Source organism: Streptomyces humidus (assembly GCF_014649655.1).
GTDB classification, from domain to species: domain Bacteria; phylum Actinomycetota; class Actinomycetes; order Streptomycetales; family Streptomycetaceae; genus Streptomyces; species Streptomyces humidus.
On sequence record NZ_BMTL01000005.1, the window covers coordinates 111,919 to 169,589 of the forward strand.

The 57,671-nt window shown below is 75.5% G+C and carries 19 protein-coding genes (2 of these 19 only partly in view); 16 read left to right on the forward strand and 3 right to left on the reverse strand.

The genetic code is table 11. The annotated features are described in order from the left end of the window. The 12 genes from IE239_RS07225 to IE239_RS07280 all read left to right on the forward strand — a co-directional run. Positions 1-535 carry the final stretch of a sugar ABC transporter ATP-binding protein gene (locus tag IE239_RS07225; protein ID WP_190148427.1) on the forward strand. Its footprint begins 1,028 nt before the window's first position, so only the last 535 of its 1,563 coding nucleotides appear in the window; the start codon falls outside the window, past its left edge; its stop codon occupies positions 533-535. After that, positions 528-1,571 carry an ABC transporter permease gene (locus IE239_RS07230; protein ID WP_190148428.1) on the forward strand — a complete coding sequence of 348 codons (1,044 nt, stop codon included), beginning with the start codon at positions 528-530 and terminating at the stop codon, positions 1,569-1,571. Before IE239_RS07225 ends, IE239_RS07230 begins: the two co-directional genes overlap by 8 nt. A 97-nt stretch (positions 1,572-1,668) precedes the next feature. Then, positions 1,669-3,012 carry an enolase C-terminal domain-like protein gene (locus IE239_RS07235; RefSeq protein WP_190148429.1) on the forward strand — a complete coding sequence of 448 codons (1,344 nt, stop codon included), beginning with the start codon at positions 1,669-1,671 and terminating at the stop codon, positions 3,010-3,012. Then, on the forward strand, positions 3,005-3,910 hold the full coding sequence (locus IE239_RS07240) for an amidohydrolase family protein (RefSeq protein WP_190148430.1): 906 nt from the start codon (positions 3,005-3,007) through the stop codon (positions 3,908-3,910). The genes IE239_RS07235 and IE239_RS07240 overlap by 8 nt, the downstream gene beginning before the upstream one ends. Further along, entirely contained in the window at positions 3,901-4,338 is a 438-nt protein-coding gene (locus IE239_RS07245; protein WP_190148431.1) for an RbsD/FucU domain-containing protein, read from the forward strand. The genes IE239_RS07240 and IE239_RS07245 overlap by 10 nt, the downstream gene beginning before the upstream one ends. Then, positions 4,335-5,378, forward strand: a complete 1,044-nt coding sequence (locus tag IE239_RS07250; protein WP_190148432.1) for a zinc-dependent alcohol dehydrogenase — start codon at positions 4,335-4,337, stop codon at positions 5,376-5,378. The genes IE239_RS07245 and IE239_RS07250 overlap by 4 nt, the downstream gene beginning before the upstream one ends. Beyond that, on the forward strand, positions 5,375-6,136 hold the full coding sequence (locus tag IE239_RS07255) for an SDR family NAD(P)-dependent oxidoreductase (protein ID WP_190148433.1): 762 nt from the start codon (positions 5,375-5,377) through the stop codon (positions 6,134-6,136). The genes IE239_RS07250 and IE239_RS07255 overlap by 4 nt, the downstream gene beginning before the upstream one ends. Beyond that, positions 6,133-6,765 (forward strand): bifunctional 4-hydroxy-2-oxoglutarate aldolase/2-dehydro-3-deoxy-phosphogluconate aldolase, encoded by a 633-nt coding sequence (locus IE239_RS07260; protein ID WP_229877876.1) that lies wholly within the window; start codon positions 6,133-6,135, stop codon positions 6,763-6,765. The genes IE239_RS07255 and IE239_RS07260 overlap by 4 nt, the downstream gene beginning before the upstream one ends. Continuing rightward, positions 6,762-7,799, forward strand: a complete 1,038-nt coding sequence (locus IE239_RS07265; RefSeq protein ID WP_190148435.1) for a sugar kinase — start codon at positions 6,762-6,764, stop codon at positions 7,797-7,799. The genes IE239_RS07260 and IE239_RS07265 overlap by 4 nt, the downstream gene beginning before the upstream one ends. Before the next feature lie 36 nt (positions 7,800-7,835). Continuing rightward, on the forward strand, positions 7,836-8,342 hold the full coding sequence (locus tag IE239_RS43100; RefSeq protein WP_190148436.1) for a hypothetical protein: 507 nt from the start codon (positions 7,836-7,838) through the stop codon (positions 8,340-8,342). Continuing rightward, a complete protein-coding gene (locus tag IE239_RS07275; RefSeq protein WP_190148437.1) occupies positions 8,333-9,055 on the forward strand; it encodes a FadR/GntR family transcriptional regulator in 723 nt (240 codons plus the stop codon). The genes IE239_RS43100 and IE239_RS07275 overlap by 10 nt, the downstream gene beginning before the upstream one ends. A 237-nt stretch (positions 9,056-9,292) precedes the next feature. Then, positions 9,293-11,728 (forward strand): SpoIIE family protein phosphatase, encoded by a 2,436-nt coding sequence (locus tag IE239_RS07280; protein WP_190148438.1) that lies wholly within the window; start codon positions 9,293-9,295, stop codon positions 11,726-11,728. 94 nt (positions 11,729-11,822) lie between these two features. Here IE239_RS07280 and IE239_RS07285 read toward each other — a convergent pair whose 3' ends face one another. The 3 genes from IE239_RS07285 to IE239_RS07295 are packed head-to-tail and all read right to left on the reverse strand — an operon-like array spanning position 11,823 to position 16,763. Next, positions 11,823-14,786: a helix-turn-helix transcriptional regulator gene (locus IE239_RS07285; protein WP_268254498.1), complete on the reverse strand. Its 2,964-nt coding sequence runs from the start codon at positions 14,784-14,786 to the stop codon at positions 11,823-11,825. Continuing rightward, positions 14,698-15,801: an acyl-CoA synthetase family protein gene (locus tag IE239_RS07290; protein WP_190148440.1), complete on the reverse strand. Its 1,104-nt coding sequence runs from the start codon at positions 15,799-15,801 to the stop codon at positions 14,698-14,700. The genes IE239_RS07285 and IE239_RS07290 overlap by 89 nt, the downstream gene beginning before the upstream one ends. After that, complete coding sequence (locus IE239_RS07295) at positions 15,798-16,763, reverse strand: ACP S-malonyltransferase (protein ID WP_190148441.1); 966 nt, start codon at positions 16,761-16,763, stop codon at positions 15,798-15,800. Before IE239_RS07295 ends, IE239_RS07290 begins: the two co-directional genes overlap by 4 nt. A 326-nt stretch (positions 16,764-17,089) precedes the next feature. On the opposite strand from IE239_RS07295, the gene IE239_RS41875 reads away from it, so the two are divergent. From IE239_RS41875 to IE239_RS07345, 4 genes are all read left to right on the forward strand, one after another. Continuing rightward, positions 17,090-25,585 (forward strand): type I polyketide synthase, encoded by an 8,496-nt coding sequence (locus tag IE239_RS41875; RefSeq protein WP_229877878.1) that lies wholly within the window; start codon positions 17,090-17,092, stop codon positions 25,583-25,585. A 22-nt stretch (positions 25,586-25,607) separates the two neighbouring features. Continuing rightward, on the forward strand, positions 25,608-39,650 hold the full coding sequence (locus IE239_RS07335) for a type I polyketide synthase (protein ID WP_190148442.1): 14,043 nt from the start codon (positions 25,608-25,610) through the stop codon (positions 39,648-39,650). Positions 39,651-39,664: 14 nt separating this feature from the next. Then, positions 39,665-54,559, forward strand: a complete 14,895-nt coding sequence (locus IE239_RS07340) for a type I polyketide synthase (protein ID WP_190148443.1) — start codon at positions 39,665-39,667, stop codon at positions 54,557-54,559. Positions 54,560-54,635: 76 nt separating this feature from the next. Continuing rightward, positions 54,636-57,671: the 5' portion of an SDR family NAD(P)-dependent oxidoreductase gene (locus tag IE239_RS07345; RefSeq protein WP_444545008.1), read on the forward strand. 8,562 nt of this gene lie beyond the right edge of the window; the window shows 3,036 of its 11,598 coding nt (coding positions 1-3,036); the start codon lies at positions 54,636-54,638; its stop codon lies beyond the right edge, outside the window.

The following is a 57,671-nucleotide window of genomic DNA, read 5'->3' on the forward strand; positions in this document are numbered from 1 at the left end:
GGGCAGCGTGCCCGCGGCCCTCGCCGCCGGCGCCGGATTCGTCCCGCAGGACCGGCACCACCAGGGCTTCGTCCCCGACATGTCGATCGCGGACAACGCCACACTGTCCGTGCCCGGGCGGCTGGGCCCCCACGGGTTCCTGAGCCCCGGCCGGCGCGACCGGCTCGCCCAGGCCATGATCGAGAACCTCGCGATCAAGACTCCCGGTCCCGAACTGCCCGTCTCCGCCCTGTCCGGGGGCAACCAGCAGAAGGTCGTCATGGCCCGCGCCCTGGCCGACGACCCCAGACTGCTGGTCCTGATCAACCCGACCGCGGGCGTGGACGTGCGCTCCAAGGAGTTCCTCCTCGGCAAGGTCGAGGAGACCGCGCGGACCGGCACCGGAGTGCTCATCGCCTCCGACGAACTCGACGACCTGCGTATGTGCGACCGGGTCCTGGTGATGTTCCAGGGCCGTGTGACCTCGGAGATCGCCCGCGGCTGGCACGACCACGACCTCGTGGCCGCGATGGAAGGAGTGGACCTCGATGCCTGAAACCGTCCTCGCGGACACCGCCGCAGCCAAGGCCCCGGAGCCCCGGGTGAAGCGGACCGCCCTGTTCGGCGGCCGGATACCCCTGGCCCGGCTGCGCGATCTCGCGCTCGTGCCGGCCATCGTGGTCATCGCGATCGTCGGACAGATCGTCAACCCGGTCTTCCTGCAGACCGACAACCTCATCAACGTCCTGCAGACCATGTCCGAGATGGCCCTGCTGGTCCTCGCGCAGACGATGATCCTGATCGTCAAGAAGATGGACCTGTCGCTGGAGTCCACCATGGGCCTCGCACCCGGCGTGGCGGCCTGGCTGGTGGTGCCGGTCGGCGCGGGCCACGGACTCGGCCTGCTCCCCGGCGCGTTGGCCGTCCTCGTCACCCTCGCCGTGGGCGCGCTCGTCGGCGTGGTCAACGCCCTGCTGATCATCCGCTTCGGCCTCAACGGTTTCATCGTCACCCTCGGCATGCTGATCGTGCTGCGGGGTGTGCTCACCGGCATCTCCGGCGGCCAGACCTTCTTCCAGCTGCCGGAGTCGATGCTCTACCTCGGCACCGCCGAATGGTTCGGGATGCCCGCCTCCATCTGGATCTGCCTGGCCCTGTTCGCCGTCGCCATCGTGGTGCTCGGCTGGACCAGCTTCGGGCGCTCGCTGTACGCCATCGGCGGCAACGTCGACGCGGCGAAGGCGGCGGGCATCCGCACCGACCGGGTGCTGTGGATCGTCATCGTCACCGGCAGCGTCCTCGCCGCCCTCGCCGGCCTGCTGCTCTCCGGGCGCCTGGCCTCCGTCGCCTCGGCTCAGGGCAACGGCTACATCTTCACCGTCTTCGCCGCCGCCGTCATCGGCGGGATCAGCCTCAACGGCGGCAAGGGCACCATGTTCGGGGCCTTCAGCGGCATCCTCCTGCTGTTCATGATCCAGAACGTGCTCACGCTCGGCGGCGTCCCCGCCCAGTGGATCGGCGCCCTCAACGGCCTGATCATCCTGGTCGCGCTGACCATCTCGCGCATCACGGGCGGCAAGGTCCAGGACTGAACCGCGAGCAGCCGTCCGGGTCCGCCCGGCGCCCTGCGCCACCCCTCTCTCGTCGCACAGGGCCGTATCGCCCCAGCACCTCACAGGAGTCGCCGCCATGCCATCCGCCCCGTCCCCTTCCCCGGCTTCCCCGGCTTTTGCCCTCATCACCTCCCTGGACGTGCTGGACGTGCGCTTCCCGACGTCCGAGCACCTGGACGGGTCGGACGCGATGAACCCCGAACCCGACTACTCCGCCGCCTACGTCGTCCTGCGCACCGACGCGGGCGACGGACTCGAGGGCCACGCCCTGGCCTTCACCACCGGCCGCGGCAACGACGTCCAGGCGGCCGCCATCGCGGCCCTGGCCCCGCACGTGGTGGGCCGGTCCGTCGACGAGGTCTGCGCCGACCTCGGCGGGTTCTCCCGCTCCCTCGTCCACGACCCCCAACTGCGATGGCTGGGACCGGAGAAGGGCGCCATCCACATGGCCGTCGGCGCCGTCGTCAACGCCGCCTGGGACCTGGCCGCCAAGCGCGCGGGCAAACCCGTGTGGCGCTTCCTCGGCGAGATGTCGCCCGAGGACCTGGTCGCCCAGGTCGACTTCCGCTGGCTCAGCGACGCCCTCACCCCCGAGGACGCCCTTCAGATCCTGCGCCGCGCCGAGCCGGGCCGCGCACAGCGCATCGGCCGCCTGCTCGACGAGGGCTACCCCGCCTACACCACCACCCCCGGCTGGCTCGGCTACTCCGACGAGAAGCTGGCCCGCCTCGCCCGTGAGGCCGTCGCCGACGGCTTCACCCAGATCAAGCTGAAGGTCGGCGCGGATCTGGAGGACGACGTACGGCGCCTGCGCACCGCCCGCGAGACCGTCGGCGACGGCGTACGCATCGCCGTGGACGCCAACCAGAGATGGGACGTCCAGGCCGCGATCGACTGGATGAGCGCCCTGGCCCCCTACCGGCCGTACTGGATCGAGGAACCCACCTCGCCCGACGACATCCTCGGCCACGCCGCCGTGCGCAAGGCCGTCGGCCCCGTCAAGGTCGCCACCGGCGAGCACGTCGCCAACCGGGTCGTCTTCAAGCAGCTCCTCCAGGCCGGAGCGGTGGACATCGTGCAGATCGACTCCGCACGGGTCGGCGGTGTCAACGAGAACATCGCGATCCTGCTGCTCGCCGCGAAGTTCGGCGTGCCGGTCTGTCCGCACGCGGGCGGCGTGGGCCTGTGCGAGATGGTGCAGCACCTGTCGATGTTCGACTACGTCGCCGTCTCCGGCACCACCGAGGACCGGGTCATCGAGTACGTCGACCACCTGCACGAGCACTTCGTCGACCCGGTCCGCATCGTCGAGGGACACTACCTGGCGCCCACGCTCCCGGGCCTGAGCGCCCAGATGCATCCCGAGTCCCTCAAGGAGTACACGTACCCCGACGGCCCCGTCTGGGCCGCCCGTGTGTGACGCCCGGGCCCTCGTCGACGCCCACCACCATGTGTGGGACCTGGACGTCCGGCCACAGCCCTGGCTGGACGAGCCCGGCCACGAACCGATCCGCCGCACCTTCAGCCCGCGCGACCTGCTGTCGGCGGCGACCAGGCCGATCGCCGGACGGCGGCTGACGAGCACGGTCGTCGTCCAGTGCGTCGCCTCCGTGCCCGAGACACGCGACCTGCTCGCCCTGGCCGCCGACGACCCGCTCATCGGCGCCGTCGTCGGCTGGGCGGACCTGACGTCCCCCGCGGTCGGCGACGTCATCGACGAACTGCGCAGCGGGCCCGGCGGCTCGTACCTGCGGGCGGTGCGCCATGTCGTGCAGGGCGAGACGGACCCGAACTGGCTCCAACGGCCGGAAGTCGAAAGGGGGTTGAGAACGACAGGCGAGCGCGGACTCGGTTACGACGTACTGGTCCGCAGCCACCAGCTGCCCCAGGCGATCCGGCTCGCGCAGCGGCTCCCGGAACTGCCGCTCGTCCTGGACCACGCCGGCAAGCCGCCGCTCGCCGCGGGGGACCTGACCGACTGGAGCCGGCTGGTGCGCGCACTGGCCGGGCGCCCCCAGGTGCGCTGCAAGGTGTCGGGGCTGATCACCGAGGCGGACCACGAGAAGTGGACCGTCGACGACCTCCGCCCCGTGTGGGACGTCCTGCTCTCCGCCTTCGGCCCCGACCGGCTGATGTTCGGCTCCGACTGGCCGGTCGCCGACCTCGCGGGCGGCTGGAACCGCTGGGCCGCCACCGTCGAGGAACTCCTGGACGGCTGTTCCGGCGCCGAGATCCACGCGGTGCTCGCCGGCACCGCGACCGCCTTCTACCGCCTGACCCCCGAGCCGACGACGAAGGAGAGGACACCGTGCTCCTGACGGAACTGCTGCACCCCGGGATCCTCGAATCCCTGGCCGGCGCCGGTCACGGCGCCCGCGTGCTGCTGGCCGACGGCCACTACCCGGCGAGCACCGCCACCGGCGTGCGCGCCCGCACCGTCCACCTCAACCTGGCCCCCGGCCTGCTGGACGTCCGGACCGTGCTCGACGTCCTGCTGCGCGCCCTGCCCCTGGAGGCGGCCCACGTGATGGTGCCCCCCGAGGGCGAACCGGAGCCGCCCGCCATCGCCGAGTACCGCTCGATGCTCGCGCCGCTCCCGGTCGACACGCTCGGGCGCTTCGAGTTCTACGACGCCGCCCGCTCGCCCGACCTGGCGCTGGCCGTCGTCACCGCCGACACCCGCACCTACGCCAACCTGCTGCTGACCATCGGCGTCCGCGCTGAAGGGACCCTGACGAAACGATGACACTCGCCGTCCGTTACAAGGCCGCCCGCACCCTGGACACCGCGGTCGTCGAGCCCCGCGCTCCCGGTCCGGGCGAGGTGGAGCTGGCCCCCGCCTACGTCGGCATCTGCGGCACCGATCTGCACATCTTCCACGGCGACATGGACGCGCGGGTCGCCGCCCCCGCCGTCCTGGGCCACGAGATGTCCGGCCGCGTCACACGCGTCGGCCCCGGCGTCGAGGACTGGCGGCCCGGGGACGCGGTCACGGTCATGCCGCTGCGCTGGGACGACACCTGCCCCGCCTGCCTCGCCGGGCATCGGCACATCTGCCAGCACCTGGACTTCATCGGCATCGACTCCCCGGGCGCGATGCAGCAGCGCTGGACGGTGCCCGCCTCGACGCTGATCAGGCTGCCGGAGGCGCTCGCCCTGGACCGGGCCGCGCTCGTCGAGCCGACGGCGGTCGCCGTGCACGACGTGGGCCGGGCCGAGGTCGCCGAGGGCGAGAAGGTCGTCGTGGTCGGCGGGGGTCCGGTCGGCATCCTCATCGCGCTGGTCGCGCGGGCCGCGGGCGCCGAGGTCCGAGTGGTGGAGCTCAGCCCCCATCGGCGCCTGCTGGCCGGGGAACTGGGGCTGACGGCGTGGGACCCGGCCGACGACGACGTGCCGGCGCTGGTGCGGGCGTGGACCGGGGAGGCCGGTGCGGAGGTCGCCTTCGAGGTCTCCGGCGCGGCGGGCGGCGTGGACACGGCCGTGGACGTCCTCGGGGTGCGCGGCCGCCTCTGCCTGGTCGCGATCCACCCGCGTCCCCGGGAGGTGAACCTGCACCGCTTCTTCTGGCGTGAACTCACCCTGGTCGGGGCGCGGTTGTACGACCGCTCCGACTTCGGGCGCGCGGTGGCCCTGGTGGCGGACGGGACGATCCCGGCCGCACGGCTGATCAGCAAGGTCGTGCCGCTCGGACAGGCGCCCGCCGCGTTCGAGGCCCTGGAGGGCGGCGGCGACGTCATGAAGATCCTCGTGGACTGCACCGACGACGCCCGGGAGGCGGCCGTATGAACGCCTTCGACCTCACCGGCAGGCTCGCCGTCGTGACCGGAGCCCGGCGCGGCATCGGCCGGGCCGTGGCCCGCGCCCTCGCCGAGGCCGGCGCGGACGTCATCGGCGTCAGCGCCCACCTGGAGACCTCGGCAAGCGCGGTGGAGAAGGACGTCCTCGCCGCCGGCCGCAGCTTCGAGGCGATCCGCACCGACTTCGCCGACCCCGCGGCCGTCCGGGCTCTGGGAGCGGACCTCGCCGGGCGGGACCGTCCGGTGGACATCCTGGTCAACAACGCGGGCACCATCCGCCGCGCCCCGGCGGCCGAACACACCGACGCGGACTGGGAGTCGGTGCTCCAGGTCAACCTCACCGCGCAGTTCGCGCTGACCCGGGCGGTCGGCGCGACGATGGTGGCCCGCGGCCAGGGAAAGATCGTCTTCACGGCGTCGCTGCTCAGCTTCCAGGGCGGCATCACCGTCCCCGGCTACACCGCCGCCAAGCACGGCATCGCCGGACTCACCAAGGCGCTGGCCAACGAGTGGGCCCCGCACGGTGTGAACGTCAACGCCGTCGCCCCCGGCTACATCGCCACCGACAACACCCAGGCACTCCAGGACGACCCGGCACGCAGCAGGGCGATCCTGGACCGCATCCCGGCCGGACGGTGGGGCAGCGCGGACGACCTGGCGGGCGCCACGGTGTTCCTCGCCTCGGACGCCGCCGCCTACGTCCATGGCGTCGTCCTGCCCGTCGACGGTGGATGGCTCGGCCGGTGATCAGCACCGACCCGGCCGCCGTGCTCGCCGGCGCCCGTCTCCTGCCCGTGCTGACCGTGCCGTCCACGCAGGCCGGCGGCCCGCTGGCCGACGCGCTCGCCGCGGGCGGCGCCCGGTGCGCCGAGGTCACCTTGCGCACCCCGGGGGCCGAACGCGTGCTCAGGGAGATGGCCGCCCACGGCGGCCTCATCGTCGGCGCCGGCACGGTGCTCACGCCCGAGCAGGCGGAGCGGGCCGTGGCCGCCGGGGCCCGCTTCGTCGTCTCGCCGGGCTTCGACGAGGAGGTCGTCGCGAAGTGCCGCGAGCTGGGCGTGCCGGTCGTGCCCGGCGTCGCCACCGCCACCGAGCTGATGCGCGCCCTGCGCGCCGGTCTCCACACCGTCAAGCTCTTCCCCGCCGAGCCGCTCGGCGGCCCGCGGACCCTGCGCGCGCTCGCGGCCCCCTTCCCCGGGGTGCGCTTCGTGCCCACCGGCGGGATCGACGCCTCCCGGATGGCCGCCTACCTCGCCGAACCGGCGGTCCTCGCCGTCGGCGGCAGCTGGATGGCCGCCCCCGCCCTCCTGGAACGCGGCGACCACGACGAGATCCGCCGGCTGACGGCCGACGCGGTGGACAGGAGCATGCCGTGATCGACGTGGTGGCCCTCGGCGAGGTGATGCTGCGCTTCGACCCGGGAGAGGGGCGCATCCGCACGGCCCGCACCTTCCAGGTCTGGGAGGGAGGCGGCGAGTACAACGTCGTCCGGGGGCTGCGGCGCTGCTTCGGCCTGCGCACGGCCGTCGTGACCGCCCTCGCCGACAACGCGGTGGGCCGGCTGGTGGAGGACCTGGTCCTCCAGGGCGGCGTCGACACCTCACTGATCCGCTGGGCTTTTGACGACGGCATCGGCCGCACCGCCCGCAACGGCCTCAACTTCGTCGAACGCGGCTACGGCATCCGCGGGGCGCTGGGCGTCAGCGACCGCGCGCACACCGCCGTGTCACAGCTGCGCAAGGGCGACGTCGACTGGGACGCCGTGTTCTCGGCCGGCGTGCGCTGGTTCCACACCGGCGGCATCTTCGCCGGCCTGTCCGACACCACGCCGGACGTCGCGGACGAGGCCATGGCCGCGGCGCGCCGCCACGGCGTCACGGTCTCCTACGACCCCAACCACCGCCCCAGCCTCTGGGCCGGCCGGGGCGGCGCCGACGCCGCGCGCGAGGTCGACCTGAGGCTCGCCCGGAAGGCCGACGTCGTGGTGGGCGCCCTGGGCCTGGCCGGCGCCCGCCCGGGACAGGCGCGTGTGAGGGCCGACGAGGTGGCGGACGCGCTCGCCCAGGTGGTGGCGCTGCTGCCCGGGGCGGCCGTTGTGGCGACGACCCTGCGCGAGGCGCCCTCGGCCGGGGTCAACGACTGGTCCTCCGCCGCCTGGTCCGCCGCGACGGGCTTCGTCGCCGGCCCCAGGATGCCCGCCCTGCAGGTCCTGGACCGCATCGGCTCCGGGGACGGATTCGCCGCCGGCCTGCTGTACGGACTGCTCGGCGGCGCAGACCTGGAGCGCGCCCTGGCCTACGGCACCGCCCACGGCGCGCTCACCATGACCACGCCCGGAGACGTCTCCATGGCCTCGCTCGCCGAGGTCGAGGCGCTCATCGCGGGCGGGTCGCCCCACGTCAGGCGCTGACCGGCGCCCGCGTCGCCCGTACTCCAGGAGCACGTCTTGCACCAGCGGAAGATCCGGAACACGTCCGCGGCGCTCACCGCACCCGGTTTCCGGGCGTCCGGGACCGGCAGCCTCCACCGCGTCACCCCGCCCGCGGCAGCGGCCGCGGGCGGGGCCCGGCAAGCCGGTCTTCGGCACTTCGACACCGCGCCGCGCCCCGGCACCGGCCCCGGACCGCTCCGCGCGGACCGGCCCGCCGAGGGCGTGAAGGACGACTGCCGGGACGCCCCGCCGGCTCGCCGCGCCCGCCCCCGGGCCGTCGCCGACGTCTGCGCGGCGCATGGGACCCCGCTGCCGACGGCCACGATCGCCTTCGCCCGCAACCACCCCGGTATCATCGACGTCACCCTCGGCATGCGGACTCCGGAACAGGTCGTACGAAACGTGGAACTCCATGGTCAGCGCGTCCCGGCGGGCCTCCGGGACGATCCCGGCGCTCAGGGGCTGATCAGGCCGGCCGTGTTCGAGGGGCGCCAGGGCGGGCGGGACGCGCGGTGTCTCTGACGGACAAGGCCATCGAACAGCTCCGCGAGCTGATCCGGACCGGTGTGCTGCCTCCGGGGTCGAAGCTCCCACCGGAGCCGGACCTGGCCGCCCAGCTGGGCCTGTCCCGCAACCTCGCCCGCGAGGCGGTCAAGGCGCTGGCCGTCGCCCGGGTCCTGGAGGTCCGCCGGGGCGACGGCACCTACGTCACCAGCCTGCAGCCCAGCCTGCTCCTGGCGGGGCTCGGCGGGGCGGTCGAGCTGCTGCAGGGCGACTCGGTCGCCCTGCAGGACCTCATGGAGGTACGGCGGCTCCTCGAGCCGATCGCCACCGCACTGGCCGCCACCCGCATCTCCGACGACCAGCTGGCCGAGGTGAAGAGCCACCTGGACGCCATGCGCGAGGCCCGCGAGGACGTCGAGCAGCTCAACGCCCACGATGCCGCGTTCCATCGCGCCGTCATCTCGGCCACGGGCAACGAGAGCCTCCTGACCCTGCTCGAAGGCATCTCCGGCCGCACCCTGCGCGCCCGCATCTGGCGCGGTCTGGTCGACTCCCAGGCCGCGGGGCGCACCCTCGCCGAGCACCAGGCGATCTTCGACGCGCTGGCTGCCCGCGACTCCGCCCTCAGCCAGGCCGCCGCACTGCTGCACGTGAGCAACACCGAGCAGTGGCTGAGAGAACACCTGCGCTCAGGCGCGCCCCTCCCCTTCGGGACGCCCACACGCAGGTGAGGGCGGCCGCCGGCCCGTCCTCGCCCGCCCTTCAAGGGGCGGGAGGGGCCCGGGGGCCGGGAGGGGCCGGGGACGCGGGCCCGGTGCGCGGGACCCGCGATCACCCGGCCTTGCCCGCTGTCTCGCCGTTCGGCCGGTTGAGCGGGCTGTGCGGTGGCAGGATGCTGGAGGCAGCGCCGGTGACGGTCGACGCGGCACCGGGCCGGGTGCGAGAGGAACGACGTCGGGATGCCTCCCATGGACCACGAATCCGATACGACCAGAGAAGGGAAGCCCGCCGGGGCTCCCGAGGACTTCGCGGTCGTCGTCGACGCCCGCGGAGCCGTCATGGCATGGAGCGCCGGAGCGAGGCGGCTGCTCGGATACCGGTCCGAGGAGGTGGTCGGGCTGCCGGCCGCCCAGCTGCTCGCCGCGAAGCTGCCCACCGCGATGCGCCGCCACCTCGCCGCCGGAGAGCCGTGGACCAGCGATCTGGCGCTGCGGAAACGGAACGGGGACCATGTCAAGGTGCACCTGCGGGGCACCCCGCTGACGGACTCGGACGGCTCGACCCCGTGGGTCCTCGCCCCGGCGGCGACGACGTACCCCGCGGCGCCGACCGACGCGGAGGCGGCGGAGCTGTGGGACCTCACGCTCGCGCAGCTCCCGCTCCCCGTGGCCGTCTACGACCGCGAGGCCCGGTTCGTGGCCTGCAACCAGGTGATGAGCCGGGCCATGGGACTCACCCAGGAGGAGATGAGGGGACTCACCCTGTGGGAGATCTACCCCGCCCCGCCCCTGGGCGAGATCGACCGCCTGCAGCGGCAGGTGGTGCGCACCGGCGAGATGATCTTCCGTGAGGAGCAGCCGTTCCGTGCCTCCGGCGAGGTCCGCGATCACGCGTGGTCGGTCTATCTGTCCCCGTTGAAGGACCGGGCGGGCGACGTGCTCGGCGTCTCGGCGGTGGTCATCGACATCACCGAGCAGTACTGGGCCCGGCGCCGGCTGGCGGTGCTGAACGACGCCGGCGCACGCATCGGCAGCTCGCTGGACGTGTCCCGGACGGCCGAGGAACTGGCCGAGGTGGCGGTGGCCGGGGGGTTCGCCGACTTCGTCACCGTGGACCTGCTGGAGTCCGTCGCCCAGGGGCACGAGCCACAGCCGGTACCGCCCGGCACGCCGGTGCAGTGCCGCCGTACCGCGCAACGGTCGGTCCTGTCGGGATGCCCGGAATCGGTGGTCCGGACGGGCGACACCGACGTCTACCCGCCCGGCTCGCCTCCGGCCCAGGCGCTCATCACCGGCCGGGGCAGCCACTACCGTGTGGGCGATCCGCGGCTCGTGGACTGGTCGACGGCCTCCCCGGCGCGCGCCGAGAGCGTCAGGCGGTTCAGGATCCATGCGGTGATGATGGTGCCGCTGCGCGCCCGGGGCATCACCCTGGGAGTGATGCATCTCCTGCGGCACCGTACGGCGGACCCCTTCGGCAAGGACGATCTCGTGCTCGCCGAGGAGATCGGCGCCAGGGCGGCGGTGAGCATCGACAACGCCCGCCGCTACACCCGCGAGCGCCGGACCGCGCTCGCCCTCCAGCGCAGCCTGCTGCCCGAACGGCTGCCGGAGGGGCAGGCGGTCGACCTGGCCTACCGGTACCTTCCCGCCGGTTCCGGGGACGAGATCGGCGGAGACTGGTTCGACGTCATCGCGCTGTCCGGAGGACGGGTCGCGCTGGTGGTCGGCGACGTCGTGGGCCACGGCGTGCACGCCTCGGCGACGATGGGCCGGCTGCGCACCGCGGTGCGGACCCTCGCGGACGCCGACTTCGCGCCCGACGAGCTGCTCACCCGGCTGGACGACCTGGTCATCCGCCTCGACCGGGAGGAGGGCCCGGATGCGCGCAGGCAGGCGGAGGAGGCCTCGGGAGAGGTCGGAGCCACCTGCCTCTACGCCGTCTACGACCCCGTGGCCGGCCTGTGCGACCTGGCCCGGGCCGGTCACCCGCCGCCCGTGCTGGTGACGTCGGACGGCGCCGTGCAGGTCCTGGACCTGCCCGCCGGGCCACCGCTCGGCCTGGGCGGACTGCCCTTCGAGTCGGCCCGGATCACCATGGCCGAGGGAAGCCTGCTGGCCCTCTACACCGACGGCCTGATCGAGACCCCCGGCCGTGACATCGACGTCGGACTGGACCTGCTGACCGAGGCGCTGCGCCACCCGGCCGCCGGCCTGGAGGAGACCTGCGACGAGGTGATGCGCAAGGTGCGGGCCGACCCGCCCGGCGACGACATCGTCCTGCTGCTGGCTCGCGCGTCCGGCCTCGGGACGGACCAGGTGCGCACCTGGCAGCTGCCCGTCGACCCCGCGGCCGTCGCCGGGGCGCGCCGGATGGCGTGCGAGCAGCTGGCCGCCTGGGGCCTGGCCGAGCTCGAGTTCTCCACCGAACTGATCGTCAGCGAGCTGGTCACCAACGCCATCCGGTACGGCACCGCCCCCATCGAGCTGCGGCTCATCCACGCCGACGTGCTGATCTGCGAGGTCTCCGACGGCACCAGTACCGCCCCGCACCTGCGGCGGGCCCGCGTCTTCGACGAGGGCGGGCGCGGACTGATGCTCGTCGCCCAGGTGGCCGAACGCTGGGGCAGCCGCCACACCGCCACCGGCAAGACGATCTGGGCCGAACAGCCGGTGCCGCGCTGAGCCACCGCGGGCGGCTCGCACCGCGCACCAGCCGCGCCGGCAGCCTCCACCGCTCCTTGCCGACCGGGTCCCGTACGCGAAGCGGGACGGGGCGTCAGACGGACCGGTGCGGCTGCGCGCCCGGGCGGTTCTCCGCGCAGTCCTGGTAGGTGACGGGCAGTTCGGCCCGGCCCGTCACGTTGAGCTTGCGATAGATACGGGTCAGGTGCTGTTCGACCGTGCTGACGGTGACGCACAGCTGGTCGGCGATCTCCCGGTTGGAGTGCCCCCAGGAAGCCAGCGACGCGACCCGGCGTTCCGCCGCGCTCAACGGGTCCTCCGCGTCCTCACCGGACGGCTCCGGGGCCGCGTCCGCGTCGTTGCTCAGCAGGGCGCGGCGCAGGGGCGCGGCGCCGCACTGCTCCGCCAGCCGCAGCGCCTGGTGCAGCGCCTGCCGGGCGGGGCCGGCCGCGCCGACGGCCCGCTGGGCGGAACCGAGAGCGGCGAGCGACCGGGCGAGTTCGAGCCGGTCTCCGGTCAGCCTCTGCAGCGTCACGGCGTTGTTGAGGATCGCCACCCTGCGCCGCGGCTCGGCGAGTTCGGCGAGCAGACGCAGCGCGACACCCCGAGGGCTGGACTTCGCCGGGCCGGGCCGGGCCAGTTCCTCCTCGACGAGCCTGCGGGCCTCCTCGCGCCGCCCCAGCCACAGATGGGCGGTGGCGGCGGCGCTGCGCCACGCCACGAACGTGGGCAGATCCATGTTCCAGGCGCTCGCCTTCTCCCCGCAGGCGAGGAAGTCGCCCAGTGCGGCGTCCGGTCGCCTCGACGCGAGGTGGTGATGACCGCGGGCGTACAGATAGGGAATCCCGTACCAGGATCCGTGGATCTCCTCCGGCACGGGCAACTGCAACTGCTCCTCGGCGACCTCGTACGCTCCCGTCGCGGTCGCGGCCAGGACGAGCACGCTCACCGGCAGGCCCACGGCGAGTCCCCAACCGCGCGGCGGGAGGAGGGTCATGGCGGTCCGGGCGTGCTGCAGAGCCGTCGTCAGGTCGCCCTGGCGCAGGGCGACCTCCGCCTGCACGGCGGAGAGTCTGGCCTGCCAGGTCGGCGCGCGACGGCCGGCCACGGCCGCCGCGCACCTGGCGGACCAGTGGGCGGCGCGGTCCCGCCGGCCGGTGTAGAGCAGAGCGAGGAGCGCCGACTCCGCGCTGTCGACGTCTGCCGTGCTCTCCGGACGGCACGTGCTGAGCATCATCTCCGCGGTGCGGGCGGTGGTTTCCCCGCCCCCGCTCCGCAGCGTGAGGGACAGCAGGCCGTCGGCGGAGACGGCGGCGGCGTCCGCGGCGCCCGACTGGACCGCAGCGTCGGGCCCGGCCCCGGCGGACGCGTGCGGAAGGACCGACGGATGGCGGACGCGCAGCCAGGCGTGCAGACGTCCGAGCCGCAGCGGGCACGTCGCTTCGGAGGCGCCGAGAAGGCCGAGCAGGGACACCGCCTCCCTGCGGCGGCCGAACCAGAGCAGCGACTTGACCAGGGACATCGCCGAAGCCTGCGGCAGCCGGCCGTCGAGCGCCGCCCTGACCAGCGAGCCGAGTCGCCGTTCGGCGGTCGCGGGGTTCATCCGCCACTCCAGCCGGATCAACTGCGCCTCGGTGACCGCGCGGGCGTCGGGGTCCTCGGTGCTGCCGAGGGCGAGCTCCAGGCAGGTGACGGCGAACGGCAGCTCCTCGCGCAGACACGCCGCCTCGGCCGCTTCCGCCAGGACCGAGCGGGCCCAGCCGTCGTGGGCGCGTCCCGCGGCTGCCAGCCGGCGGGCCACCACCAGGGACGGGGCCCCTTCGTCGTGCAGGAGTCGTGCCGCGCGGCGGTGCGCCTCGAAGACGGCGTCGGGGGACATGTCCTCCAGAATCACCTCCCTCGTCGCGGGGTGGCGGAAATCCGTTCCCGAGGTGAGCCCCGAGGCCTCCAGCTGCGTCAGCGCGCGCCGCACCCCGGCTGTGCTCGTCCCGAGCAGGCGGACGAGGCGCTCCGGTGTCGCCGTGTCCTCCAGGACGGCGAGCAGGCGGGCGACGCCCGACACCGACTCCTCGTGGCGGCGCAGACAGGCGAGGACGGCATGCCGGAACTCCTCGTCCGCGTACGCCCCGTCCGCAGCGCCTCCCGAGCCGTCCGTGCGCCGGCTGAGCCGGTCCTCCAGCAGGGCTCGCAGCAGTAAAGGGCTGCCACCGCTGAGCGCGTGGTAGACGGGGCCGAGCCGGCGGCCCTCCTCCGTGCCCAGCCGCTGCTCGGCCAGGAGCACGGTCGCGTCGCGGGACAGCCCGGTGATGCGTACGCGCCGGCAGTGCGGATGGCGTCGTAGTTCCGCGTCCAGCAGGGGGTGTCTGCCGGTGCGGTCCGGTTGCACGATCACCAGCATCACCGGTGCGGACCGGACATGGGGCAGGAGATGGAGCAGACACGCCAGCGACGCCTCGTCGGCATGCTGGATGTCGTCCACGCCGATGAGTAACCGGTGGGCGCCCGCGAGCTGTAACAGGGCGTCGCACAGCCCGTGCGCCACCCGGGCCTGGAGCAGGACGGCGTGGCGGGAGGAGGCCGGCCCCGCCGCCAGCAGACTCTCCAGCAGCGCCATCCGGGAGAGCAGGGAGGAGGGGAGCGGCAGATCGCGGACGAGCTGGCGGACCACGCCGAGGGGGACGTCGCGTTCGTGCTCGTGGCCGACGGCCCCGAGACAGAGGCAGGAATCCGAGGCCTGCTCGGCGAAGGCGTAGAGAAGTTCCGACTTGCCCGTGCCCACCGCGCCGCTCAGGAGCACGATCCGGCCGGCGCGCCCGCGTGAGGCGATGAGCGAGTTTCCCAAGTCGGAGAGGGGTTTCTCGCGCTCGACCAACCGTGTGCCGGCACCTTGCTGCAACACAACCGACCTTGCCTCAGAACTCGTCGGTAAGTTTCTGTTCGGTAGTGATCGAGACGGCGTAAATAAACCGTCAATAAAGTCCTTCGGGGGCGGATGAAGTGGTTTGGAGAGGGGTGACGTTGGCGACTCCGTCGGACGGCCACTTTCCTTTTGGATCATAGCGCAGGGCCTGGTCGCGTTCGAGGATGTTCGGCAGGAGCAGGTCATCATGGAGGACGGTCAATCGGACCTGGCCCGTCTTTCCGTAGGCCACGGCTTCGGACCATTCTTGCTTGTCGACAACCGTCATCGTCACCTGAGGGAAATTCGGGACATACGGCATCAATTCTGCGTTCTGTTCCACGGGTAGACCCGCCGCATTTCCGAAAGTGTTGCCGTAGCTGCGCCCGCAGACACCGTCGGACATGGCCGCGGTGAAGTCGCGGTACATGTCCGCGCTGAGCTGGGTCCCGCTCAGCCGTACGCCCTTCAGCGGAGCGACCAGTTCGGGGAAACGCCGCGTCAGTGCCTGGAAAACGGCCGGAGTGGTGTTCACGTAGTCGACCCGGCCCGGGCGGAGCACGTCGGCGATCTGCTCCAGGAGGTGCGTGGTGTACTCCTGGGCGTCCGCCGGCCGTCCGGCCCGGATCAGCCGCTTCACCCACCGCGGATCCATGTCGATCGCGTAGGTCCGGCCTTCGAACAACTCGGTCGTCTCCCACACCCCGTTGCCGATCAGATGCGGCCCGGTGGGCGTCGCCTGCAGCCATGTACGGTGCGGCAGGAAGCCCTCGGAGACGAAGGACCAGCGGCGCCACGCACCACGGTGCAGCAGCATGTCGGGGGTGTAGAAGAGCCGGCACGGCGGGCCCGTGGTGCCCCCGGTGTCCCAGATCCGACCGGTCAGCGGCCGGGGCACGGCCAGCGGCACCAGGTCCGCCGGGTCCATGTCGCGCAGGACCTCCACGGGGAACGGGCCGAAGGCCGTGAGCTGGTCGTAGCGGGTGAGGTCGCGTGGGTCGAAGTCCAGGCCGGCCGCCCGCCGCAGCCAGTAGGGGCTGCCGGTCAGCGGATCGAAATGCCGGGCGACCACCCGGCGGGTCCATGCGTCCAGGTCGGTGTCGAGCCAGTCCCGGACGAGTCTGTCGCACTCCGCGGCCCGGGACCCGGCCGGCGTGCGTGTCGTCGACGTCATCGCCCCGTCTGCGCGGGCGCCAGGTCGATGCCCAGGTCGAAGGCGCTGGTCAGCACCTGCTGGACGTGCTCGGGCTGGTCGACGTGCACCACCGGGAACGGGAAGCGCAGAATTCCGTCGGGGATCGAACCGCCCATGATCAGCGCGAGCCGGACACCCTCCTCCTTCATGCCGGCGCACACGTCCGGCAGGCTGATGGCGTCCGTGGAGTTGCGGTCGAACAGATCCCGCACGCCCTCCGCGGTCGTCAGCTTCTTCTGCTCCAGGCAGGAGAACAACGGCAGTTCGGGCGCCGTGAAGGGCATCGCCCCGACGTACGGAGCCATGAACTCGCGATGGTGACCGCGCAGCGGCGAGTGGACGGCGATCGGCCGGTCCGGCAGCGGGGCTATCGTGCCCGGCGGCAGGTCGGCCGCCACTTCCTCCAGCGCCGACCGCTCACCGGAGAGCATCAGGATCTGCATCGCTCCGTCCGCCGTCACCCCGAAGACCCCGGACAGATGCACCCCCGCCCGGCCCTCGCCCCGGTAGGCGGCCACCAGGTCGCCCTCGACGGGCGCGAAGGCCAGGGCGAGTCCCTGCTCGGGCGACTCCGGCGGCAGTTCGGGCGTGTGCCGGGTGTGCGCCAGCATCTCGAAGAGTTCCCTGCGCCCGATGGCGCCGGCCAGACAGCTCGCCGTCATCGCGCCCAGACTCAGGCCGCCGAGCGCGGAGGGCCGCAGTCCGTGCTCCACCAGCACGTCGTGGATGCCCAGCGCCAGCGCGGTCTCCCGGATCGTTCCCGCGCTCTGCCGCTCCTCCTGCGCGGTCGGCAGCTCCTCCTCCAGGATCTGGCCCACCGTCAGGCCGGTCCACTCCGAGACCTGCTCGTACAGATCACGCATCACGGGATAGGAGCGGTACATCTCCGTGCCACGCACTTCGGTGCCGACACCGCCGCCGAAAAGAAAACCCAAAGACACCGTTAACTCCAAGCCGAGAATGGCTGAAAAGCCGTGGTGGACTCGGTCGGACTGCCCTGAAGCGGCGGGCCGACACGTGCTCTTGTCGGCCACGTTACCCATGTCCTGGCATTCTTGAAAGGGGGCTCTCGGGGCGTGCCATGACGGTCGTTCAGCTGTCGCGTGAGGCGCTATGGAGACGATATCCGCGAGTGTCAGAGTCCTCTCATGGCCTCTCGCAATTCCCTCGCCCGGACCGCCGGGGAAGTCCTCCGCACAGGCGGGGAAGTCCTCCGGCGCCCGGGGGAAGCCGCGTCCCTCGCACGCGAAAGCCGGAAGCGGAAGTAATGCCCGTCGAAGACGGTTTCCGGGACGGGACCGACCCGCGCACCGCGATCGCGGTCACCGGCTACGCGTGCCGCCTCCCCGGCGCGGAGGGCCCCGAGGCGTTCTGGCGACTGCTCGCCGAGGGCCGCCACGCCGTGACCGAGACGCCCGCCGACCGCTGGGACGCCGAGGCGGTCCGCACCTCGTCCGTGCCCGACGCGGAACGCGCCCGCTGGGGCGCCTTCCTGGACCGGGTCGACCTCTTCGACGCCGCGTTCTTCGGCATCTCCCCGCGCGAGGCGAGCGCCGTCGACCCCCAGCAGCGGCTCGTCCTCGAACTCGGCTGGGAGGCCCTGGAACACGCCGGGACCGTCCCCGGGACCCTGGCGGGCACCGACACCGGCGTGTTCGTCGGAGCGGACGCGGACGACTACGCCCTCCTGCGCGCGCGGCTCGGCGCCGGCGGCATCACCCGGCACTCGTCGGCCGGCGCCCAGCGCAGCATGATCGCCAACCGGCTGTCGTACGTCCTGGGCCTGCGCGGACCGAGCCAGACCGTCGACTCCGGGCAGTCCTCGTCGCTGGTCGCCGTCCACCTCGCCTGCCAGAGCCTGCGCACCGGAGAGTGCACGACGGCCCTGGCCGGCGGGGTCCACCTCAACCTCGCCCCGGACAGCGCGCTCGTCGTCGCGGGCAGCGGAGCGCTCTCCCCGGACGGCCGGTCGCACACCTTCGACGCCCGCGCCAACGGCTACGTACGAGGCGAGGGCGGGGCCCTGGTCCTGCTCAAGACCCTCGAACAGGCCCTCGCCGACGGCGACCCTGTGCGCTGCGTGATCCTCGGCGGCGCGGTCAACAACGCGGGCGGCGCGGGCTCCGGGCTCGCCGTGCCCGACGCGGGCGCCCAGCGTGAGGTGATCACCCTCGCCCACCGGCGCGCGGGCACCCGGCCCGACGACGTGCAGTACGTCGAACTCCACGGCACCGGCACCAAGGTCGGCGACCCCGTGGAGGCCGCGGCGCTGGGCGCCGCACTGGGCGTCCCGCGCACGTCCGGGCAGCCGCTCGCCGTGGGCTCCGCCAAGACCAACGTCGGTCACCTGGAGGCCGCCGCGGGCGTGGTCGGCCTGCTCAAGGTGATCCTGTCCCTCGCGCACCAGGCCCTCCCCCCGAGCCTGCACCACCACACTCCCTCGGCGCGGCTGGACGACCTGGGCCTCGCCGTCCAGCGACGCCTCACCGCCTGGCCGGCGGGCGACTCGCCCCGCGTCGCCGGGGTGAGCTCCTTCGGCATGGGGGGCACGAACTGCCACCTGGTGGTGGCGGACCGGCACGAACCCGGCACGCCGGCGGAGCGCCCCGCGACGCGGACGCCGGCTGCGTCCCTGCCGGAAACGCACCCGCCCGCGTCCGACGTCCACGCCCGGCCCACCGCGGTTCACCCACCCGTGCCCGCACCTGACCCCGAGTCCGGGCCTGACCCCGCCTCCACGCCCGTGCCCGTGCCCGTGGTCCTCTCCGGGCGCGACGAAGCGGCGCTGCGCCAACAGGCCGAGCGGATGGGCCGGTTCCTCACCGAGCACCCCGGGTCCGGACCCGCCGACCTCGCGCCCGCCCTGGCCACGACCCGCACCCACTTCGGCACCCGTGCCGCGGTCGTCGCCGCCGACCGCGCGGACCTCCTCGCCGGGCTGGACGCGCTCGCCGGTGCCACGCCCGCACCGCGTGTCGTGCGAGGTACGGCCCGAGGCGGCTCGGTGGCCTTCCTGTTCACCGGGCAGGGCAGCCAACGGCCCCGCATGGGCGCGGCGTTGTACGCCGCTCACCCCGCCTTCGCCGAGGCCTTCGACGAGGTGTGCGCCCACCTGGACCCGTTGCTGGACCGCCCCCTTCGGGAGCTGGTGCTCGGCGACACCGACGAGCTGCACCGGACGCAGTACACCCAGCCCGCCCTCTTCGCCTTCGAGACCGCCCTGCAACGGCTGTTCCGGCACTGGGGGGTACGCCCGGACGTCGTGACCGGCCACTCCGTCGGCGAACTCGCGGCGGCGCACGCGGCCGGAGTGCTGAGCCTGCCCGACGCCTGCGCCCTCGTGGCGGCCCGGGGGCGGCTCATGCAGGCCCTTCCCGAGGGCGGGGCCATGGTCGCCGTGGAGGCGTCGGAGGCCGAACTGCTCCCCGATCTCGTCGCTTTGACCGCCCACGTCTCGATCGCCGCGGTCAACGGCCCCCGTGCGACGGTCCTGTCGGGCGACGAGGAGCACGTCCTCGCGGTCGCCGCGAGCTGGCGTGAGCGCGGACGCAGGACGCGGCGGCTCAAGGTGAGCCACGCCTTCCACTCACCGCACATGGACGCCATGCTCGACGACTTCCGTCAGGTCGCGGAGAGCCTCGCCTACCACGCGCCGCGGACCCCCGTCGTCTCCAACCTGACCGGCGCCACCGCCACCGCCGACGAACTGCGCACGCCGGACCACTGGGTACGCCACGCCCGCGACGCCGTGCGGTTCCTCGACGGAGTACGGGCGCTGCCCGCGCACGGCGTCACCGTCCATCTGGAGATCGGCCCCGACGCCGTGCTCACGCCGATGGCCCGCGACTGCGCCGGCGGGGACACCGCCGCCGTCCACGTGGCCGCGACCCGGGCCGACCGCGGGGAGACGGAGGCCTTCGCCACGGCACTGGCCGAACTGCACGTCCATGGCGTCCCCGTCGACTGGGGACGGCTGACGGACGGCCGCCTGGCCCCGCGCCTCGATCTGCCCACCTATCCCTTCCAGCGCGAGCGGTACTGGCTGCGGGGCGACAGAGCGCCGCTTCCGGTTCCGCAGACCCCCCTCGCCGCCCCGGCCGCCCCGGCCTCCCGGGCCGACCGCGCCCTCGACCCGGACGAACTCGTCCGTCGCAGCGTCGCGGTCGTCCTCGGACATGACTCCGCCGACCGGATCCCGGGCGACAGCACGTTCAGGGAACTCGGGTTCAGCTCTCTCATGGGCGTCGAACTCTGCGAACTCATCGGCGCCGCCCTGGGGGAGCGGCTCCCGGACACCCTCGTCTACGACCATCCCACCCCCGACGCCCTGATCCGCCACCTGAGCGGCGACGCGGCGTCCACCCGCTTCGAAGCCGAGCCCGCGTCCCCCGTCCGTGCCGGTGAGGGGATCGCGGTGGTGGGGATGGCGTGCCGGTTGCCGGGTGGGGTGGTGTCGCCGGAGGGGTTGTGGGATCTGGTGTCGTCGGGTGGTGAGGGTGTGTCGGGGTTTCCGGTGGACCGGGGGTGGGATCTGGAGGCGTTGTTCGACGCGGATCCGGAGCGGCCGGGGACGTCGTACACGCGGTTCGGCGGGTTTCTGCACGATGCGGGTGAGTTCGATGCGGAGTTCTTCGGTATCTCGCCGCGTGAGGCGTTGGCGATGGATCCGCAGCAGCGGGTGTTGCTGGAGTCGGTGTGGGAGGCGGTGGAGCGGGCCGGGATCGATCCGTCGTCGTTGCGGGGCAGCCGCACCGGCGTCTTCGCCGGGGTCTTCGGGTTCCGCGACCCCCACCTCGGCACGCCGTCCGACAGCTCCGAGGGACGCCGTCTGACGGGTGGTGCGGCGAGTGTGTTGTCGGGTCGGGTGAGTTATGCGTTGGGGTTGGAGGGTCCGGCGGTGACGGTGGACACGGCGTGTTCGTCGTCGTTGGTGGCGTTGCATCTGGCGGTGCAGTCGTTGCGGTCGGGGGAGTGTTCGCTGGCGGTGGTGGGTGGGGTGACGGTGATGTCGTCGCCGGGGACGTTCGTGGAGTTCTCGCGGCAGCGGGGGTTGTCGGTGGATGGGCGGTGTCGGTCGTTCTCGGCGTCGGCGGACGGTACGGGCTGGTCGGAGGGTGTGGGTGTGCTGGTGTTGGAGCGGTTGTCGGATGCGCGGCGGGGGGGGCGTGGGGTGTCGGCGGTGGTGCGGGGTTCGGCGGTGAATCAGGACGGTGCGTCGAACGGGTTGACGGCGCCCAGTGGTCGGGCGCAGGAGCGGGTGATGCGGGAGGCGTTGGCGGGGGCGGGGTTGGGTGCGGGGGAGGTGGATGTGGTGGAGGCGCATGGGACGGGGACGCGGTTGGGGGATCCGATCGAGGCGCGGGCGTTGTTGGCGGTGTATGGGCAGGGGCGTGAGCGGCCGTTGTGGTTGGGGTCGTTGAAGTCGAATGTGGGGCATACGCAGGCGGCTGCGGGTGTGTCGGGTGTGATCAAGATGGTGTTGGCGATGCGGCATGGGGTGTTGCCGCGGACGTTGCATGTGGAGGAGCCGACGCCGCATGTGGACTGGTCGGCCGGGCGGGTGGAGTTGCTGGTCGAGGCGCGGGAGTGGCCGGGCGGGGAGGGGCGGCCGCGTCGTGCGGGGGTGTCGTCGTTCGGGATCAGCGGCACCAACGCCCACGTCATCCTCGAAGAGTTCGCCCAGGAGGACGAAGCCGCGGAGCGGCCTGCGGACGCCGGGCCCGACGGCGCCGCCCTGTGGCCGCTCTCCGCCCGGTCCGACGAAGCGCTGCGCGCTCAGGCGCGCAAGCTGCTGGCCCACCTGAAGGCCGGACCCCCGACGCGGCCGGCCGACGTCGGCCATGCGCTCGCCACCACCCGCGCCTCCTTCGAGCACCGCGCGGTCGTCGTCGGAGACGACCGGGACCGGATGCTCGCCGACCTGGAGGCGCTCGCGGACGGCAGCGAGTCCCCGCGCACGGTGCGGGGCACTCCCGTGCCGGGACGCCTCGCCTTCCTCTTCACCGGGCAGGGCAGCCAGCACGCCGGTATGGGCCGCGAACTGCACACGCGTTTCCCGGCGTTCGCCCACGCCCTCGACGAGGCGTTCGACGCCTTCGGCGATCGTCTGGGCCGCCCGCTGCGGGACGTCGTCCTCGCCGCGCCGGACTCGGCCGAGGCCGCGCTGCTGGACCGGACCGTCTTCACCCAGGCCGGCCTGTTCGCCTTCGAGGTCGCACTGTTCCGGCTGGTGGAGACCTTCGGCATCCGGCCGGACCGGCTCGCCGGACACTCCGTCGGCGAGATCGCCGCGGCCCACGCGGCCGGGGCGCTGACCCTCGCCGACGCGGCCGAACTCGTCGCGGAGCGCGGACGGTTGATGGACGCCCTGCCCGGGGGCGGCGCCATGGTGTCCGTCCAGGCGGCCGAGGAGGAGGTCGCCGAACTGCTGGCCGCGACGGACGGGCGTGCCGGGATCGCCGCCGTCAACGGTCCCCTCTCCTGCGTGCTGTCCGGCGACGAGGACGCGGTCACGCACCTCGCCGACACGCTCGCGGCCCGCGGACGCCGGACCCGACGACTGCGGGTGAGCCACGCCTTCCACTCGCACCGGATGGACCCCATGCTCGACGAGTTCGCCCGGGCCGCCGCCCGGCTGGACGTCACGGCGCCCGCCCTGCCGATCGTCTCCACCGTGACGGGGGCTCCCCTCGACCCGGCGGTGGCGCCGGCCCCCGAATACTGGGCTCGGCACGCCCGCCGGACCGTGCGGTTCGCGGACGCGGTGCGCAGGCTGCGCGAGGACGGGGTGACCGCCTTCCTGGAGATCGGCCCCGACGCCGTGCTGACCGTCATGGGCCGCGACTGCCTGGCCGAGGACGGCGAAACGGCGGAGTTCGTCCCGCTGGTGCGGCGGGGACACTCCGAGGATCGGACCGTGTCCGAGGCGCTCGCACGGCTCCATGTGCGGGGTGTCGTCCCCGACTGGCCCAGCGTGTACGCCGTCCACCGGCCCCGGCGGACCGAGCTGCCCACCTACGCGTTCCAGCGCAGGCGCTACTGGGAGCACGCCGGCACGGCCCGCCCGGCGGACGCCACGGGCCTGGGCCTGGCAGCGGGCGGCCACCCCCTGCTGGGCGCCGCCGTACGCCCCGCCGGCTCCGACACGCTCGTCCTCACCGCCCGGCTGTCCTTGCTCACCCACCCCTGGCTCGCCGACCACACCGTGCTCGGCGGCGTGCTGTTCCCCGGCGCGGGGCTCGTCGAACTGGCCCTGCACGCCGGCCGGGAGACCGGCTGTCCGCAGCTGGAGGAGCTGACCCTGCGCACGCCCCTCGCCCTGCCCGACGACGGCGCCGTGGACCTGCAGATACAGGTGGCGGACGAGGACGCCGAAGGGCGGCGCCCGGTCACCGTGCACAGCCGTCCCGCCGGGCCGGACCCGGGCGCCGTATGGACCCTGCACGCCGCGGGGGTCGTCGCCCCGGCCGGACCCGCCCCGTCGGCGGACGCGGCCCTCGCCGGGCACTGGCCGCCGCCCGGCGCCGAACCCGTGGACCTGACCGGCCGTTACGAGACGCTGGCCGGGCAGGGCTTCGGATACGGTCCCGCGTTCCGCGGACTGCGCACCGCGTGGCGGCGCGGCACGGAGGTCTTCGCCGAACTGGAGGTGCCGGAACAAGCCGACGCCGACGGCTACGGGCTGCACCCCGCGCTCCTCGACGCCGCCCTGCACGCCGTCGAACTGGGGGCGCTGCCCGGGGACGGCGCCACGCGCCTGCCCTTCGCCTGGACCGGTGTGCGGCTGGCCCTCCCGGGGGCACGGGCCGCCCGGGTCCGGCTGGCCCCGGCAGGTCCCGACACGGTCACGCTGGACCTCGCCGACGCCACCGGACGGCGCGTCGCCTCGGTCGGCGCCCTGTCCCGGCGCCCGGTCGACGCCGGGCAGCTCACGGCCGGGCGGCGCGAACCGCTGCTGCGGACCGCGTGGTCGCCGCTGCCCGCCTCCGCCTCCGCCCCGGCCCCCGCGAACGGCGAAGAACGTGAAGAACACGGAGAACGCGAAGAAACGGTGCGCCCCTCGTGCGCGATCGTCGGCGGGGCCGACTGGGCCGACGTGGACCTGCCCGTCCACGAGCACCTGGACGCCCTGGCCGCCGAACCGCCCGCGGTGGTCCTCACGTACCTCGCCGCCGAGCCCGGAACGTCCGGGAGCGACCTGCCCGACCGGACCCGGGCCGCGGCCTCCCACGCCCTGACGGTGGTTCAGCAGTGGCTCGCGCAGGAGCGGTTCGCGGACTCTCGGCTGGTCGTCGTCACCCGGAACGCGGTCGCGGCCCGGCCCGACGAGGACGTGACCGACCTGGCGCACGCCCCGGTGTGGGGCCTGCTGCGGTCGGCGTGCACCGAGCACCCCGAGCGTTTCGCCCTGCTCGACCTCGACGCCGGCCCCCTCACCCGCCAGACCCTCACCGCGGTGCTCGCAGCGCCGTCCGACGAGTCCCAGCTCGCCGTCAGAGAAGGCGTGCTGTTCGCCCCGAGGGTGACGCGTGCCGCCGCCGCGCCCTCGCCCGCGCCCTGGCGCGCGGACGGCACCGTACTGATCACGGGCGCGACCGGCGCGCTGGGCGCCCGGGTCGCCCGCCACCTCGTCACCGCACACGGAGCACGTCACCTGCTGCTGGTCAGCCGCCGGGGCGAGGCCGCCCCCGGCGCCGCCGCGCTGCGCACGGACCTCACGGAACGGGGCGCCCGGGTGACGATCGCCGCCTGCGACCTCGCGGACCGCGCCGCGCTCGCCGGCCTGCTCGCGACCGTTCCGGCCGACCACCCGCTCACCGCCGTCGTCCACACGGCCGGCGTCCTGGACGACCGTGTCGTCGAGGTCCTGGACGACGTGCGGCTGGACGCCGTCCTGCGACCCAAGGCCGACGCGGCCTGGCACCTCCACGAACTCACCCGCGCCTTGGACCTGAACGCCTTCGTGGTCTTCTCCTCGGTCCAGGGGCTGCTCGGCGGCGCCGGACAGGCCAACTACGCCGCGGCCAACACCTTCCTCGACGCCCTGGCCCACCACCGCCGGGCACTGGGCCTGCCGGCCACCTCCCTGGCCTGGGGGCCCTGGGCGCAGGGCGGTATGGCGGACCAGCTCGGCCCGGCCGACCTGCGCCGGTTCACCCGGGCCGGCATCCGGCCCCTCGACCCCGAACAGGGACTGCGGTTCCTCGACGAGGCGCTCGCCCGCCCCGAACCGGTCCTGGTCCCGCTCGCCCTGGACACGGCCGCCCTGCGGGCGGCGGGCGCCGCGGCCCCGCCGCTGCTGCGCGGCCTCGTCCGCCCTCCGGCCACGACGCAACCGGCCGCCGGAGAGGCCGCCCAGGATTCCGGGAGCTTCGCGGCCCGGCTGGCCGGCCTCGACCCCGAAGCCCGCAGGAAGGAACTGCTCAGCGTCGTGCGCGCCGGGACGGCAGCCGTGCTGAACCACGAAGACGCCCGCGCGGTGGACGTCCGCCGTTCGTTCAAGGAACTCGGCGCCGACTCGCTCAGCGCGCTCGAACTGCGCAACCGGCTCGGCAGCGCGGTCGGCCTGCGCCTGTCGCCGACCGTCGTCTTCGACCACCCCAGCCCGGCCGCCCTGGCCGCCTGGCTCGAGGCGGAGCTGTGCCCGCCACAGGACGACGAGCCGTCGCCGCCGCCCGTCACGGGCGACACCGACGACGACCTGATCGACGCCATGGACGTGGCGGACCTCGTCCGCATGGCACGCCACGGCATCGAGCCCTGACCAGGACCGGGAGAGGGAAGCCATGACCGACGCACCAGCGAACCAGGAAGTGGTCGCGGCCCTGCGCGACGCCCTGAAGGAGACCAGCCGTCTGCGCCGGGAGAACCAGAGCCTCCAGGCCCGTGCCGGTGAGGGGATCGCGGTGGTGGGGATGGCGTGCCGGTTGCCGGGTGGGGTGGTGTCGCCGGAGGGGTTGTGGGATCTGGTGTCGTCGGGTGGTGAGGGTGTGTCGGGGTTTCCGGTGGACCGGGGGTGGGATCTGGAGGCGTTGTTCGACGCGGATCCGGAGCGGCCGGGGACGTCGTACACGCGGTTCGGCGGGTTTCTGCACGATGCGGGTGAGTTCGATGCGGAGTTCTTCGGTATCTCGCCGCGTGAGGCGTTGGCGATGGATCCGCAGCAGCGGGTGTTGCTGGAGTCGGTGTGGGAGGCGGTGGAGCGGGCCGGGATCGATCCGTCGTCGTTGCGGGGCAGCCGCACCGGCGTCTTCGCCGGGGTCTTCGGGTTCCGCGACCCCCACCTCGGCACGCCGTCCGACAGCTCCGAGGGACGCCGTCTGACGGGTGGTGCGGCGAGTGTGTTGTCGGGTCGGGTGAGTTATGCGTTGGGGTTGGAGGGTCCGGCGGTGACGGTGGACACGGCGTGTTCGTCGTCGTTGGTGGCGTTGCATCTGGCGGTGCAGTCGTTGCGGTCGGGGGAGTGTTCGCTGGCGGTGGTGGGTGGGGTGACGGTGATGTCGTCGCCGGGGACGTTCGTGGAGTTCTCGCGGCAGCGGGGGTTGTCGGTGGATGGGCGGTGTCGGTCGTTCTCGGCGTCGGCGGACGGTACGGGCTGGTCGGAGGGTGTGGGTGTGCTGGTGTTGGAGCGGTTGTCGGATGCGCGGCGGGGGGGGCGTGGGGTGTCGGCGGTGGTGCGGGGTTCGGCGGTGAATCAGGACGGTGCGTCGAACGGGTTGACGGCGCCCAGTGGTCGGGCGCAGGAGCGGGTGATGCGGGAGGCGTTGGCGGGGGCGGGGTTGGGTGCGGGGGAGGTGGATGTGGTGGAGGCGCATGGGACGGGGACGCGGTTGGGGGATCCGATCGAGGCGCGGGCGTTGTTGGCGGTGTATGGGCAGGGGCGTGAGCGGCCGTTGTGGTTGGGGTCGTTGAAGTCGAATGTGGGGCATACGCAGGCGGCTGCGGGTGTGTCGGGTGTGATCAAGATGGTGTTGGCGATGCGGCACGGTGTGTTGCCGCGGACGTTGCATGTGGAGGAGCCGACGCCGCATGTGGACTGGTCGGCGGGGCGGGTGGAGTTGCTGGTCGAGGCGCGGGAGTGGCCGGGCGGGGAGGGGCGGCCGCGTCGTGCGGGGGTGTCGTCGTTCGGGATCAGCGGCACCAACGCCCACGTCATCCTCGAAGAAGCCCCGCCCGTCGACCTCCCTGCCGGCCTCCCCGACCCGGCCGTCCCCCACGATCTGCCCGTGCCGCTGCTTCTCTCCGCCCGCACACCGCAGGCGCTGCGCGAGCAGGCGGGCCGACTGCTCCCGTTCCTGCGCGGACCGGGGACCCCGCTGCGTGACCTGGGCTTCTCCCTGCTGACCGCGCGCTCCCTCTTCGACCACCGCGCCGTGGTGTGCGGCGCCGACCGGCAGACCGTCGTCGACGCGGTCACCGCCCTGGCCGCGGGCTCGCCCAGCCCGGACGTCGCCGAGGGCGAGGCCGCGCTGGACGGCTCGGTCGCCTTCGTGTTCCCGGGTCAGGGGTCGCAGTGGGCGGGGATGGCGGCCGGACTGCTGGATTCGTCGGCGGTGTTCGCGGCGCGGATGGCGGAGTGCGAGGCGGCGTTGGCGCCGTTCGTGGACTGGTCGCTGACGGAGGCGGTGCGGTCGGGTCGGGCGTGGGAGGGGGTGGATGTGGTGCAGCCGGCCCTGTTCGCGGTGATGGTGTCGTTGGCGCAGGTGTGGCGGTCGTTCGGGGTGGTGCCGGACGCGGTGGTGGGTCACAGTCAGGGGGAGATCGCGGCGGCGGTGGTGGCGGGTGCGTTGTCGCTGGAGGACGGGGCCCGGGTCGTCGCCCTGCGCAGCCGTGTCCTGGACTCCCTGGCCGGACGCGGCGGCATGGTCTCCCTCGCCCTGCCGCCCGACCGGGTGCGCGAACTCGTCGCGGAACGCCCCGGACTGTCGCTCGCCGCCCTCAACGCCCCGACGGCCGCCGTCGTGTCCGGCGACCCCGCCGCCCTCGACGGCCTGCTCGCCGACTGCGAGGCCCGGGGCGTACGCGCCCGGCGCGTCGACGTCGACTACGCCTCCCACTGCGACCACGTCGAGGAGATCCGCGAGGAACTGCTCGACGCCCTCGCCGGACTGCGCCCCGTCCGCAGCCCTGTCCCCGTGTACTCCACGGTCGCCGACGGCGGATGGCTCGACACCGAGCGCATGGACGCCGACTACTGGTACCGCAACCTGCGCGAGACCGTCGCCTTCGAACCCGCCGTACGCGCCCTGGCCGCCGCGGGATTCACCGCCTTCGTCGAGGTCAGCCCCCACCCGGTGCTCACCATGGGAGTGTCGGAGACCGTCCAGGACACCGGCGCCGTCGCGCTCGGCACCCTGCGGCGCGGCGAGGGCGGCATGCAGCGCGTCCTGCGGTCCCTGGCGGAGGCCTTCGCCCACGGCGTCCCCGTCGACTGGAGCCCCTTCTTCGACGGCACCGGAGCCCGCACCGCCGACCTACCCACCTACCCCTTCCAGCGCAGCCGTTACTGGCTGAACCCGCCCACCGCCGCGGACCCCGGCCCCGCCGCCGACGCGGCCGACGCCGGGCTGTGGCAGGAGATCGAGAGCGAGGACACCGGGACCGTCGCCCGCTCTCTCGGCGTGGCCCCCGACGCCGCCGGTGAGGTCCTGCCCGCGCTGTCCGCCTGGCGGGAGCGGCGGCTGGGCGAGCGCCGGGCCGGCGCACTGCGCCACCGCGTCGCCTGGCGGCCGGTGTCCCTCGCCGCGTCGGCCGTCCTCCCCGGACGCTGGATCGTGGTCCGTCCCCGGCAGGCCGGCGGCCAGGACGGCGTCGTAGCCCTGGCCGCCGCCGGCGCCGAACCGGTCGTCGTCACCGCGGGCGGTCCGGACGACGACCGCGCCGCCCTCGCCGAAGCGCTGCGCGCCGCCCTCGCCGACGGCCCGGCCGCCGGGGTGCTCTCGCTGCTGGCCGACGAGGAACGCCCGCACCCGGCCCACGCCGACGTGCCGGGCGGACTCGCGCTCACCCTCGCCCTGGTCCAGGCACTCGGCGACGCGGGCAGCACGGCGCCCCTGTGGGTCGCGACGCGCGGCCTGGTCGCCGTCGGCGGCGGCGAACGGCCCGGCGCGTGGACACAGGCCGCCGTCGCCGGTCTCGGACGGACCGTCGCCCTGGAACGCCCCGACCAGTGGGGCGGCCTGGTGGACCTGCCCGCCGAGGTGGACGAGCGCGCCGGCGGCCGGCTCTGCGCGGTGCTGGCTCAGGTGACGGACGAGGACCAGGTCGCCGTGCGGTCCTCCGGTGTCTTCGGGCGGCGGATCCTGCCCGTCACCGGGCGCCGCGAGGTCGCGCAGAGCCCGGCCCCGCACGGCACCGTGCTCCTCACCGGCGGAACCGGCGGCGTCGGCGCCCACGTGGCCCGGGACCTGGCCGCACGCGGCGCCGAGCACCTGCTGCTCGTCGGCCGGCGCGGCCCGGCCGCCCCCGGAGCCGACGCGCTGCGCGCCGAACTCACCGGGCTGGGCGCCCGGGTGACCATCGCCGCCTGCGACGCGGCCGACGGCGCCGCCCTGCGGGAGCTGCTCGAAACCGTCCCCGCCGACGCGCCCCTCACCACCGTGATCCACGCCGCCGGCGTCCTCGACGACGGCACCCTCGACACCCTCGACCCCGGCCGCCTCGCCTCGCTGATGAGGGTCAAGGTCACCGCCGCCCGCGCCCTGCACGAGGCCACCGCCGAGCTGGAGCCCACCGCCTTCGTGGTCTTCACCTCCTTCATGGGCGTCCTGGGAAGCGCGGGCCAGGGCAACTACGCCGCCGCCAACGCCGCACTCGACGCGCTGGTCGCACAGCGCCGGGCGGCCGGACTGCCCGGCACGGCCGTCGCCTGGGGCGCCTGGGCCGGCGGCGGTCTGGTCGAGGCCGGCACGGCGGAGCGACTGAAGTCCCTCGGCATCGCCGCGATGGATCCCGGCGACGCCGTCCGGGCCTACCGCGCCGCACTGGCGGACGACGACGAGCTCGCCGTCGTCGCCGACGTCGACTGGGAGCGCTTCCGGCAGGCCGTCGGACTGCCCGGCGGCGCACTGCTGAGCGCCCTGCCCTCCCGCACGGCGCCGGCGGCCCAGGACTCGCGGGAGCGCCCGGTGCGCGGCGAACTCGCCGCCCTGCCGGCCGCCGAGCGCGTCCGCCACGTCACCGAACTCGTCCGCACCCATGCGGCGGCCGTGTTGCGGCACCGGACCGGCTCCGACATCCCGGCCGCCCGCGCCTTCGCCGAACTCGGCTTCGACTCGCTCACCGCCGTGGAACTGCGCAACCGGATCGGCGCCGCGACCGGACTGCGCCTGCCGGCGACCGTGCTGTTCGACCACCCCACGCCCCGGGCCCTGGCCGCCCACCTGCTCACCGAACTGGCTCCCGGCGACGCCGGACCGGACACCGCGGACCCCGCCGCCGCGACCGGCGCGACGCACGCGGACGCCCACGACGAACCCGTCGCCGTCATCGGCATCGGCTGCCGCTTCCCCGGCGCCCACGGCCCCGAAGCCTTCTGGGAGCTGCTGCGCGAGGGACGCGACGTCATCGCCGACTGGCCGGCCGACCGCGGCTGGGACACCGCCCGGCTCTACCACCCCGACCCCGACCGGCCGGGCACCGCCTACAGCCGCAGCGGCGGCTTCCTCACCGACGTCGCGGGATTCGACGCGGCCTTCTTCGGCATCTCCCCGCGCGAGGCCCTGGCCATGGACCCCCAGCAGCGGCTGCTGCTGGAGACCTGCTGGGAGACGGTCGAGCACGCGGGCATCGACCCGGCCTCGCTGCGCGGCCGACCGGTCGGCGTGTACGTCGGCACCAACGGCCAGGACTACGCGCTGCGCCTGGACGGCGCCCCCGACGTGTCCGAGGGCCACGCCCTGACCGGCAACACCGCCAGCGTGCTGTCCGGCCGGGTGTCCTACGCGCTGGGCCTGGACGGCCCCGCCCTCACCGTCGACACCGCGTGCTCCTCCTCCCTGGTCACCCTGCACCTGGCCGCCCAGGCCCTGCGCCGCGGCGAGTGCGCCCAGGCCCTGGCCGGCGGGGTCACCGTGATGAGCACACCCAAGCTGTTCGTCGAGTTCAGCCGGCAGCGCGGACTCGCCCCCGACGGCCGCTGCAAGGCCTTCGGCGCGGGCGCCGACGGGACGGGCTGGGCCGAGGGCGTCGGCATGCTCCTCCTGGAGCGGCTCTCCGACGCCGAACGCCACGGCCACCGCGTCCTCGCCGTGCTGCGCGGCACCGCCGTCAACCAGGACGGCGCCAGCAACGGCCTCACCGCGCCGAACGGACCGGCGCAGCAGCGCGTGATCCGCGCCGCGCTCGCCGACGCCCGTCTCACGCCCGACGACGTCGACGCGGTGGAGGCGCACGGCACCGGAACGCGGCTCGGCGACCCCATCGAGGCGCAGGCCCTGCAGAGCGTGTACGGCGAGGGCAGGAGCGCCGAACGGCCGGTCCGGCTCGGCTCGGTGAAGTCCAACATCGGTCACACCCAGGCCGCCGCGGGCGTCGCCGGCGTCATCAAGATGACCCTCGCCCTGCGCCACGGCGTCCTGCCCGCCACCCTGCACGCCGACGAGCCCAGCCCCCACGTCGACTGGGCCACCGCGGGGCTGCGGCTGCTCACCGAGCCGACGCCCTGGCCGCGGACCGACCGGCCGCGTCGCGCAGGCGTGTCCTCGTTCGGCATCAGCGGCACCAACGCCCACGTGATCGTCGAGCAGGCGCCCGCCGTCCCGGCCGGCCCGCCGCCCCGGCCCCTGCGACCCCGGCCCGCACGCCCCCTGCCGCTGCTGCTGTCCGCCCGCACCCCGGCCGCCCTGCGCGCCCAGGCGGCCCGGCTCTCCGCCCACCTGGACGCCCACCCCGGCCTCCAGCTGCCCGACGTGGCCCGCGCCCTCGCCGGCCGCTCGGCCCACGGCCACCGCGCCGCCCTGACCACCGACGACCGGACCGCGGCCCGCGCCGCGCTCGACGTGCTGGCCGCCGGGGAACCGGCCGCCGCAGTCCTCACCGGCACGGCCGCGCCCGGCCGCACCGCGTTCCTCTTCCCCGGCCAGGGCAGCCAGCGTCCCGCCGCGGGCGCCCGCCTGTACCGCGAGGAACCGGTGTTCGCCAGGGCCCTGGACGATGTGCTCACCCACTTCACCCCGCACCTGGACGCACCCCTGCGCGAGCTCCTCTTCGCGGCCGACGGCAGCCCCGAGGCACGCCTGCTGGACCGCACCCGCTACACCCAGCCCGCCCTGTTCGCCCTGGAGGTCGCCCTGTCCCGGCTGCTCGGCCACCGGGGCGTCGTACCGGACCTGCTGCTCGGGCACTCGGTGGGCGAACTGACCGCCGCGCACGTCGCCGGAGTCCTCGACCTGCCCGACGCCTGCGCCCTGGTCGCCGCGCGCGGCGCGCTGATGGAGCAACTCCCCGACGGGGGCGCCATGGTGGCCGTCGAGGCCACCGAGGACGAGGTCGCGGGGCGACCGGACGGCGCGGTGGCCGTCGCCGCCGTCAACGGGCCGCGGTCCGTGGTGCTCAGCGGCGACGAAGACGCCGTCCTCGCCGTCGCCGCGGCCTTCCGCGCCCGCGGCCGCCGCACCCGGCGCCTGCCCGTCAGCCACGCCTTCCACTCGCCCCGCATGGACGGCATGCTCGACGCCTTCCGCGAGGTCGCCGCCGGACTGTCGTACGCCGAACCCCGCATCCCCGTGGTCTCCAACCTGACCGGCAGGGCCGCCACCGCGCAGGAGCTCTCCTCCCCGGACTTCTGGGTCCGGCACGTGCGGAGCACCGTGCGCTTCCTCGACGGCGTGCGGGCGCTGGCGGACGCGGGCGCCACGACCTTCCTGGAGGCCGGGCCGGGCGGCGCGCTCTGCGCCCTGCTGGCCGAGTGCCTTCCCGGCGGCGAGGCGATCCCGCTGCTGCCCAAGGACCGTCCCGAGGGACCCGCCGTCCTGGACGCCCTGGCCCGACTCCACGTCCGGGGCGTGGCCGTGGACTGGACGGCCGGAGCCGACGACGCGCCGTCCGTCGGGCACGTCGATCTCCCCACGTACCCCTTCCAGCACGAACGGTTCTGGCCGCAGCCCACGTCACCCGGCGGCGCCGACCCCCTGTGGGACCTGATCGGCCGCGCCGACGCCCCGGCCGTCGCCGAGACGCTGGGCCTCGCCGAGCACGCGCCGCTGCGCGACGTCCTGCCCGCACTGACCGCCTGGCGCTCCCGGCACGAGGAGGAGGCCGAAGCCGCCCGCCACCACCACCGCGTCGACTGGCGGCCGCTGCCCGCCCTCGGCGCGGCCCGGCTCGGCGGCGCCTGGCTGCTGGTCGCACCCGACGACGCCGACGACGCCGGCGACGCCGTCGAGGAGCTCGTGGCCGCCTGCGGCCGCGCCCTCGGCGAGCACGGCGCCCGGGTGAGCGTCCTGCGCACCGCCCCCGAACCCGCCGCGCCGGAACTCGCCCGGCGCCTCGCGGACGACGTCACCGGCGTCCTGTCCCTCACCGGGCGGCTCCCGCTGACCGTGCGTCTGCTGCAGGCCCTCGGCGACCACGGCAGCCGCGCCCGGCTGTGGTGCGTCACGTCCGGCGCGGTGGCGACCGCCCCGGACGAGGCGCCCGACCCCGAGCAGGCACAGGTGTGGGGCCTCGGCCGGGTCGCCGCCCTCGAGCACCCCGACCGCTGGGGCGGGCTCGTCGACCTTCCCGCACATCCCGACGCCGCCGCCCTGGCCGCGCTGTGCGCCTGCCTCGGCGGCGAGGCCGGTCCCGAGGACCAGATCGCCGTACGGCGGTCCGGGCCGCTCGGCCGCCGGATCGTCCCCGCGGCCCCGGCCGCCGCCCCCGCCTGGACGCCGCGGGGCACCGTGCTCGTCACCGGCGGCACCGGCGGGATCGGCGCCCACGCGGCCCGCTGGCTGGCCGCACGGGGCGCCGAGCACCTCGTGCTGACCGGGCGGCGCGGCCCGCGGGCTCCGGGAGCGGCCGAACTCCGCGCGGAACTGGAGGCGGCCGGAACCCGCGTGACGATCGAGGCCTGCGACGTCGCCGACCGCTCCCGCCTCGGCGCGCTCCTCGACCGGCTCGAGGCGGACGGCGACACCCCGCGTGCGGTGTTCCACGCCGCCGGAACCGTCACCGACACCCGCATCGAGCACTGCACCCCCGAACGGCTGCGCGCCGAACTCGCCGCCAAGGCCGACGGCGCCGACCACCTGCACGACCTCCTCGCCGGCACACCGCTCGACGCGTTCGTGCTGTTCTCCTCCATCGCCGGGGTCTGGGGCAGCGGCGGTCAGGGCGCGTACGCCGCCGCCAACGCGCACCTCGACGCGCTCGCCGCCCGCCGCGCGGCCGCCGGACTGACCGCGACCTCCGTCGCCTGGGGCCCCTGGCAGGACACCGGAATGGCCGCGGGCGAGGCCGGCCGCGCACTGAGCCGCCACGGACTGACCGGCTTGGCGCCCGCCGTCGCGCTCGGCGCGCTCGGCCGGATCCTCGGCGCGGGGGAGACCCACGCCGTGGTCGCAGACGTGGACTGGGCGCGGTTCGTCCCGGTGTTCACCTCCGTACGGCCCAGCCCGCTCCTGGAGCCGGTGACGGCCGATCCGCGGGAGACGAGCGGACGGCGGGAAGACGCGGAGACCTGGCTGGAGCGGCTGACCGCCCTGCCCGGGGCGGAGGGCCGCCGACTCCTCGTCGGCCTCGTCAGCCAGGAGGCGGCACGGATCCTGGGCCACGCCTCGGCGGACGGCGTCGACCCCGACCGCCCGCTGCGCGAGATCGGGTTCGACTCCATCACCGCCGTCGAGCTGCGCAACCGTCTCGTACGGGCCACCGGCCTGAACCTGCCGGTCACCGCCCTCTTCGACCACCCCACCGGCACCGACCTGGCCCACCGCATCCACGCCGACCTGACCGGCACCGGCAGCACCGACGCCGACACCGCCGCCCGGCCTCCCGTGGACGTGCGAGAGGGCGACCTCGACCGTGCGGGAGATCCCCTCGCCGTCGTCGCGATGGCCTGCCGCTTCCCGGGCGGCGTGTGCACCCCCGAGGATCTGTGGCGGCTCCTGGCCGACGAGGTGGACGCGATCGGCCCCCTGCCCGCCGACCGCGGCTGGGACACGAACGAGACCTTCCCCACCTCGGGAGGCGGCTTCCTCGACGAGGCCGGCGACTTCGACGCCGCCTTCTTCGGGATATCCCCGCGTGAGGCGCTGGCGATGGACCCGCAGCAGCGGCTGCTCCTGGAGGTCTCCTGGGAGGTGCTGGAACGCGCCGGCATCGACCCCCTCACCGTGCGCGGCAGCCGGGGCGGCGTGTTCGTCGGGGTCGCCTCCCAGGGCTACGGCAACGGCGCCGGGCCCGGCGCCGCCTCCGACGAGGTGGAGGGACATCTGCTCAGCGGCAACGTCACCAGCGTGGCGTCCGGCCGGATCGCCTACACGCTGGGCCTGGAGGGCCCGGCGGTGACCGTGGACACCGCCTGCTCCTCCTCGCTGGTGGCCCTGCACCTGGCCGGGCAGGCGCTGCGCTCCGGCGACTGCTCCTTCGCGCTCGTCGGCGGCGCCGCCGTGATGGCCGCCCCGGACGTCTTCCTGGAGTTCGCCAAGCAGGGCGGCCTCTCCGCCGACGGCCGCTGCCGCTCGTTCGCGGACGGCGCCGACGGCACCGGCTGGGGCGAGGGAGCCGGCGTCCTCCTGGTCGAGCGGCTCTCCGAGGCCCGCCGGAACGGCCACCCCGTGCTGGCCGTCGTACGCGGCACCGCCGTCAACCAGGACGGCGCCAGCAACGGACTGACGGCCCCCAACGGGCTGGCCCAGCAGCGGGTCGTCCGCCAGGCGCTGAGCAGCGCGGGTCTGCACGCCGAGGACGTGGACGCCGTCGAGGCGCACGGCACCGGCACCGCCCTGGGCGACCCCGTCGAGGCCCAGGCGCTGCTCGCCACGTATGGGCAGGGACGTGAACGCCCCCTGTGGCTCGGGTCGTTGAAGTCGAACATCGGCCACACCCAGGCCGCCGCCGGCGTGGCCGGCGTGATCAAGACCGTGCTGGCCATGCGGCAGGGCGTGCTGCCCCGGACGCTGCACGCCGACACGCCCACCCCGCAGGTGGAATGGTCCACGGGGGCCGTCCGGCTGCTGGACCGCGCCCGCCCCTGGCCGGAGACCGGCCGGCCCCGGCGTGCCGGCGTCTCCGCGTTCGGCATGAGCGGCACCAACGCGCACGTCGTCCTGGAGTCGGCGGACCCCGTGCGTGCGGTGCCGGCGGCGGACGAAGCCATGCCCGCGGCCCCCGCGGAGCCGGACCCCGCGCCCGCGGAGCAGGAGGCCTCGGACCCGGCGGAGGTTGCGTCCAGCGCCCTCCCCACCGGCGCCCCCGAGCCGCGGGCCGCCGACCCGGCCGAGGCGCCCGCCGTCCCGCTGCCGTGGCTGCTGTCCGCCCGCACCCCGGCCGCCCTGCACGATCAGGCCCGCCGTCTGCACGACCACCTGACCGCGCACCCGGACCTCGCACCCGCCGACATCGCCCGCACCCTCGCCACCGGCCGCTCCGCCCTGCCCCACCGCGCCGCGGTGATCGGCGCGGACCGCGCCGGGCTCCTGGCCGGTCTCGCCGCAGTGGCCGCCGGCCCGGCCGCTCCCGTGCAGGGCAGCGCCCGCGGCGGCGCCAGGACCGTGTTCGTCTTCCCCGGCCAGGGCTCGCAGTGGGCCGGCATGGCCGTCGAACTGCTCGACAGCGCACCGGAGTTCGCCGCGCAGATCGCCGCGTGCGAGCGGGCCCTCGCCCCGCACGTCGACTGGTCGCTCAGGGAAGTCCTCGGCTCCGTCACCGAGTTGGAGCGGGTGGACGTCGTCCAGCCCGCCCTGTTCGCCGTCATGGTCGCGCTCGCCGCGCAGTGGCGGGCGGCCGGGGTGCGGCCCGACGCCGTCGTGGGACACAGCCAGGGCGAGATCGCCGCCGCCTGCGTGGCCGGCGTCCTGACCCTCGAGGACGCGGCGATGATCGTGGCCCTGCGCAGCCGGGCGCTGCGCCGGCTCTCCGGAACGGGCGGCATGGCCTCCCTGGCCATCGGCGAGGAACGCGCCCGCGCCCTGATGGCCCCCTTCGGGGAGCGGGTCTGCGTGGCCGCGGTCAACGGCCCCGACGCCGTCGTGGCCGCCGGTGAGCCGGACGCCCTGGACGGCCTGGTCGCCGCCTGCCGGGCCGACGCCGTCCGCGCCCGGCTCATCCCCGTCGACTACGCCGCCCACTCGGCCCAGGTGGAACAGGTGCGCGACGACCTGCTCACCGCCCTGGCCGGGGTACGGCCCCGGCCGGGAGACGTGCCGCTGTACTCCACCGTCACCGGCGAACGGATCGACGCGACGGAGCTGACCGCCGACTACTGGTACCGCAACCTGCGGGAACCCGTCGCCTTCGACCGCGCCACCGACCGGCTGCTCGCCGACGGACACGACCTGTTCGTCGAGACCAGCCCGCACCCCGTGCTCATCGCCGGCGTCGACGGCACGGCCGACCGGGCCGGCCGCCCGGCCACCGCCGTCGGCACCCTGCGGCGCGACGACGGCGGCCCCGGCCGGCTGCTCACCTCGCTCGCCGAGGCCTGGAGCGCAGGCGCCGAGGTGGCCTGGCCGCGGCTGCTGCTCCACAGCGCCCCCGGCGCTCAGCGGGTCGACCTGCCCACGTACGCCTTCCAGCGGACCCGCTACTGGCTGCCCAGCCCGGGCCGGGCCGCGCGGGCGGACGGGCCGGCGGACGGCGCCTTCTGGGCGGCGGTGACCGAGGGCGACCCGGCCCGGCTGGCCGCCGCCCTCGGCGCGGACCCCGGCCAGGCGCCCGAGAGCTTCGGCCCCGCGCTGCGCGAGGTGCTGCCCGTCCTCTCCGGCTGGCGCCGCGCCCGCGAGGAACAGCGGGCCCTCGACGCCTTCGGCTACCGACTGAGCTGGCAGCCGCTGCCGGAGCCGGCCCCCGCCGCACCCGCCGGCGACTGGCTGGTGGTCGTGCCCGAAGGCCACGCGGACCTGCCGCCGGCCGGCGCCTGCCTGGACGCGCTGCGGCTCGGCGGGGCCCGGGTGCGCACCGTCACCGCGGATCCGGCGGCCCCCGGCGACGTCTTCCGCGCCGTGAGCGAGACCGTGACGGCCTCCGACACCGGTGTGCTGTCCCTGCTCGCCCTGGACGGACGCCCCGCGCCCGGCTCCGCGGCGGCGCTCACCGCCACCCTGGAACTCCTGCGGGCACTGGACGCGACGGGCGCTCCGGCCCCGCTGTGGTGTGTGACCTGCGGAGCCGTCGCGGTACACCCCGACGAGCCCCTCACCCGTCCGGGCCAGGCCCCGCTGTGGGGCCTCGGCCAGGTCCTGGGCCTGGAACAGCCGCAGCGCTGGGGCGGCATCGCCGACCTCCCGGCCGACCCCGGACCAGACGAGGTGCGCCTGCTCGCCGGGCTGCTGGGCGGCGGCCACGAGGACGACCACCTCGCCGTCCGCGCCGACGGCGCTCACGTACGACGTCTGGTCCGTCCCTCGCCCGCCGCGGCGCCCGCGTCCGACGGCTGGAGCCCGGCGGGCGGCGCCGTCCTGGTGACCGGCGGCACGGGAGCGCTGGACGCGGACCTCGCCCGCCGGTTCGCCGCCGACGGCGCCCGGCACGTCGTCCTCGCCACCGGCGGCGAGCCGCCGTCCGGGCTGCGCGAGGAACTCGCGGCCCTGGGGGCCGCGCTGACCGTCGCTCCGACACCCGCCGACCTGCCCCGGCTGCTGTCCACGCTGCCCGCCGAGGCGCCGCTGAAGGCCGTCGTCCACCACGCCGACGCCCCCGCGGCGCCCGGCACGGCCCTCGCCGACCTCACCCCCGAAGCGCTGGAGGAGAACGTCCGCCAGACCCTCGGCCCGGTGCCGGACCTCGTCCGACTGCTCGCCCCCGAGACCGCCGTCGCCGTCCTGTGCCCACTGAGCGGGGTCTGGGGCGCGGCCCGCGAAGCCGCGGCCACCAGCGCCTACGCCGGCCTGCGCGCGCTGCTGCGGGCCGCGGGCGGACGCCGCTTCCTGATGGCCGTCGGCGGACTCGACCCGCGCTCGGAGCAGACCGAGCGCCCCCTACCCGCCGCCGCGGTCGCACGGGCGCTGGGCCGGGCCCTGCGGGGCGCCGGACCCGATCCCGTCCTCGCCGACGTGCGCTGGGACCGGATCGTCGCCGCCGTGCCGACGGACCGGGCGCTGCGCCTGCTCGCCGGACTGCCCGAAGCCGCCGTCGACGCCCGGTCCGGCGAACAGGAGACCGGCGCGGGCGAACTCGCCGCGCGGCTCGCGCCGCTGGACGAACCGGCCCGCCGACGGCTGCTGCTGGATCTGGTCGCCGACCACGCGGCCGCCGTCCTCGGCCACCCCGACCGCCGGTCGGTCCCCCCGGACCAGGCGTTCTCCGCGGTCGGCTTCGACTCGATGCTCGCCGTGCAGTTCCGCAACCGGCTGCGCGCGGCGACCGGCCTGCCCCTGGCGGCGACCGCCGTCTTCGACCACCCCACCCCGCTGGCCCTGGCCGGCCACCTCCACGAGGGACTGTGCGGCCTGCCCGACGCGCCCGCACCCGCGCTCGCCGAACTCGACGCGCTGGAGGCCGCCCTGACCGCGGCCGACCCGGGCGCCCCCGGCGCCGACGGCATCGGAGCCCGCCTGCAGAACCTGATGCGTGTCTGGGCCCGGCGCACCGCGCCCGAGGACCGGCCGTCCGACGCCGAGGACATCGGCTCGGCCAGCGCCGACGAGCTCTTCGAACTTCTCGACAACAACTTCGGAATGGCCTGAGGAGCAGAGTGACCATGTCTGACGAACAGAAACTCCTCGACTACCTCAGGCGGGCCACCGCGGACCTCGGCGAGGCGCGCCGCGAACTGCGCGAGGCCGAGGACGCCCGGCACGAGCCCATCGCCATCGTGGCCACGAGCTGCCGCTATCCCGGCGGCGCCGACACCCCCGAGCGGCTGTGGGAACTGGTCGCCGAGGGCCGGGACGCCATCTCCGAGTGGCCCGCCGACCGCGGCTGGGACGCCTCCGTCCTCTACCACCCCGACCCGGACCATCCCGGCACCTCCTGCACCCGGCACGGCGGATTCCTGCACGACGCGGGGGAGTTCGACGCGGGCTTCTTCGGGATCTCGCCGCGCGAGGCGCTGGCCATGGACCCGCAGCAGCGCATGCTGCTGGAGGCGTCCTGGGAGGCGGTGGAGCGTGCGGGCATCGACCCGGCCGCCCTGCGCTCCAGCCCCACCGGCGTGTTCATCGGCGCCATGACCAACGACTACGGCGACGACTCCCGCGACCGGCCCGACGTCCAGGGACTCCTGCACGCCGGCACCGCCGGCAGCGTGATCTCCGGCCGCGTCTCCTACACCCTCGGTCTCGAGGGGCCCGCGGTGACGGTCGACACGGCCTGCTCGTCCTCGCTGGTCGCCCTGCACCTGGCGGTTCGGGCCCTCAGGTCCGGCGAGTGCACCCTCGCGCTCGCCGGCGGCGTCACCGTCATGCCGCACCCCGACCCCTTCGTCGCCTTCAGCCGGCAGCGCGCCCTGGCGCCCGACGGCCGCTGCAAGGCCTTCGCCGACGGAGCCGACGGCACCTCCTGGTCCGAGGGCCTGGGCGTGCTCGTGCTGGAGCGGCTGTCGGACGCGCGGGCGGGCGGGCGCCGGGTGCTGGCGGTGGTGCGCGGGACGGCGGTCAACCAGGACGGGGCGAGCAACGGGCTGACGGCGCCCAGCGGCCCGGCCCAGCAGCGCGTCATCCGGGCGGCGCTCGCGGACGCCCGGCTGTCGGCGGGCGACGTCGACGTCGTCGAGGCGCACGGCACCGGGACCCGCCTCGGCGACCCGATCGAGGCGCAGGCCCTGCTCGCCACCTATGGGAAGCGGCGTGAACGGCCTCTGTGGCTGGGGTCGTTGAAGTCCAACATCGGTCACTCCTCGGCGGCGGCCGGCGCGGGCGGCGTGATCAAGATGGTGGAGGCGCTGCGGCACGGGGTGCTTCCCAAGACCCTGCACGTGGACGCGCCGTCGACACAGGTCGACTGGTCGGCGGGCGCGGTGGAGCTGCTGACCGAGGCACGGGAATGGCCGGCCGACCCCGGCCGGCCCCGCCGCGCCGCCGTCTCCGGCTTCGGTGTCAGCGGCACCAACGCCCACGTGATCATCGAGGAGGCTCCCCGGGAGGCGGAGGCCGCGCCCGGCGCGCCGGACGCACCGCGCACCGTGGTGCCCTGGGTCGTCTCCGCCCGTACCGAAGAAGCGCTGACGGCCCAGGCCGAGCGCCTGCTGGAGATGCTGGACGACACCGTCGACACGGGGGCCGTCGCACGGGCCCTGGCGACCACCCGCTCGGCCTTCGAGCACCGTGCCGTCGTGGTCGCCGACTCGGCCGACGGCTTCCGGTCCGGGCTCACCGCCCTGGCCGGCGCGGGCGCCTTCGCCGGACTGGTGCGGGGCACGGTGCGCGCCTCGGGCCGGGTCGCCTTCGTCTTCCCCGGCCAGGGCGCCCAGTGGGCCGGCATGGCCCTCGAACTCCTGGCCGTCTCACCGGTGTTCGCCGAGCGGATGGCGGCCTGCGAGGCCGCCATCGCCCCGCACGTCGACTGGTCGCTGACCGAAGTCCTCGACTCCGAAAGCGAGTTGGAGCGCGTCGACGTCGTCCAGCCCGCCCTCTTCGCCGTCATGGTGTCCCTGGCCGAGCTGTGGCGCTCGCACGGCGTCGAGCCGGACGCCGTCCTCGGGCACAGCCAGGGCGAGATCGCCGCCGCCGTGGTGGCCGGGGCGCTCACGCTGGAGGACGGCGCCAAGGTCGTCGCCCTGCGCAGCCGCGCCCTCGTCGAGCTGGCCGGGCGCGGCGGCATGGCCGCGATACCGCTCCCGGCGGACGAGCTGACGGACCGTCTGGCCCGCTGGGAGGGCCGGCTGTCGGTCGCCGCCGTCAACGGCCCCGCCTCGGTGGTGGTGTCCGGCGACCCCGAGGCCGTCGACGGACTCGTCGCCGGCCTCCGGGCCGCCGGCGTCCGCGCCCGCCGGATCCCCGTCGACTACGCCTCCCACAGCGCCCACGTCGAGGAGATCCGCGAACGGCTCCTCGAGAGCCTGGCCGGGATCCGGCCCACCGCCGGGCGGATCCCCTTCTACTCCACCGTCGACCTGTGCTGGCAGGAGACCGGCGACCTGGACGCCGGCTACTGGTACCGCAACCTGCGCCGGCCCGTACGGCTGGAGGAGGCCACCCGCGCCCTGCTCGCCGAGGGCTTCCGGTTCTTCGTCGAGTCCAGCCCGCACCCCGTGCTCACCGTGGCGATCGACCAGACCGCCGAGGCCGCCGGGACGGACGCCGTCGCGGTCGGCACCCTGCGCCGCGACCAGGGCGGGACCGAGCGCTTCCTGCTCTCCCTGGCCGAGGCCCACACCGGCGGTCTCGCCCCCGACTGGAACACCCTCTTCGCCGGTCACCCGCGGCGGCCGGTGGGCCTGCCCACCTACGCCTTCCGGAGGGACCGCTACTGGCTGCAGCGCACCCCGGCCGACGCCGCGCGTGGCGTCGGCACGGCGGGGGACCCGCTGCAGGACGCCTTCTGGGAGAGCGTGCGGGCCCAGGACCTGACGGCGCTCGCCACCACCCTGGGCGTCGCCCCGCAGGCCCCGCTCTCCGCCGTCCTGCCCGCCCTGGCCGACTGGCGCACCCGGGGCGACGAGCAGGCCACCGTCGACTCCTGGCGCTACCGCGTCGAGTGGCGCCCGCTCGCCGACGCCCCGGCAGGCCGCCCGGCCGCCCTCGACGGCACCTGGCTCGTCGCCACCACGGAGGCCGTCGACGCGCACCCCTGTCTGAAGGCGCTGCGCGAGGCGGGCGCCGCCCCCGTGCCCGTGGTGCTCGGCGGCACCGGTACCCGGGCCGACCGCGCGGACCTCGCGGACCGGCTGCGCCGGGCCGTCGAGGAGGCGGGCCCGGTACAGGGCGTGCTGTCCCTGATCGTCCTGGACGAGCGGCCCTGCCCGGACCGCCCCCACCTCCCGCTCGGCACGGCGCTCACCCTGAGCCTGATCCAGGCCCTCGGCGACGCCGGCCTGGACGCCCCCCTGTGGTGCGCCACCCGGGGCGCTGTCGCCACCGGCCGCGGCGACGACGTCACCAGCGCGGCCCAGTACCTGGTGTGGGGCCTGGGCCGGGTGGCCGCGCTGGAGCACCCGCAGCGCTGGGGCGGACTCGTCGACCTCCCCGAGACGCTCGACGCACGCGGCGCGGCCCGCCTGTGCCACGCCCTGTCCGGCCGGTCCGGCGAGGACCAGATCGCACTGCGCGCCGGCGGCGCCTACGGACGGCGCCTGGTACGCAGCCGCACCACCGACCGCGCGGACCGCGACGGCTGGCGGGCCCGCGGCACCGTCCTGGTCACCGGCGGCACCGGCGGCGTCGGCGCGCACCTGGCCCGGTGGCTGGCCGATCGCGGTGCCGAGCACCTGGTGCTGGTCGGCCGCCGGGGCATCGAGGCCCCCGGCGCGGCCTCACTCGCGGACTCCCTCGGGGCCGACGGCGTCCGCGTCACGGTCGCCGCCTGCGACGTCGCCGACCGCGGCCGGCTGGCCGCCTTCGTACGGGAGGTCGAACAGGACGCCGGACCGATCACCACGGTCGTCCACGCGGCCGGGACCGGCCTGCTCGTCCCGCTCGCCGACACCGACCCCGAGGAGTTCGCCGAGACCCTGTACGCCAAGGTCGCCGGAGCTGCCCACCTCGACGCCCTCTTCGACCGCGACGGGCTCGACGCGTTCGTGCTGTTCTCCTCCATCTCCGGCGTCTGGGGCAGCGGCGACCACGGCGCGTACGCCTGCGCCAACGCCTACCTCGACGCGCTCGCCGAACAGCGCCGGGCCAGGGGACGCACGGCCACGTCCGTCGTCTGGGGCATCTGGGACCCCGAGGGCGGCGCGGGCATGGCCGCCAACCTGGTCGAGGAGCAACTGCGCGGCCGGGGAATCCCGTTCATGCGGCCCGCGACCGCGCTCACCGCGCTCGGACAGGTCCTCGCCGACGCCCCGGCCGTCGAACTGGTCACCGCCGTCGACTGGGACCGCTTCGCCCCGGTCTTCACCTCCGCCCGCCCCAGCCCTCTCATCGGCGACCTGCCCGACGTGCGCCGCGTCCTCGCCGAGGAGACCGCGCCCCGTTCCGACACCGCGAACGGCGCCTCCCCCCTGCGCGACCGGCTGACCCCGCTCGCCCCCGCCGAGCGCGACCGGCTGCTGACCGACCTCGTCCGTGAGCACGCCGCAGCCGTCCTCGGCCACGACACCGCCGACGCCGTCCAGCCGGACCGTGCCTTCCGCGAACTCGGCTTCGACTCCCTCACCGCCGTCGAGATGCGCAACCGGCTCAACACCGCCACCGGTCTGCGGCTGCCCGTCACCGTCCTGTTCGACTACGCGAGCTCCACCGCCCTCGCCCGCCACGTGCGCGAGGAGCTCCTCGGCCCCGACGCCCCGGCGGCAGCCCTCCCCGCCCATGTGGCCGCCGACCCCGACGACCCGATCGCCGTCGTCGCCATGGGCTGCCGCTACCCCGGTGACGTACGGACCCCCGAGGACCTGTGGCGGCTGGTCGAGGAGGGCCGCGACGCCGTCTCCGGGCCGCCCGCCGACCGCGGCTGGGACCTCGACCGGCTCTACGACACCGATCCGGACCGGGCCGGCACCACCTACAGCACCGACGGCGGATTCCTGCACGACGCGGGCCGCTTCGACCCCGCCTTCTTCGGCATCTCACCCCGCGAGGCCCTGGCCATGGACCCCCAGCAGCGACTCCTCCTGGAGATCGCCTGGGAGACCCTCGAACGCGCCCGCATCGACCCCGCCACCCTGCGCGGCACCCAGGTCGGCGTCTTCACCGGCGCCGCCTACCAGGGCTACGGCGGACAGGGCCCCGTCCCCGACGAGGTCGAGGGCCACCTCATCGCCGGCATCTCCACCAGCGTCCTGTCCGGCCGCATCGCCTACACGTTCGGCTGGGAGGGCCCGGCGGTCACCGTCGACACCGCCTGCTCCTCCTCCCTGGTCGCCCTCCACCTCGCCGCGCAGGCGCTCAGGTCCGGCGAGTGCACGCTGGCCCTCGCGGGCGGCGCCACCGTGCTGGGGACACCCCTGTCCTTCACCGGCTTCAGCCGCCAGCGCGGCCTCGCGGCCGACGGCCGCTGCAAGTCCTTCGGCGCCGGCGCGGACGGCTTCGGCATCGCCGAAGGAGCCGGACTGCTCCTCCTCGAACGCCTCTCGGACGCCCGCCGCAACGGGCATCCCGTCCTGGCCCTCGTCCGGGGCTCGGCCGTCAACCAGGACGGCGCGAGCAACGGCCTCACCGCCCCCAGCGGACTCGCCCAGCAGCGCGTCATCCGCAGCGCCCTCGCCTCGGCCGGACTGACCGGCGCCGAGGTCGACGCGGTGGAGGCGCACGGCACCGGCACCAGACTGGGCGACCCGATCGAGGCGCAGGCCCTGCTCGCCACCTACGGCAAGGGCCGGCCCGCCGGCCGGCCGCTGCTGCTCGGCTCCCTCAAGTCCAACATCGGCCACAGCCAGGCCGCCGCGGGCGTCGCCGGCATCATCAAGATGGTCCAGGCGATGCGCCACGGCGTCCTGCCCCGCACCCTGCACGCCGACGAGCCCACCCCGGACGTCGACTGGTCGTCCGGCGCCGTGGAACTCCTGACCCGGGCCAGGCCCTGGGAGACGGACGGACACCCGCGCCGCGCCGGGATCTCCTCCTTCGGCCTCAGCGGCACCAACGCGCACGTCATCGTCGAGCAGGCCGGGGAACCCGCCGGGCCCACCGGCCACCAGCCGCCCGCCGCGCTCGCCTGGACCCTGTCCGGCCGCACCGAACAGGCCCTGCGCGAACAGGCGGAGCACCTGCACGCCCACGTCACCCGGGAGCCGGCCCTGCACCCGGCCGACATCGGCCTCACCCTGGCGACCGGACGCTCCGCGTTCGAGCACCGGGCCGTCGTCGTCGGCACCGAACGCGACGGACTCCTCGACGGCCTGGCCGCGCTCGCCGCCGGTCAGGCGCACCCCGCCGTCGTCCGGGGCACCGCCACCGCCTCCGGCCGCACCGTGTTCGTCTTCCCCGGCCAGGGCTCCCAGTGGTCCGCCATGGCCACCGAACTCCTCGACTGCGCGCCCGTCTTCGCACAGAGCATCGCCGACTGCGAACGCGCCCTGGCCCCGTACGTCGACTGGTCCCTGACCGACGTCCTGTGCGAGGAGCCCGGCAGCCCGCCGCTGGACCGCGTGGACGTGGTCCAGCCGGTGCTGTTCTCCGTGATGGTGTCGCTGGCCGCGCTCTGGCGCTCGTACGGCGTGGAACCCGCCGCGGTCGTCGGACACAGCCAGGGCGAGATCGCCGCCGCCTGCGTCGCCGGGGCACTGACCCTTCAGGACGCGGCCAAGGTCGTGGCCCTGCGCAGCCGGGCGCTGATCCCGCTCGTCGGGCACGGCACGATGCTCTTCGCCGCCCGGGCGGTCGACGAACTGAGCGATCTCATCGGCGACTTCAGCGACCGCGTCGCCGTCGCCGCCGTCAACGCGCCCGCCTCCGTGACCCTCTCGGGCGAACCCCGGGCCCTGGAGGAGATCGGCGAGCGGCTGGCCGAGCAGGGCGTGCTCAGCTGGAGCATCCCGGGCGTCACCTTCGCGGGCCACTCGCCCCAGGTGGACGCCCTGCGCACCGAGATCCTCGACGCCCTCGCCGACATCGCCCCGCGCGCCACGGACATCGCCTTCTGCTCCACCGTCACCGGTGGCCCGCTGGACCCGCTGACCCTCGATGCCGGGTACTGGTACCGAAACCTTCGCGAGCCGGTCGAATTCCACCGGGCCGTCACCTCGCTGACCGCCGCCGGGTACGACACCTTCGTCGAGGCGAGCCCGCACCCCATGCTCACCGTCTGGCTCCAGCAGAGCGTGGACGACGCGGGCGGGACGGGCTGCGTCACCGGCACCCTGCAGACCGGCACCGGCGGACCCGACCGCTTCCTCGCCTCCCTCGCCGAACCGTACGTCCGGGGCCTCCCCGTCGACTGGCGGCCCGCCTTCGAGGACACCGGCGCCCGCCACGCCGACCTGCCCACCTACGCCTTCCAGCAGCAGCGCTACTGGCTCGACGCCACCGCCGGCCCGGCCGCCGCGCACACCGCGGCACCCGCCGACGCCTCCTTCTGGGACGCCGTCGAACGCCGGGACCTGCCCGCCCTCGCCGGCGCGCTGCGGCTGCCCGAGGCCGACGACGCGGCCCGCGCCGGCCTGACGTCGGTGCTGCCGGCACTGGCCGACTGGTGGCGCGCGCGCACCGACCGCACCACCATCGACGGCTGGCGACACCGCGTCGCCTGGAAGCCCCTATCCCTGGCGGCCGGCCCACCGGACCTCACCGGAACCTGGTGGGTCCTCGTCCCCGCCGCGGCCGCGGGCCGTCCCGTGACCGCGGGCGTCCTGCGGGCCCTGGCCCGGCACGGCGCCACCACCGTCACCGTGGAACTCACGGACGCCGGGACCGACCGCGCCGCGCTCGCCGACCGGCTGCGCGGCCTGCACGCGTCCGGCGCCCCCGACGGGCTGCTGTCCCTGACCGCCCTCGCCCAGGAGCCGTACGCCGACGGCGCGGCGCTGCCCGCCGGACTCGCCCTGACCACCGCCCTGCTCCAGGCACTCGGCGACGCCTCGATCACCGCGCCGCTGTGGTGCGCGACCAGCGGAGCGGTCTCCGTCGGCCGCTCCGACGCCCTCACCAGCCCGCTCCAGGCGACCGTCTGGGGCCTGGGCACCGTCGCCGCGGTGGAGTACCCCGAACGCTGGGGCGGCCTGATCGACCTGCCGGCCGAACCCGACGACCGCGCCGGAGCCCGCCTCGCCGCCGTCCTCGCCGGCGCCGCGAGCGCCGACGGCGCCGGCGAGGACCAGGTCGCCGTCCGCCCCTCCGGCGTCTTCGCCCGCAGGCTCGAACAGGCGCCCCCCGCCCCGGAGACGGACACGACTCCCTGGGCTCCGGCCGGCACCGTCCTCATCACCGGCGGCACCGGCGCCCTCGGCGCCCACGTCGCCCGCCGGCTCGCCTCCGACGGCGCCCGGCACCTGCTGCTCACCAGCCGGCGCGGCCCCGACGCGCCCGGCGCCGAGACCCTGGTCCGGGACCTCGCCGGCCTGGGCGCCGAGGTCCGCGTCGTGGCCTGCGACGCCGCCGACCGCGACGCCCTCGCCGCGCTGATCGCCGACATCCCGGCCGACCGCCCGCTCACCGCCGTCGTCCACACCGCAGGCGTCCTCGACGACGGCGTCCTCGACACCCTCACCCCCGAGCGGACGGCCACCGTCCTGCGGCCCAAGCTCGACGCCGCCCTCCACCTCGACGCGCTCACCCGGAACCTGGATCTCACCGCCTTCGTGCTGTTCTCCTCGCTCGCCGGCACCCTCGGCGGCACCGGACAGGGCAGCTACGCGGCCGCCAACGCCTTCCTCGACGCCCTGGCCGAGCAGCGGCGCGCCCAGGGCCTGCCCGCCACCTCCGTCGCCTGGGGCCTGTGGGCCGGGGACAGCGCGGCGAGCGCCGCCGGCGAGCGGCTCGTCCGCAACGGGCTGCCGCCCATGCCGCCCGAGCCGGCGCTCACCGCCCTCGGCCGGGCCGTGGCCGACGGCGAGCCCCGGCCGGTGCTGTGCGCCTTCGCCTGGGAACGGTTCCTGCCCGCCTACACCGCACTGCGCCCCAGCGCCCTGCTGCGCGACCTGCCCGCCGCCCGCGCCGCGGCCGTCGCCGCGCCGGCCGCGGACGCGAACCCCCTGGCCGGGCTTCCCGCGGGCGAGCGGCTCACCGCCCTCGAACGCGTCGTGCGCACCGAGGTGGCCGCCGTGCTCGGCTACCCGGACCCCGGCGCGATCGAGGCCGACCGTGTCTTCAAGGACCTGGGGTTCGACTCCCTGACCGCCGTCGACCTGCGCAACCGGCTCGCCGAGGCGACCGGCCTCAGGCTGTCGGTGACCCTGGTCTTCGACCATCCGACCGTCACGGCCCTCGTCGGGCACATCCGCTCCGAACTGTGGGGCGCGGAGCCCGCGCCGGACACCTCCGGCGTCCCCGCCGCGCTCCCCGCCGACGACGACCCCATCGCCGTCGTCGCCATGAGCTGCCGCTTCCCGGGCGGCGTCACCACCCCCGAGGACCTGTGGCGGCTGGTCTCCCTCGGCGACGACGCGATCTCCGCCTTCCCCACCGACCGGGGCTGGGACCTGGAGGAGCTCTACGACCCCGACCCCGACGCCGTCGGCCGCACCTACGTCCGCGAGGGCGGCTTCCTGTACGACGCCGACCGGTTCGACCCCGCGTTCTTCGGCATCTCGCCGCGCGAGGCCCTCGCCATCGACCCCCAGCAGCGTCTGCTGCTGGAGCTGGCCTGGGAGACCTTCGAACGGGCCGGCATCGACCCGACGTCCCTGAAGGGCAGCCGCTCCGGGGTCTACGTCGGCTCCAGCTACCGCGACTACGGCTCCCGGGTCCAGCAGCCCACCGAGGAGACCGAGGGCTATCTCGGCATCGGCAGCGCGGGCAGCGTCGCCTCCGGACGCGTCTCCTACACCCTCGGCCTGGAGGGGCCGGCGGTCACCGTCGACACCGCCTGCTCCTCCTCCCTGGTCGCGGTGCACCTCGCCGCCCAGGCGCTGCGCGGCGGCGAATGCTCCCTCGCCCTCGCGGGCGGCGTCACGGTGATGGCCAGACCCGACGCGTTCATCGAGTTCAGCAGGCAGCGCGGCCTCGCGGCCGACGGCCGCTGCAAGCCGTTCGCGGCCGCCGCCGACGGCACCGCGTGGGCCGAGGGCGCGGGCCTCGTCCTGCTGGAGCGGCTGTCGGACGCCCGCCGCAACGGGCACCCGGTCCTGGCCCTCGTCCGGGGCTCGGCCGTCAACCAGGACGGCGCGAGCAACGGCCTCACCGCCCCCAACGGACCCGCCCAGCAGCGGGTGATCCGGCAGGCGCTCGCCTCGGCCGGGCTCACCGGCGCCGAGGTCGACGCGGTGGAGGCGCACGGCACCGGCACCAGGCTGGGCGACCCGATCGAGGCGCAGGCCCTGCTCGCCACCTACGGCCAGGACCGGCCCGCCGGCCGGCCGCTGCTGCTCGGCTCCCTCAAGTCCAACATCGGCCACAGCCAGGCCGCCGCCGGCATCGCGGGCCTGCAGAAGATGGTCCTCGCCATGCGGCACGGCGTCCTGCCGCGCACCCTCCACGTCGACGCGCCGACCCCGTTCGTCGACTGGTCGGCGGGCGCGGTCTCCCTGCTGACCGAGGACACCCCCTGGCCGGACCACGGCCGTCCCCGCCGGGCCGCCGTCTCCTCGTTCGGCGTCAGCGGCACCAACGCCCACACCATCCTGGAGCACGTCCCCGCGCCCGCCGAGGAGACCGCGCCCGCCGGGGAGACCGCGCCCGCCGGGGAGACCGCGCCCGCCGGGGAGACCGCGCCCGCCGGGGAGACCGCGCCCGCCGGGGAGACCGGGGACGCCGGGCGGGACGGCGGCGCCGTCCCGCCCTGGCTGCTGTCGGCCCGCGGCCCCGGAGCGCTGCGCGCCCAGGCCGAGCGGCTCCTCGACCACCTCGACGCCCACCCCTGCCTCGCCGCGGCGGACGTCGCCCGCACCCTGGCCACCGCCCGCGGCGCGTTCGAACACCGGGCCGCGCTCGTGGGGGAGGACCGCACCGCGCTCACCCTCGCGCTGCGCGCCCTCGCCGACGGCACGGACGGACCCGGCGTCCTGCGCGGCACGGCCGTCACCGGGAAGACCGCGTTCCTGTTCTCCGGCCAGGGCAGCCAGCGGCCCGGCATGGCCGCCGGACTCCACGCCGCCCGGCCCGTGTTCGCCGACGCCTTCGACGAGATGTGCGCCGTGCTCGACCCGCTGCTCGAGAAGCCCCTGCGGGACGTCGTGTTCGCGCCGGCCGGATCCCCGGACGCCGCGCTGCTGGACCGCACGGAGTACACCCAGCCCGCCCTGTTCGCCGTGCACGTCGCCCTGTTCCGGCTGGCCGCCCACTGGGGCGTCGAGCCCGGCCTGCTGTTCGGTCACTCCATCGGCGAGATCTCGGCCGCGCACGTCGCGGGCGTCCTTTCGGCGGCCGACGCGGCCGCTCTGGTCGTGGCCCGGGGACGCCTGATGCAGGCCCTCCCCGAGGGCGGCGCCATGATCGCGCTCACCGCCTCCGAGGCGGACGTGCGACCGCTGCTCGCCGACCACGCAGGCCGGGCGTCCCTGGCCGCCGTCAACGGCCCCGCCTCCGTCGTCGTCTCCGGCGCCGAGGACGCCGTCACCGGCATCGCCGAGCACTGGCGGGCCCAGGGCGGCAGGGCGCGGCGCCTGACCGTGAGCCACGCCTTCCACTCCCCGCTGATGGACGACATGCTCGACGACTTCCGCCGGGTCGTGGAGACGCTCGACCTGCGGGCGCCCACCGTGCCGATCGTCTCCGACGTCACCGGCGTCCTGGCCACCGTCGAGCAGCTGACCTCGCCCGAGTACTGGGTACGGCACGTGCGGGAGACCGTCCGCTTCCACGACGGGGTGCGCACCCTGGACGCCGAGGGCGTCGTGACGTACCTCGAACTCGGCCCGGACGGATCGCTCAGCGCGCTGGGCCGCGACTGCCTCCCCGACCCGGCGGACCCGGCGGCGGCCGGCGCGCTGGTTCCCCTGCTGCGCAAGGACCGCCCGGACGACCACGCCGTCGCCACCGCGCTCGGCCACCTCAGCGTGCGGGGCGCCGCGGTGGACTGGACGGCCGTGTTCCGCGACACCGGCGCGCGCCGGGCCGACCTGCCCACGTACGCCTTCCAGCGCGAGCGCTACTGGCTGGAGGCCACCGCCCCGGCCGGCGGTGCGACCGCCCTCGGCCTGCGGCCCGCCGACCACCCGCTGCTGGGCGCGGCCGTCCCGCTCGCCGACTCGGACGGGTACCTGTTCACCAGCCGGATCTCGCTGCACACCCACCCCTGGCTGGGCGACCACCGGGTCTACGGCACCGTCCTCGTCCCCGCCACCGCCCTGCTCGAACTCGCCCTGCGGGCCGGCGACGAGGCCGGCTGCGACCAGGTGGACGAACTCGTCCTGGAGGCCCCGCTGGTGCTGCCCGAGCGGGGCGCGGTGACCCTCCAGATCACCGTCGGCGCGCCCGACGCCTCCGACGCCCGCCCGTTCTCGGTGCACTCCCGGCCGGCCGACGGCCCCTGGGTCCGGCACGCCGGCGGCCTGCTCGTCACCTCCTCCGCGGACGCCTCCGCCGCCGCCCTCGCCGAGCCCCTCACCGAGTGGCCGCCGCCGGACGCCGTCCCGGTCGCCCTGGACGGGCTCTACGAGCAGTCCGCCCAGGACGGCTTCGGCTACGGCCCCGCCTTCCAGGGGCTGCGGTCCGTGTGGCGGGCGGGCGACGACGTGTACGCCGAGGCGGAACTCCCCTCCGGCGCCCGGACCGACGCGGCCCGCTTCGGACTGCACCCCGCCCTGCTGGACAGCGCCCTGCACGCGCTCGCCTTCGGCGTCCTGGACGGCACCGACCAGGGCTGGCTGCCCTTCTCCTTCAACGCGGCGCGGCTGCACGCCACCGGCGCCACCGCGCTGCGCATCCGGCTGCGCCCCGCGGGCCGCGACGCGATGGCCGTCCAGGCCGCCGACCCCACCGGCCGCCCGGTCGCCGACATCGGCTCCCTGCTGCTGCGCCCGGTCGCCCCCGACGTGGTGGCCGCCGCCCGCACCGGCCACCACGACGACCTCTACCGGGTCGAGTGGCCGATCGCGCCGTCGCCGGTCACGCCGTCCGCCCCGGACGACGGCTGGGCGGTCGTCGCGCACGAGCCCGTCCACGGCATCGCCCGCACCGCCGCCGGCCCGGCCGGGCTCGCCCGCGAGGTCGCCGACGGGGCCGCACGGCCAGGCTTCGTGCTCGTGACCGCCCCCGCCCCGGCGGCAGGGGTGGCCGAGGCCGAGGCCCTTCGCCAGGTCACCGGGCGCACCCTCGCCCTGGTCCAGGAATGGCTCGCCTCGGAGGAGCTGACCGGCTCCGCCCTCGTCCTGCTCACCCGGCGCGCGGTCGTCACCGGCCCCGCGGACGGGGCGCCGGACCCCGTGCAGGCCGCCGTCTGGGGTCTGGTGCGCTCGGCCCAGACCGAGAACCCCGGCCGGTTCGTCCTCGTCGACCTCGACGGCTCCGAAGCCTCCGACACGGCACTGGTCGCCGCGGTCGCCACGGGCGAACCCCAGCTGGCGCTGCGCGACGGTCAGGTCCACCTGGCCCGGCTCGCGCACGTCCCCGACACGGGCGCCGCCGATTCCCCGGACCTCGGCCGGCCCGGCACGGTCCTGATCACCGGCGGCACCGGAGCGATCGGCGCCGTGATCGCCCGGCACCTCGCCACCGAGCACGGCGTACGGCGCCTGCTGCTGACCAGCCGACGCGGACCGGCGGCGGCGGGCGCCGCCGCACTGGTCGCCGACCTGGCGGAACGGGGAGCCGAGGCCGAGGTCGTGGCCTGCGACGCCGCCGACCGGGACGCGCTCGCGGCGCTGCTGGCCCGCATCCCCGGCGACCGGCCCCTGACGGCGGTCGTCCACGCGGCGGGCGTGATCGCGGACGGCGTCGTCGACGCGATGACCCAGGAGCAGCTCGACACCGTGCTGCGGCCCAAGGCGGACGCCGCCTGGAACCTGCACGAACTGACCGCGGACGCCGACCTGTCGGCCTTCGTGCTGTTCTCCTCCATCGCGGGCGTCTTCGGCGGCATGGGGCAGGGCAACTACGCCGCCGCCAACGCCTACCTGGACGCCCTCGCCCAGCACCGGCGCTCGCTCGGACTGCCCGCCGCCTCGCTGGCCTGGGGCCTGTGGGCCAACAAGGGCGGCATGAGCGGCGGCCTGGACGAGGCGGACTTCCGGCGCATCGCCCGCGGCGGCATCCTCGCCTTCCCGCCCGACGAGGGCGCCCGCCTGTTCGACGCGGCGCTCGCCACCGGGGAGCCCGCGCTGCTGCCGCTGCGCCTGGACACCGCGGCGCTCGCCGCCCAGTACGGTCCCGGCGGCGTACCTGCCCTGCTGAGCGGGCTGGTCCGCGCCCCCGCCCGCCGCACCGCCGCCGGCGGCGAGACGTCCGCGCCCGACACGGCCGACGCGCTGCGCCGCACCCTCGCCGGGCAGACCGCCGCCCAGCGGTCCCGGACCCTGCTCGACCTGGTGCGCACCCACGCCGCCACCGTCCTCGGGCACTCCGGCCCCGGCTCCGTGGACGCCGAACGGGGCCTGCTGGACCTGGGCTTCGACTCCCTCACCGCCGTCGAACTGCGCAACCGGCTCGGCGCGGCCTGCGGGCTGCGGCTGCCCGCCACCCTGCTCTTCGACCACCCCACCTCGGCGGCCATCGCCGCCCACCTGGCCGGCGAACTCCTCCCCGAGACCTCCGAGGCCGTCGCGGGCACCGCGGGACTGGCCGAACTGGGTCTGCTGGAGGCGGCGCTCGCCGACGCGGAGCCGGGCCCCGAACTGCTCGCCCGGCTCCAGAGCCTGCTCACCGCCGTGCGCCCGGCAGCGGGGGAGACCGCCGAGGACCGCCTCGAAGCGGCCACCGACGACGACCTCTTCGACTTCATCGACAACGAGCTGGGCACGTCGTGACCGGCCGACCCGCATCCGCGACCCCGCGACCCCCCGCCCCCTGCGCGAAGGACGGTGCCCAGTGACGGACGGCCCGGTGAACGACGACAAGCTCCGCTCGTACCTCAAGCGGGTCGCCGCCGACCTGCACAGCACCCGGCGGCGGCTGGAAGAGGTCGAGGCCGCCCGGCACGAACCCGTGGCCGTGGTCGGCATGGGCTGCCGCTACCCGGGCCGGGTCGCCTCGCCCGAGGACCTGTGGGACCTGGTGGCCGCCGGCGCCGACGCCGTCACCGGGTTCCCCGAGGACCGCGGCTGGGACGTGCCGGCGCTGCACGACCCCACCCGCGAGCGACCCGGTACCACCTACGCCGCCGAGGGCGGCTTCCTCACCGGCGCCGCCGACTTCGACCCCGCCTTCTTCGGCATCTCCCCGCGCGAGGCCCTGGCGATGGACCCCCAGCAGCGACTGCTGCTGGAGACCACCTGGGAGGCGTTCGAGCGGGCCGGCGTCGACCCGGGCCGGCTGCGCGGCAGCGACACCGGGGTGTTCGTCGGCGTCATGTACCAGGACTACGCGCTGCGCCTGCGCCAGGTGCCGGACGACATCCAGGGATACCTCGGCAACGGCACCTCCGACAGCGTCGCCTCCGGCCGCCTCGCCTACGCCTTCGGCCTGGAGGGCCCCGCCGTCTCGGTCGACACCGCCTGCTCGTCCTCGCTGGTCGCCCTCCACCTCGCCTGCCAGGCGCTGCGCCGCGAGGAGTGCGCCATGGCCCTGGCGGGCGGAGCGATGGTGATGTCGACGCCGGTGCCGTTCGTGGAGATGAGCCGACAGGGGGGACTCGCCGCCGACGGGCGCTGCAAGTCCTTCGCCGCCGAGGCCGACGGCACCGGCTGGGGCGAGGGCGTCGGCATGCTCCTCCTCGAACGCCTCTCGGACGCCCGGCGCAACGGCCACCGGGTGCTGGCCGTCGTGCGCGGCACCGCCGTCAACCAGGACGGTGCCAGCAGCCGCCTGACCGCCCCCAACGGACCCGCCCAGCAGCGCGTCATCCGGCGCGCCCTGGCCGACGCGCAGCTGGCCGCGGCCGAGGTCGACGTCGTCGAGGCGCACGGCACCGGCACCCCGCTCGGCGACCCCATCGAGGCCCAGGCCCTGCTCGCCGCCTACGGGCAGAAGCGCGAACGACCTCTTCTGCTGGGCTCGTTGAAGTCCAACATGGGCCACACCCAGGCCGCAGCCGGCGTCGGCGGGGTCATCAAGATGGTCATGGCCATGCGGCACGGCACCGTACCGCCCACCCTGCACGCCGAGCGGCCCACCCAGGCCGTCGACTGGTCCTCCGGCGCCGTCCAACTGGTCACCGAGGCCGTGCCCTGGCCACGGACCGGAGCCCCGCGCCGCGCCGCCGTCTCCTCCTTCGGCATCAGCGGCACCAACGGGCACGTCGTCCTCGAACAGGGCGACCCGGAGGAACCGGCCACGGCCGTTCCCGGCACCGGACTCCCGGTGCCCCTGCCCGTCTCCGCCCGCAGCGGCGACGGTCTGCGCGCCCAGGCCCGGCGGCTCGCCGCGCACCTGGCGGCACACCCCGAGCAGCCCCTCACCGCCGTGAGCCACGCCCTGGCCGCCGGGCGGGCCGCTCTGGAGCACCGGGCCCTCGTCGTCGCCGCCGACCGTGACGCCGCCGTCGCCGCCCTCGACGCCCTCGCCGAGGACCACCGCTCGCACCCCGGCACCGGCGGCGACGTCGCCTTCGTCTTCCCCGGCCAGGGCTCCCAGTGGACCGGCATGGCCGGGGCCCTCCTCGACACCGAACCCGTCTTCCGCGACCGCATGGCCGCCTGCGCCGACGCCCTCGCACCGCACGTCGACTTCTCGCTGGACGAGGTGGTCCGCGGCACGCCGGGCGCGCCCGCGCTCGACCGCGTGGACGTCGTCCAGCCCGCCCTGTTCGCCGTGATGGTGTCCCTCGCCGCACTTTGGCGCTCCTACGGCGTCGAGCCGGCCGCCGTCGCCGGGCACAGCCAGGGCGAGATCGCCGCCGCCGTCGTCGCCGGGGCCCTGTCCCTCCAGGACGGCGCAGCCGTGGTCGCGCTGCGCAGCCGCGCGCTGCGCGCCCTCGCCGGACAGGGCGGCATGGCCTCCGTCCCGCTTCCCGCGGACGAGGTGCGCGCGCTGCTCGCGGACCGCGGCGACGGACTGTCCCTCGCCGCCGTCAACGGGCCCGCCTCGGCGGTCGTCTGCGGCGACATGGCCGCCCTGGACGCCTTCCTCGCCGACCTCGCCGCACGCGACCTGCGTGTGCGGCGCATCCCCGTCGACTACGCCTCGCACGGCCCCCACGTGGAACGCATCCGCGACGAGGTGCTCCGCGTGCTGGACGGCATCCGCCCCCGCACCGCCGACATCCCCCTCCACTCCACCGTCACCGGCGAGCCGATCGACGGGACGCTGCTGACCGCCGACCACTGGTACCGCAGCCTGCGCCACACGGTGGAGTTCGAACGCGTCACCCGCGGACTGCTCGCCGCGGGCCACCGCGTCCTGCTGGAGGTCAGCCCCCACCCGGTGCTCACGCTCCCCATGGAGGAGACGGCCCGCGCGGCCGGCGCCGAGGACACCGTCGTCGCCGGCACCCTGCGCCGGGACGACGGCGGCCGGGACCGGTTCCTCGCCGCGGCCGGCGAGCTCTACGCGGCCGGCACGGCCGTCGACTGGACCGCGGCCCACCCCGGCCCGGCCCCCGAGCGGGTCGACCTGCCCACCTACGCCTTCCAGCGCAGCAGGTTCTGGCTGGAGGACGCCTCGGCGCCCCAGGGCGACCTGTCCGCCGCCGGCCTCGCCGCCGCAGGCCACCCGCTGCTCGGCGCCGTCGTCTCCCTCGCCGACGGCACGGGCCAGGTCCTCACCGGGCGGCTGTCCACCCGCACCCACCCCTGGCTCGCCGACCACCGGGTGGGGGAAGCGGCCCTGCTGCCCGGCACCGCGTTCCTGGAACTCGCGGTGGCCGCCGCGGACCAGGTGGGCTGCGGCCAGGTCGAGGAACTCACCCTGCACGCGCCGCTGCGCCTGCCCCCGGCGGGCGGCGTCGCCGTCCAGCTGACCGTCGGCGCGCCCGACGGCGAG

What these genes read in the sequence shown, in the direction of transcription:
- IE239_RS07230 (WP_190148428.1), top strand. Translation starts at nt 528, where the DNA reads ATGCCTGAAACCGTCCTCGCGGACACCGCCGCAGCCAAGGCCCCGGAG.
- IE239_RS07235 (WP_190148429.1), top strand. Translation starts at nt 1,669, where the DNA reads ATGCCATCCGCCCCGTCCCCTTCCCCGGCTTCCCCGGCTTTTGCCCTC.
- IE239_RS07250 (WP_190148432.1), top strand. Translation starts at nt 4,335, where the DNA reads ATGACACTCGCCGTCCGTTACAAGGCCGCCCGCACCCTGGACACCGCG.
- IE239_RS07255 (WP_190148433.1), top strand. Translation starts at nt 5,375, where the DNA reads ATGAACGCCTTCGACCTCACCGGCAGGCTCGCCGTCGTGACCGGAGCC.
- IE239_RS07280 (WP_190148438.1), top strand. Translation starts at nt 9,293, where the DNA reads ATGGACCACGAATCCGATACGACCAGAGAAGGGAAGCCCGCCGGGGCT.
- IE239_RS07285 (WP_268254498.1), bottom strand. Translation starts at nt 14,786, where the DNA reads ATGATCCAAAAGGAAAGTGGCCGTCCGACGGAGTCGCCAACGTCACCC.
- IE239_RS07290 (WP_190148440.1), bottom strand. Translation starts at nt 15,801, where the DNA reads ATGACGTCGACGACACGCACGCCGGCCGGGTCCCGGGCCGCGGAGTGC.
- IE239_RS41875 (WP_229877878.1), top strand. Translation starts at nt 17,090, where the DNA reads ATGCCCGTCGAAGACGGTTTCCGGGACGGGACCGACCCGCGCACCGCG.
- IE239_RS07335 (WP_190148442.1), top strand. Translation starts at nt 25,608, where the DNA reads ATGACCGACGCACCAGCGAACCAGGAAGTGGTCGCGGCCCTGCGCGAC.
- IE239_RS07340 (WP_190148443.1), top strand. Translation starts at nt 39,665, where the DNA reads ATGTCTGACGAACAGAAACTCCTCGACTACCTCAGGCGGGCCACCGCG.